The 56,941-nt window shown below is 74.5% G+C and carries 56 protein-coding genes and 1 tRNA gene (1 of these 57 cut by a window edge); 32 read left to right on the plus strand and 25 right to left on the minus strand.

The features are described 5' to 3' along the window. The 6 genes from ABD158_RS06785 to ABD158_RS06810 form a co-directional block, all read left to right on the plus strand. Positions 1–222: hypothetical protein (locus tag ABD158_RS06785; RefSeq protein WP_344005447.1), on the plus strand; the 222-nt coding region annotated here is incomplete at its 5' end. Positions 223–285: 63 nt separating this feature from the next. After that, on the plus strand, positions 286–702 hold the full coding sequence (locus tag ABD158_RS06790; RefSeq protein WP_344005450.1) for a YbaB/EbfC family nucleoid-associated protein: 417 nt from the start codon (positions 286–288) through the stop codon (positions 700–702). A 27-nt stretch (positions 703–729) separates the two neighbouring features. Continuing rightward, complete coding sequence (gene recR, locus ABD158_RS06795) at positions 730–1,329, plus strand: recombination mediator RecR (RefSeq protein WP_344005452.1); 600 nt, start codon at positions 730–732, stop codon at positions 1,327–1,329. Continuing rightward, positions 1,322–1,960, plus strand: coding sequence for a DUF5063 domain-containing protein (locus tag ABD158_RS06800; protein ID WP_344005454.1), 639 nt, complete (start codon positions 1,322–1,324; stop codon positions 1,958–1,960). Before recR ends, ABD158_RS06800 begins: the two co-directional genes overlap by 8 nt. A 44-nt stretch (positions 1,961–2,004) precedes the next feature. After that, on the plus strand, positions 2,005–3,297 hold the full coding sequence (locus ABD158_RS06805; RefSeq protein ID WP_344005456.1) for an aspartate kinase: 1,293 nt from the start codon (positions 2,005–2,007) through the stop codon (positions 3,295–3,297). Beyond that, the gene (locus tag ABD158_RS06810) at positions 3,294–4,346 is read left to right on the plus strand and encodes an aspartate-semialdehyde dehydrogenase (protein WP_344005458.1); all 1,053 of its coding nucleotides are present in this window, start codon (positions 3,294–3,296) and stop codon (positions 4,344–4,346) included. The genes ABD158_RS06805 and ABD158_RS06810 overlap by 4 nt, the downstream gene beginning before the upstream one ends. Here the strand turns inward: ABD158_RS06810 and ABD158_RS06815 are convergent. Together ABD158_RS06815 and ABD158_RS06820 are read right to left on the minus strand one after the other, a co-directional pair. After that, a complete protein-coding gene (locus ABD158_RS06815) occupies positions 4,316–5,356 on the minus strand; it encodes a hypothetical protein (protein ID WP_344005460.1) in 1,041 nt (346 codons plus the stop codon). The genes ABD158_RS06810 and ABD158_RS06815 overlap by 31 nt on opposite strands. Before the next feature lie 65 nt (positions 5,357–5,421). Next, a complete protein-coding gene (locus ABD158_RS06820; protein WP_344005462.1) occupies positions 5,422–6,324 on the minus strand; it encodes a glycerophosphodiester phosphodiesterase in 903 nt (300 codons plus the stop codon). A 164-nt stretch (positions 6,325–6,488) separates the two neighbouring features. Between ABD158_RS06820 and ABD158_RS06825 the strand changes: the two genes are divergently transcribed. Beyond that, positions 6,489–6,974: a VOC family protein gene (locus tag ABD158_RS06825; RefSeq protein WP_344005464.1), complete on the plus strand. Its 486-nt coding sequence runs from the start codon at positions 6,489–6,491 to the stop codon at positions 6,972–6,974. Between the two features lie 75 nt (positions 6,975–7,049). On the opposite strand, the gene ABD158_RS06830 is transcribed toward ABD158_RS06825, so the two are convergent. The 3 genes from ABD158_RS06830 to ABD158_RS06840 form a co-directional block, all read right to left on the minus strand. Continuing rightward, positions 7,050–7,499 carry a hypothetical protein gene (locus tag ABD158_RS06830; protein ID WP_344005466.1) on the minus strand — a complete coding sequence of 150 codons (450 nt, stop codon included), beginning with the start codon at positions 7,497–7,499 and terminating at the stop codon, positions 7,050–7,052. A gap of 153 nt (positions 7,500–7,652) precedes the next feature. After that, positions 7,653–7,729, minus strand: a tRNA-Pro gene (locus ABD158_RS06835). A 29-nt stretch (positions 7,730–7,758) separates the two neighbouring features. Beyond that, on the minus strand, positions 7,759–8,685 hold the full coding sequence (locus tag ABD158_RS06840; RefSeq protein ID WP_344005468.1) for a metallophosphoesterase: 927 nt from the start codon (positions 8,683–8,685) through the stop codon (positions 7,759–7,761). A gap of 26 nt (positions 8,686–8,711) precedes the next feature. On the opposite strand from ABD158_RS06840, the gene ABD158_RS06845 reads away from it, so the two are divergent. Beyond that, on the plus strand, positions 8,712–9,170 hold the full coding sequence (locus tag ABD158_RS06845; RefSeq protein ID WP_344005470.1) for a GatB/YqeY domain-containing protein: 459 nt from the start codon (positions 8,712–8,714) through the stop codon (positions 9,168–9,170). An 81-nt stretch (positions 9,171–9,251) separates the two neighbouring features. Here ABD158_RS06845 and ABD158_RS06850 read toward each other — a convergent pair whose 3' ends face one another. Next, positions 9,252–11,306, minus strand: coding sequence for a transglycosylase domain-containing protein (locus ABD158_RS06850; RefSeq protein ID WP_344005472.1), 2,055 nt, complete (start codon positions 11,304–11,306; stop codon positions 9,252–9,254). Between the two features lie 219 nt (positions 11,307–11,525). On the opposite strand from ABD158_RS06850, the gene ABD158_RS06855 reads away from it, so the two are divergent. After that, positions 11,526–11,831: a WhiB family transcriptional regulator gene (locus tag ABD158_RS06855; RefSeq protein WP_344005474.1), complete on the plus strand. Its 306-nt coding sequence runs from the start codon at positions 11,526–11,528 to the stop codon at positions 11,829–11,831. Positions 11,832–11,868: 37 nt separating this feature from the next. Here the strand turns inward: ABD158_RS06855 and bagB are convergent, their stop codons facing one another. From bagB to ABD158_RS06870, 3 genes are read right to left on the minus strand one after another with little or no spacing between them, the layout of a single operon-like run. Beyond that, positions 11,869–13,047, minus strand: coding sequence for an ArsA family ATPase (gene bagB / locus ABD158_RS06860; RefSeq protein ID WP_344005476.1), 1,179 nt, complete (start codon positions 13,045–13,047; stop codon positions 11,869–11,871). Continuing rightward, complete coding sequence (gene bagA / locus ABD158_RS06865; RefSeq protein WP_344005478.1) at positions 13,044–14,063, minus strand: ATPase BagA; 1,020 nt, start codon at positions 14,061–14,063, stop codon at positions 13,044–13,046. Before bagA ends, bagB begins: the two co-directional genes overlap by 4 nt. 10 nt (positions 14,064–14,073) lie before the next feature. Further along, the gene (locus tag ABD158_RS06870) at positions 14,074–14,844 is read right to left on the minus strand and encodes an IclR family transcriptional regulator (protein ID WP_344005480.1); all 771 of its coding nucleotides are present in this window, start codon (positions 14,842–14,844) and stop codon (positions 14,074–14,076) included. 162 nt (positions 14,845–15,006) lie between these two features. On the opposite strand from ABD158_RS06870, the gene ABD158_RS06875 reads away from it, so the two are divergent. Both ABD158_RS06875 and ABD158_RS06880 read left to right on the plus strand, forming a co-directional pair. After that, entirely contained in the window at positions 15,007–15,780 is a 774-nt protein-coding gene (locus ABD158_RS06875) for a CoA transferase subunit A (RefSeq protein WP_344005482.1), read from the plus strand. Between the two features lies 1 nt (position 15,781). Further along, a complete protein-coding gene (locus ABD158_RS06880) occupies positions 15,782–16,450 on the plus strand; it encodes a 3-oxoacid CoA-transferase subunit B (protein ID WP_344006998.1) in 669 nt (222 codons plus the stop codon). 9 nt (positions 16,451–16,459) lie between these two features. Here the strand turns inward: ABD158_RS06880 and ABD158_RS06885 are convergent, their stop codons facing one another. Next, on the minus strand, positions 16,460–16,792 hold the full coding sequence (locus tag ABD158_RS06885) for a TfoX/Sxy family protein (protein WP_344005484.1): 333 nt from the start codon (positions 16,790–16,792) through the stop codon (positions 16,460–16,462). A 125-nt stretch (positions 16,793–16,917) separates the two neighbouring features. Between ABD158_RS06885 and ABD158_RS06890 the strand changes: the two genes are divergently transcribed. Both ABD158_RS06890 and ABD158_RS06895 read left to right on the plus strand, forming a co-directional pair. Then, positions 16,918–17,979: an LLM class flavin-dependent oxidoreductase gene (locus ABD158_RS06890; protein ID WP_344005486.1), complete on the plus strand. Its 1,062-nt coding sequence runs from the start codon at positions 16,918–16,920 to the stop codon at positions 17,977–17,979. Between the two features lie 86 nt (positions 17,980–18,065). Further along, positions 18,066–19,433 (plus strand): Nramp family divalent metal transporter, encoded by a 1,368-nt coding sequence (locus ABD158_RS06895; protein ID WP_344005488.1) that lies wholly within the window; start codon positions 18,066–18,068, stop codon positions 19,431–19,433. Positions 19,434–19,732: 299 nt separating this feature from the next. Here the strand turns inward: ABD158_RS06895 and ABD158_RS06900 are convergent, their stop codons facing one another. The 4 genes from ABD158_RS06900 to ABD158_RS06915 form a co-directional block, all read right to left on the minus strand. Continuing rightward, complete coding sequence (locus ABD158_RS06900) at positions 19,733–22,195, minus strand: FtsX-like permease family protein (protein ID WP_344005490.1); 2,463 nt, start codon at positions 22,193–22,195, stop codon at positions 19,733–19,735. Further along, positions 22,192–22,971 carry an ABC transporter ATP-binding protein gene (locus ABD158_RS06905; protein ID WP_344005493.1) on the minus strand — a complete coding sequence of 260 codons (780 nt, stop codon included), beginning with the start codon at positions 22,969–22,971 and terminating at the stop codon, positions 22,192–22,194. The genes ABD158_RS06900 and ABD158_RS06905 overlap by 4 nt, the downstream gene beginning before the upstream one ends. Positions 22,972–23,094: 123 nt before the next feature. Further along, positions 23,095–23,769, minus strand: a complete 675-nt coding sequence (locus ABD158_RS06910; RefSeq protein WP_344005495.1) for a response regulator — start codon at positions 23,767–23,769, stop codon at positions 23,095–23,097. After that, positions 23,766–24,965: a sensor histidine kinase gene (locus ABD158_RS06915; protein WP_344005497.1), complete on the minus strand. Its 1,200-nt coding sequence runs from the start codon at positions 24,963–24,965 to the stop codon at positions 23,766–23,768. The genes ABD158_RS06910 and ABD158_RS06915 overlap by 4 nt, the downstream gene beginning before the upstream one ends. Before the next feature lie 84 nt (positions 24,966–25,049). Between ABD158_RS06915 and sp36 the strand changes: the two genes are divergently transcribed. The 4 genes from sp36 to ABD158_RS06935 are packed head-to-tail and all read left to right on the plus strand — an operon-like array spanning position 25,050 to position 27,352. Continuing rightward, complete coding sequence (gene sp36, locus ABD158_RS06920; protein ID WP_344005499.1) at positions 25,050–25,208, plus strand: Sp36 family protein; 159 nt, start codon at positions 25,050–25,052, stop codon at positions 25,206–25,208. Beyond that, positions 25,205–25,666 (plus strand): RidA family protein, encoded by a 462-nt coding sequence (locus ABD158_RS06925; protein ID WP_344005501.1) that lies wholly within the window; start codon positions 25,205–25,207, stop codon positions 25,664–25,666. The genes sp36 and ABD158_RS06925 overlap by 4 nt, the downstream gene beginning before the upstream one ends. A gap of 1 nt (position 25,667) precedes the next feature. Then, complete coding sequence (locus ABD158_RS06930; RefSeq protein WP_344005503.1) at positions 25,668–26,525, plus strand: NUDIX hydrolase; 858 nt, start codon at positions 25,668–25,670, stop codon at positions 26,523–26,525. Further along, complete coding sequence (locus ABD158_RS06935) at positions 26,522–27,352, plus strand: MBL fold metallo-hydrolase (RefSeq protein ID WP_344005505.1); 831 nt, start codon at positions 26,522–26,524, stop codon at positions 27,350–27,352. The genes ABD158_RS06930 and ABD158_RS06935 overlap by 4 nt, the downstream gene beginning before the upstream one ends. Positions 27,353–27,460: 108 nt before the next feature. On the opposite strand, the gene ABD158_RS06940 is transcribed toward ABD158_RS06935, so the two are convergent. After that, on the minus strand, positions 27,461–28,138 hold the full coding sequence (locus tag ABD158_RS06940) for a Crp/Fnr family transcriptional regulator (protein ID WP_344005507.1): 678 nt from the start codon (positions 28,136–28,138) through the stop codon (positions 27,461–27,463). Between the two features lie 238 nt (positions 28,139–28,376). Between ABD158_RS06940 and ABD158_RS06945 the strand changes: the two genes are divergently transcribed. From ABD158_RS06945 to ABD158_RS06965, 5 genes are read left to right on the plus strand one after another with little or no spacing between them, the layout of a single operon-like run. Continuing rightward, a complete protein-coding gene (locus ABD158_RS06945; protein WP_344005509.1) occupies positions 28,377–29,939 on the plus strand; it encodes a hypothetical protein in 1,563 nt (520 codons plus the stop codon). Positions 29,940–29,982: 43 nt separating this feature from the next. Next, a complete protein-coding gene (nth, locus tag ABD158_RS06950) occupies positions 29,983–30,675 on the plus strand; it encodes an endonuclease III (protein WP_344005511.1) in 693 nt (230 codons plus the stop codon). Continuing rightward, positions 30,672–31,334, plus strand: a complete 663-nt coding sequence (locus ABD158_RS06955; RefSeq protein ID WP_344005513.1) for a TlpA family protein disulfide reductase — start codon at positions 30,672–30,674, stop codon at positions 31,332–31,334. The genes nth and ABD158_RS06955 overlap by 4 nt, the downstream gene beginning before the upstream one ends. Before the next feature lie 10 nt (positions 31,335–31,344). Continuing rightward, complete coding sequence (locus tag ABD158_RS06960) at positions 31,345–32,079, plus strand: NUDIX hydrolase (RefSeq protein WP_344005515.1); 735 nt, start codon at positions 31,345–31,347, stop codon at positions 32,077–32,079. Then, positions 32,076–33,251 carry a MarP family serine protease gene (locus tag ABD158_RS06965; RefSeq protein ID WP_344005517.1) on the plus strand — a complete coding sequence of 392 codons (1,176 nt, stop codon included), beginning with the start codon at positions 32,076–32,078 and terminating at the stop codon, positions 33,249–33,251. Before ABD158_RS06960 ends, ABD158_RS06965 begins: the two co-directional genes overlap by 4 nt. Before the next feature lie 36 nt (positions 33,252–33,287). On the opposite strand, the gene ABD158_RS06970 is transcribed toward ABD158_RS06965, so the two are convergent. Both ABD158_RS06970 and nhaA read right to left on the minus strand, forming a co-directional pair. Further along, positions 33,288–33,689: a phage holin family protein gene (locus ABD158_RS06970; protein WP_344005519.1), complete on the minus strand. Its 402-nt coding sequence runs from the start codon at positions 33,687–33,689 to the stop codon at positions 33,288–33,290. A gap of 85 nt (positions 33,690–33,774) precedes the next feature. After that, positions 33,775–35,097 (minus strand): Na+/H+ antiporter NhaA, encoded by a 1,323-nt coding sequence (gene nhaA / locus ABD158_RS06975; protein WP_344005521.1) that lies wholly within the window; start codon positions 35,095–35,097, stop codon positions 33,775–33,777. A gap of 166 nt (positions 35,098–35,263) precedes the next feature. On the opposite strand from nhaA, the gene ABD158_RS06980 reads away from it, so the two are divergent. Next, on the plus strand, positions 35,264–36,589 hold the full coding sequence (locus ABD158_RS06980) for a S1 family peptidase (protein ID WP_344005523.1): 1,326 nt from the start codon (positions 35,264–35,266) through the stop codon (positions 36,587–36,589). 89 nt (positions 36,590–36,678) lie between these two features. On the opposite strand, the gene acs is transcribed toward ABD158_RS06980, so the two are convergent. The 3 genes from acs to ABD158_RS06995 form a co-directional block, all read right to left on the minus strand. Beyond that, positions 36,679–38,667, minus strand: coding sequence for an acetate--CoA ligase (acs, locus tag ABD158_RS06985; protein WP_344005525.1), 1,989 nt, complete (start codon positions 38,665–38,667; stop codon positions 36,679–36,681). A gap of 152 nt (positions 38,668–38,819) precedes the next feature. Next, positions 38,820–40,415, minus strand: a complete 1,596-nt coding sequence (locus tag ABD158_RS06990) for a solute symporter family protein (RefSeq protein ID WP_344005527.1) — start codon at positions 40,413–40,415, stop codon at positions 38,820–38,822. Then, on the minus strand, positions 40,412–40,774 hold the full coding sequence (locus ABD158_RS06995) for a DUF485 domain-containing protein (protein WP_344005529.1): 363 nt from the start codon (positions 40,772–40,774) through the stop codon (positions 40,412–40,414). The genes ABD158_RS06990 and ABD158_RS06995 overlap by 4 nt, the downstream gene beginning before the upstream one ends. Before the next feature lie 560 nt (positions 40,775–41,334). On the opposite strand from ABD158_RS06995, the gene ABD158_RS07000 reads away from it, so the two are divergent. From ABD158_RS07000 to ABD158_RS07040, 9 genes are all read left to right on the plus strand, one after another. Continuing rightward, positions 41,335–41,667, plus strand: a complete 333-nt coding sequence (locus tag ABD158_RS07000; RefSeq protein ID WP_344005531.1) for a GIY-YIG nuclease family protein — start codon at positions 41,335–41,337, stop codon at positions 41,665–41,667. A gap of 205 nt (positions 41,668–41,872) precedes the next feature. After that, entirely contained in the window at positions 41,873–42,109 is a 237-nt protein-coding gene (locus ABD158_RS07005; protein WP_344005533.1) for a hypothetical protein, read from the plus strand. Between the two features lie 504 nt (positions 42,110–42,613). Continuing rightward, positions 42,614–44,107 carry an MFS transporter gene (locus ABD158_RS07010; RefSeq protein ID WP_344005535.1) on the plus strand — a complete coding sequence of 498 codons (1,494 nt, stop codon included), beginning with the start codon at positions 42,614–42,616 and terminating at the stop codon, positions 44,105–44,107. Beyond that, on the plus strand, positions 44,107–46,179 hold the full coding sequence (locus tag ABD158_RS07015) for a molybdopterin oxidoreductase family protein (protein ID WP_344005537.1): 2,073 nt from the start codon (positions 44,107–44,109) through the stop codon (positions 46,177–46,179). The genes ABD158_RS07010 and ABD158_RS07015 overlap by 1 nt, the downstream gene beginning before the upstream one ends. Continuing rightward, a complete protein-coding gene (locus ABD158_RS07020) occupies positions 46,176–47,588 on the plus strand; it encodes an FAD-dependent oxidoreductase (RefSeq protein WP_344005539.1) in 1,413 nt (470 codons plus the stop codon). The genes ABD158_RS07015 and ABD158_RS07020 overlap by 4 nt, the downstream gene beginning before the upstream one ends. Then, positions 47,585–50,161: a nitrite reductase large subunit NirB gene (gene nirB / locus ABD158_RS07025; protein ID WP_344005540.1), complete on the plus strand. Its 2,577-nt coding sequence runs from the start codon at positions 47,585–47,587 to the stop codon at positions 50,159–50,161. Before ABD158_RS07020 ends, nirB begins: the two co-directional genes overlap by 4 nt. Continuing rightward, on the plus strand, positions 50,158–50,523 hold the full coding sequence (gene nirD / locus ABD158_RS07030; RefSeq protein ID WP_344005542.1) for a nitrite reductase small subunit NirD: 366 nt from the start codon (positions 50,158–50,160) through the stop codon (positions 50,521–50,523). Before nirB ends, nirD begins: the two co-directional genes overlap by 4 nt. 82 nt (positions 50,524–50,605) lie before the next feature. Further along, positions 50,606–51,727, plus strand: coding sequence for a uroporphyrinogen-III synthase (locus ABD158_RS07035; protein WP_344005544.1), 1,122 nt, complete (start codon positions 50,606–50,608; stop codon positions 51,725–51,727). A 20-nt stretch (positions 51,728–51,747) separates the two neighbouring features. Continuing rightward, positions 51,748–52,434, plus strand: coding sequence for a sirohydrochlorin chelatase (locus ABD158_RS07040; RefSeq protein WP_344005546.1), 687 nt, complete (start codon positions 51,748–51,750; stop codon positions 52,432–52,434). Between the two features lie 22 nt (positions 52,435–52,456). Here ABD158_RS07040 and ABD158_RS07045 read toward each other — a convergent pair whose 3' ends face one another. From ABD158_RS07045 to ABD158_RS07065, 5 genes are all read right to left on the minus strand, one after another. After that, on the minus strand, positions 52,457–53,893 hold the full coding sequence (locus ABD158_RS07045; RefSeq protein ID WP_344005548.1) for an NCS2 family permease: 1,437 nt from the start codon (positions 53,891–53,893) through the stop codon (positions 52,457–52,459). A 97-nt stretch (positions 53,894–53,990) separates the two neighbouring features. Then, positions 53,991–55,511, minus strand: a complete 1,521-nt coding sequence (locus ABD158_RS07050) for a sodium/solute symporter (protein ID WP_344005550.1) — start codon at positions 55,509–55,511, stop codon at positions 53,991–53,993. Next, complete coding sequence (locus tag ABD158_RS07055) at positions 55,512–55,883, minus strand: hypothetical protein (protein ID WP_344005552.1); 372 nt, start codon at positions 55,881–55,883, stop codon at positions 55,512–55,514. Positions 55,884–55,924: 41 nt separating this feature from the next. Next, on the minus strand, positions 55,925–56,686 hold the full coding sequence (locus ABD158_RS07060; RefSeq protein ID WP_344005553.1) for a LytR/AlgR family response regulator transcription factor: 762 nt from the start codon (positions 56,684–56,686) through the stop codon (positions 55,925–55,927). After that, positions 56,683–56,941: the end of a sensor histidine kinase gene (locus tag ABD158_RS07065; RefSeq protein WP_344005555.1), read on the minus strand. 857 nt of this gene lie beyond the right edge of the window; 259 of the gene's 1,116 nt are visible here — the last part of the coding sequence; its start codon lies beyond the right edge, outside the window; it ends in the stop codon at positions 56,683–56,685. The genes ABD158_RS07060 and ABD158_RS07065 overlap by 4 nt, the downstream gene beginning before the upstream one ends.

Consider the following 56,941-nt stretch of genomic DNA (forward strand, 5'->3'; position numbering starts at 1 on the left):
GCGGCCGACCCGGCGCCGGCCGCCCGGGACGCCGCGCGGGAGGCGATTGCCCGCAGCACGCGCGCGGCGGGCGCGGCCCCGGCCGCCCGCGACGACTCCGCCGCCCAGGCCGACGCCCTCGCGCACCGCGACGACGAGGACGTCGACGACGAGGTCTCCGGGGCCGAGCTGCTCCAGCGCGAGCTCGGCGCGCGGGTGATCGACGAGATCCCCCGCACCTGAGCCCACCCGCCCGACCACCTCCCGACCACCGACCACCCCCCTGACCACCAGACGGAGATCCCCATGACTGAACAGAACCCCTTCGAGGGCCTCGGCGGCGCCGGCGGCTTCGACATGAACGCCCTGCTCGCCCAGGCCCAGCAGATGCAGGCGCAGCTCGAGCAGGCCCAGACCGAGCTCGCGTCGGCCTCGATCGACGGCAGCGCCGGCGGCGTGACCGTGACCGTCACCGGCACCGGCGAGCTCTCCGGGGTGCGGGTGCCGACCGGCACCTTCGACGGCACGGACGCCGACGACCTCGCCGACCTCGGCGACCTGGTCGTCGCGGCGTACCGGGACGCCAAGACCAACGCCGACGCCATGGCGGCCGAGAAGCTCGGACCCCTCGCCGGTGGCCTGGGCGGCCTCGGTGGCGGCGACCCGTTCGGCGGTGGCGCGCTGCCGGGGTCGGACACCCCGCGCGGGCCCGCCGGCTTCTGAGCCGGCTGACGAGCGCAGGCCACCACCGTGTACGAGGGCGTCGTCCAGGACCTGATCGACGAGCTCGGGCAGCTGCCCGGGGTCGGTCCCAAGAGCGCCCAGCGGATCGCCTTCCACCTGCTGCAGGCCGACGCCGCCGACGTCCGGCGGCTCGCGGAGGTCCTGATCGAGGTGAAGGCGCGGGTGAAGTTCTGCTCGGTGTGCTTCAACGTCTCCGAGGACGAGCAGTGCCGGATCTGCCGAGACCCGCGCCGCGACCCGTCCGTGCTGTGCGTGGTCGAGGAGTACAAGGACGTCGTCGCCATCGAGCGGACGCGTGAGTTCCGCGGCCGCTACCACGTGCTGGGAGGCGCGATCTCGCCCATCGAGGGCATCGGTCCCGAGCAGCTGCACGTCACCGAGCTGATGACGCGCCTCGCGGACGGCGCGATCGAGGAGATCATCCTCGCCACCGACCCCAACCTCGAGGGGGAGGCGACGGCGACGTACCTCACACGGATGCTGCGCCCGCTGGGGTTGCGCGTGACCCGTCTCGCGAGTGGACTGCCCGTAGGCGGGGACCTCGAGTACGCGGACGAGGTCACCCTGGGACGAGCGTTCGCAGGACGGAGGAGTGCCGATGCGTGACGACACGCCCGAGGTGGAGACGCCTCCCGCGAGCATCTCGCCGGAGGGCGCGCACGAGGTCGCCGACCAGGTGGCCGGCTTCCTGACGGCCCTGCAGACCGTGGCGCGGGAGGGGGATCCCGGCCAGGGGGTGCCGCTGCTGCTGCTCGAGGTCTCGGAGGTGCTGCTCGCCGGCGCCCGGCTCGCGGTGCGCGAGGACTTCACGCCCGCCCAGGAGTTCCAGCCCGACGCCGGCCCCGACCCCGACGTCGACGCCATCCGCGAGGAGCTGGCCACGATGCTGGGCGGCGCCGACGTGTACGGCGAGGTGTTCGACCCCTACCAGCCCGAGGAGTTGGTCCCCGGTCGGCTGTCGGACGACCTCGCGAGCGTCGCCACCGACCTCGCGCACGGCCTGCGCCACTTCCGCGAGGGCCGCGTGACCGAGGCCCTGTGGTGGTGGCAGTACAGCTACGTCGCGAGCTGGGGCCCGGAGGCGTCCGCCGCCCTGCGGGCCCTGCAGTCGGTCGTCGCCCACGACCGTCTCGACACCGACGCGGGGACGATCGACGCCGCCGCGCTCGACGTCGAGGCGGAGCAGCTCGCGGCGGCCGATGAGATGCTGAACCGGACCGGCTCACCGGCGCCGTAGACTCGTCTGCGGCCACCGCACCCGAGCACGCAAAGGACCGCCCCGTGGGAATCGTCGTCCAGAAGTACGGCGGCTCCTCCGTCTCCGACGCGTCCGCCATCAAGCGGGTGGCGCGCCGCATCGTCGAGGCCAAGAAGGCCGGCAACGACGTCGTGGTCGCCGTGTCGGCGATGGGGGACAGCACCGACGAGCTGCTCGACCTCGCGAGCCAGGTCAGCCCGCTGCCGCCCGCCCGTGAGCTCGACATGCTGCTCACCTCCGGCGAGCGGATCTCGATGGCGCTGGTCGCCATGGCGATCTCCGACCTCGGCTACAGCGCCCGGTCCTTCACCGGCTCGCAGGCCGGCGTGATCACCGACTCGGTCCACGGCAAGGCCAAGATCATCGACGTCACGCCCGGCCGGATCTCCGACGCCCTCGGCGAGGGCCACATCGTCATCGTCGCGGGCTTCCAGGGCGTCTCGGCGGACACGAAGGAGATCACCACCCTCGGCCGCGGCGGCACCGACACCACCGCGGTGGCGCTCGCGGCCGCGCTCGACGCGGACGTCTGCGAGATCTACACCGACGTCGACGGCGTCTTCACCGCCGACCCGCGGATCGTGCCGGCCGCCCGCAAGCTCGACCGCGTCACCTACGAGGAGATGCTCGAGCTCGCGGCGTGCGGCGCGAAGATCCTCCACCTGCGGTGCGTCGAGTACGCCCGCAACCACGACATCCCGATCCACGTGCGGTCCTCGTTCAGCCAGCTGGACGGCACCTGGGTCACCGGCAGCATCGACGACCTGCCGGAGCCCGGCACCCAGGAGAGCAGCATGGAGCAGGCCATCATCGCGGGCGTCGCCCACGACCGCAGCGAGGCGAAGGTGACCGTCGTCGGGGTGCCCGACAAGGTCGGCGAGGCCGCGCGCATCTTCGAGGCCCTCTCCGCCGCGCAGATCAACCTCGACATGATCGTGCAGAACGTGTCCGCGGCCGCGACCAACCTCACCGACATCTCCTTCACGCTGCCCCGCAGCGACGGCCAGACGGCGATGGCGGCCCTCGCGGGGCTCCAGAGCGCGGTCGGCTTCGACTCGCTGCTCTACGACGACCACATCGGCAAGGTCTCCCTGATCGGCGCCGGGATGCGCTCCCACCCGGGCGTCACGGCCAAGTTCTTCTCCGGGCTGGCCCAGGCCGGGGTCAACATCGGCATGATCTCCACCTCGGAGATCCGGATCAGCGTCGTGGTCTCCGAGGAGGACGTCGACGCCGCCGTCGCCGCCACCCACACGGCGTTCGACCTCGACGCCGACGAGGTGGAGGCCGTCGTCTACGGGGGGTCGGGCCGATGAGCGCGAACTTCACCCCCGATGGCCTGCGCGTCGGCGTCGTCGGCGCCACCGGCCAGGTCGGCGTCGTCATGCGGCGGATCCTGGCCGAGCGGTCCTTCCCGCTGGCCGAGCTGCGCCTGTTCGCCTCGTCCCGCTCGGCGGGCTCGACGATCGTCTTCGGTGACCGGGAGATCACCGTCGAGGACGCCGCGACCGCGGACCCCGCGGGCCTCGACGTGGCGCTGTTCTCGGCCGGGGCGACCACCTCTCGTGCCCTGGCGCCCGCCTGGGGCGCCCAGGGCGTCGTCGTGGTCGACAACTCCTCGGCCTTCCGGCAGGACCCCGACGTGCCGCTCGTCGTCTCCGAGGTCAACCCGGGTGCCGCCGCCGACCGTCCCCGCGGCATCATCGCCAACCCGAACTGCACCACGATGGCCGCGATGCCGGTCCTCAAGCCGCTGCACGACGCGGCGGGCCTGCGCCGACTGGTCGTCGCGACGTACCAGGCCGTCTCCGGCTCGGGCGTCGCCGGCGTGGCCGAGCTCGCGGGCCAGGTCGCCGCCGCGGGCGAGAAGGCGACCGAGCTGACCCACGACGGGTCGGCGGTCGCCATGCCGGAGCCGACGGTCTACACCGCGCCCATCGCCTACAACGTGCTCCCGCTCGCCGGGTCGATGGTCGACGACGGGCTCGGCGAGACCGTCGAGGAGCAGAAGCTGCGCCACGAGACCCGCAAGATCCTCGACGTCCCCGACCTCCCGGTCTCGGGCATCTGCGTGCGGGTGCCGGTCTTCACGGGCCACAGCCTGGCGATCAACGCCGAGTTCGACGCCGCCATGCCCGTGGAGCGCGCCCGCGAGCTCCTGGGCTCCGCGCCCGGCGTGCAGCTGTCCGAGGTCCCCACGCCGCTGCAGGCGGCCGGTCAGGACCCGTCGTACGTCGGTCGGCTGCGGCAGGACGAGGGCGTCCCGGACCAGCGGGGGCTCGCGCTGTTCGTCAGCGGGGACAACCTCCGCAAGGGTGCCGCGCTGAACACGGTTCAGATCGCGGAGCTGCTGCTCTCGCGCTGAGGGTCGTCACGGGTCCCGGCCCGGGCCCCGCCCGAGCGGTCCCCGGCGTCCGCGTCCGGCTCCGCCGCGGGCGGCGGGTCGCCGTACGTGGTGGTGACCCAGTGGGACAGCAGGAACGACGCCGCTCCGACCGCCGGGATCACGAGCACCATCCACCACGACTCGAGCACGTCGATCAGCAGCAGCATGATCACCACGCTCATGACGGCCACCGCCAGCAGGCTGGTGCTGGCCGGGCCCGGCTGGGACCACGCGCGCAGCAGCGCCGCGCCGAGCAGGAACCCGGCGAGCAGGATCGCCAGCACGACCAGGTAGCCGACGCCCCCGCAGGACGACGTGCCGCGCACCAGCACGCAGGCGCGCAGGCCGCCGGCCGCCAGCAGCACGGTCAGCAGGCCGACCGCGGCGCCGGTGGCGACGGCTGCCGCCCGGGGCGGGACCGTGGGCAGGACGGGCAGCGAGAACGACGCCAGGGACGCCGGGTCGAAGCGTCGACGCTCCTCGGTGGGCTCCTCGGCGGGCTCCTCGGTGGACTCGTCGGACGGGTCCGCGGGCTCGGCGGCCGACTCCTCGCGGGCCAGCAGCGGGAGGGTCTCCTCGGGCCGCCGCTCGGGCTCGTCGGGGTGCTGCTCGGTGGCGCGCTCGTCGCTCGGCCGGGGTGGCGCGACCGGCGCGGAGCGGCGCCGCCACCGGCTCGGCCGTGGGCTGCGCGGTGCGGGCTCGGGCTCCTCGACCGCGGGGACCGCGACGGTGGGCGTCTCGGCGACGGGCTCGGGGTCGGCGACGGGCTCGGGGTCGGCGACGGGCGCGGGGTCGGCGACGGGCGCGGGGTCGGCGACGGGCTCAGGGTCCGGGACCGGTGCCGGATCGGCGACGGGCGTCGGCTCCGGCACCGGGGTGGTGGCCGCGGGGGGCTCGGGATCGTCGGTGGGCCTGCGCCGACGTCGGCGCAGCCCGAACGAGGGCAGCTCGAGGTTGGGGCCGTCCTCGGGACGGTCGGTCTCCGCCATGCTCGCAGTGTGCCACCGACCCCTGCCCGCTCGTGCGGGACCGGCGATCCCGAGCCCGCGGCGTCTCAGCGACCCAGGACGCTGCGCAGCACCTGCGGGTAGTCGGTGATGATCGCGTCGACCCCCCAGCGCACGAGGCGGCGCATGTCCACGCCCGTGTTGACGGTGTAGACGCCGATGCGCAGACCCGCGGCCTGGACCGCGTCGACGTCGGACTCCTCGATGACGCGGAAGGAGGGGTTCACCCACTCCGTCCAGCCGGCCGCGTCGGCGATCTGCTGCGGCGTGGGACGGGTCCCGTAGAGCAGTCCCTTCGGCACCGCGGGGGACGCCTGCTCGTAGGCGCGCAGCCAGTCGATCTCGAACGACTGGACGACGAGGCGGTCGCGGCGCAGCGCGGTGCGGAAGGGGGTCTCGGCGAGCGCCCGGTCGAGGTCCCGGGCGATGCCCGGGTAGAGCGACGGGGACTTCATCTCGATCAGCACGTCGGCACGGTTGCCGACGACACGGCCCCACTCCGCGAGGGTCGGGATGCGCTCCCCGGCGTACTCCGGGCCGAACCAGGAGCCGGCGTCGAGCCGCCGGAGCTCGCGCAGGGTGAAGTCGCCCACGTTCCAGGGCGCGCGACCGGGGAAGACCTGTTCGGCGTCGGTGGTGCGCGCCAGGGTCGTGTCGTGCATCAGCACCAGCACCCCGTCGGCGCTGCGCTGGACGTCGTTCTCGATCTCGTCGGCGCGGTCGCGCAGCGCCTGCCGGGCCGAGGCGAGGGTGTTCTCCGGGGCCACGCCCGAGGAGCCGCGGTGGGCCACGACCTCCGTGTCCACCCCGGGGCCGCGATCGGGGCCGCGGTCGGGCGCCGCCGACGCCGGCGCGGCGCCGAGGCCGAGCGCGGCCGCCGCGGCCGAGGCGCCGAGGACGGCGGCGAGCGAGGTGAGCACCGAGGTGGTGCGGAGGGGGCGCAGGCGCATGCGAGGGGTCCTTCCCGAGAGCGGCCACCGGCTCTCGGTGGCCGCGGCGCACGCTGCCGGACCCAGGGGACCGTGAGGTGTACGGGCGCCGACCTCGGCCCGAACGATGAGTCCGGGGCGCACCACCGGTCCTCACCCCACCGACACCGCGCCAGGAGGACACCGTGGGACCGATCACGATCAACCTGTGGATCAACGGGCACGACATGCACGAGGCGGCCGACTACTACTGCCGGCTCTTCGAGGACGGCGAGGTGCTGGCCGTCGTGCCGTACGGCGCCGAGGCGGGGGAGTGGGCGGGCGCGCCGATGGTGGTGGAGCTGCGGCTCGGCGGGGCGCCGTGGACCCTGATCAACGGGGCGGGCCACACGTTCACGCCCTCGGAGGCGACGTCGTTCGAGGTGGCCTGCGAGGACCAGGCGGAGGTCGACCGGGTCTGGGGGCACCTCGCGGACGGGGGACGGCCGGGGCCCTGCGGGTGGATCGCCGACCGCTACGGCTTCTCGTGGCAGGTGGTGCCGGCGGAGCTGGGCGCGATGATGCGGGACCCGGATCCCGAGCGGGTCGCGCGGGTGACCGCGTGCTTCATGGCCGTCGACGGCGTGGCGCTGAGCGTGGCCGACCTCCGCGCGGCGTACGACGGGTCCTGAGCGGCCCGGGCACGCACGACGGCCCGGGACCCGCCAGCCTCTGGCGGGGTCCCGGGCCGTCGCGGGAGGCGGGTCTCAGCCCGCCGCGGGCTCGCCGCAGGTCTCGCTCGCGTAGTCGGTGAAGTCGTTCACCCGGTCCTCGTCCTCGTCGGAGAGGTCGGCGGTCTCGTCGGGCTCCTCGCCCTCCTCGATCGCGGCGACGAAGTCGTCCTCGCTGACGCTGGTGATGGTGTCGACGTAGATCTCGAAGCCCTCGCGCTGCTCGTCCGAGACGCCCTCGGGGGTGCCGGTCTCCTCGAGCTGGGTGGCCTGGTCCTGGACGGCGTCGTAGATGACGGTGCCGTCGGGCTCACCGCCCTCCTCGATGGACGAGCTGATGGCGTCCTCGAGCGGCCCGTTGTAGGCCGCGCAGAAGTCGTCCTCGCTCGCGTCGGCCGGGGGGCCGCCGGCGCCGCACGCCGTCAGCGACGCGGCGAGCAGGGCGGGGGCGGCGAACGCCGCGAGGCGGCGCTTGGTGATCGTCACAGGATCTCCTCGGAGAAGTCATCGGGTGTCGGGGACACTCTTACCGTTCGTCGGCCCTCCCACACCCATCCGCGCGAGAAATCTGGGAGCGGGCCCGTCGAGGGCGCCGAGACGACGAGACCCGGACCCTCGCGTGCGAGAGTCCGGGTCCTGTGGTCGGGCTGACAGGATTTGAACCTGCGGCCTCCTCGTCCCGAACGAGGCGCGCTACCAAGCTGCGCCACAGCCCGATCGGCCTCCGCGAGCATACCCGAGCGACTCAGTGCAGGGTCAGCAGGGTGGCCTCGGGCCGGCACGCGGTCCGGAAGCGGATCCACGGGTTGGTCCCGAGGCCCGCGCTGACGTGGAGGTACGCCGAGCCGGCGTCGCCCGGCGCCGAGCCGGCGGGGTGGCGGTGCAGGCCCTTCGCGCGGGCGGGCTCGAGGTCGCAGTTGGTGGTGAGCGCCCCGACGAGGGGCAGGCACACCTGACCGCCGTGGGTGTGGCCGGCCAGGACCAGGTCGTGCTCGTCGCGCGCGAAGGCGTCCAGCACCCGCAGGTAGGGGGCGTGCGCGACCGCGATGCTGATGTCGGCCCCGTCGCCGGCACCCTGCCGCGCCGGGCCGGCCACCGCGCCCAGGTCGTCGTAGGACAGGTGGGGGTCGTCCACGCCGACGAGGGCGACCCGCGTGCCGCCGACGGTGAGCGAGCCGGTGGTGTTGGTCAGGTCCAGCCAGCCGGCCCCGGTCATCGCGGACCTCATCTCCCGCCACGGCAGCTCGGGCGTGCTGGTGTTGCGGCGGCCGTCGTCCGGGAGCAGGTAGCGCAGCGGGTTGCGGAACCCCGGCGCGAAGTAGTCGTTGGAGCCCAGCACGAAGGCCCCGGGGCGCTCGAGCAGCGGCTCGAGGGCCTCCAGCAGAGCCGGCAGGGCCGTCATCCCCGCCAGGTTGTCGCCGGTGTCGACCACCAGGTCGGGACGCGTCGAGGCGAGGTCGCGGACCCACGCCCGCTTGGCCCGCTGGTCGGGCACGAGGTGGAGGTCGGACAGGTGCAGCACCCGCAGCGGCCGGTGGCCGGGGGGCAGGACCGGGACCGCCACCTCCCGCAGCGTGTAGGCCCGCGCCTCCGCTGCGGCGTACGCCGCCACGCCCGCGCCCAGCGCCGTCGTGCCGAGCGCCAGGCGGGTCGCAAACCGGGTGAGGTCCATCCCGACAGGCTGACACAATGGGCGGCATGAGCGCCCTGAAGGACCGACTGCGCACCGACCTCACCGCGGCCATGAAGGCGCGCGAGGAGCTGCGCGCCTCGACGCTGCGGATGGCGCTGACCGCGATCACCAACGCGGAGGTCGCCGGCAAGTCCGCCAAGGAGCTCAGCGACGCCGAGGTCGTCGACGTGCTGTCGTCGGAGGCCAAGCGTCGTCGGGAGGCGGCCACCGCCTTCGACGAGGGCGACCGGCCCGAGCGGGCGGAGCGCGAGCGCGCCGAGGCCGGCGTGCTCGCGGACTACCTCCCGACCCCGCTGACCGACGAGGAGGTCGCCGCCATCGTGGCCGACGCCGTGGTCGAGGCGGGCGCCGAGGGCCAGGGCATGAAGGCCATGGGTCGCGTGATGGGCCTGGTCGCCCCCCGCACCAAGGGCCGCGCCGACGGCGGCGTCGTCGCCGCGGAGGTCAAGCGCCAGCTGGCCTGACGGCCCGGCCGCGCCGGGCACCGCACGCGAGCGCCGACTCGGCGTCGTACGGGTGCACGCGAGCGCCGAGTCGGCGTCAGGTCACTCGGCGGTGGTGGGGCGGACGAAGTCCTCGTCGTCGAGGAACGGGGCGATGTCGATCATCGCGTCGTACCACATCGGGCCGGCGAAGCCGGAGCCCGAGACGTTGCGGTAGGCGCCGCCGATCGGGACGCCCGCCATGTTGATCGGGGAGCCGAACTCGTTGGCGCCGGCGATCATCGCGGCGGTGGCCAGGTTGGGCGTGTAGGCGTTGAACCAGACCGCGTTGCCCTGCGCCGTACCGGTCTTGCCGGCCGACGGCTGCCCGATCTGCAGGCCCGAGCCGAAGCCGCTCTCCATCACGCCGCGGAGGATGTCGTTGATCTGGTCGGCGGTCGACTCCGGCAGCACCTGGGTGCAGTCCGAGTCGTACTCCTTGAGCATGGTGCCGGCCGCGTCGGTGATGTCGTTGACCGGACGCGCGGGGCAGTGCACGCCGCGGGCGGCGAAGGTCGCGTAGGCCTCGGCCATCTCCATCGGGCTGACGTCGGCGACGCCCAGGGTGAAGGTGGGGACGAGCTCGCGCTCGGGGTTGTCGAGCTCGACGCCCATCTGCTGCGCCAGCTCGTAGGGCTCGCAGATGCCGGTCTGCTGCTCGAGGGCCATGTAGTAGGTGTTCACCGACAGCTGGGTGCCGGTGTACATGTTCATGACGCCGCTCTCCGTCGAGTTGCCGGGCGCGTAGACCTCGCTGCTCTGGTAGAACTCCCCGTCGCACACCTCGTAGCTGCCGAGGTCGAACGCCGCGTCGTCGGGCGAGTTGATGCTCGTGTAGGGCGAGATCCCCTGGTTGAGCGCCGCGGCCGTCACGAACAGCTTGAACGTCGAGCCGCCCTGGAAGCCGTTCGAGTCGCCGTACCGCTCCGGGACCACGTAGTTGAGGTAGGTCTGGCCCGCCTCCTGGTCGCTGCCCATGGGCCGGGACTGCGCGACCGCGCGCACGCGGCCGGTGCCGGGCTCGACCATGGCGAGCGCGCCGATGGCCTGGTCCGTCGGGAAGACGGTGGCCTGCACGGCCTCGTCGGCCGCGGCCTGGAAGCGCTGGTCGATCGTGGTGCGGATCGTGAGGCCGGCGGTCTGGATGAACTCCATCCGCTCCTCGGGGGTCTCGCCGAGGGAGGGGTCCTCCTGCAGGTACTTGAGCACGTAGTCGCAGAAGAACGCCGCCCGCGAGCTGACGCAGCCGTTCTGGAGGTTGGTCGGGCTGAGCCCCAGGTCTGCGCGCTTGAGGCGGTTGGCCTTCGGCTGCGGGATCACGCCGAGCTCGGCCATGCGGTTGAGGACGACGTTGCGACGCTGCTGGGCGCGCTCGGGGGAGTTGGTCGGGTCGTAGCCGGTCGGGTTGCGGACCAGCCCGGCGAGCAGCGCCGACTCCTTGACGTTGAGGTCCTTCGCGGACTTGTCGAAGTACGTCTCGGACGCGGCCTCGATGCCGTAGGCGCCGTCGCCGAAGTAGGCGATGTTCAGGTAGCGCTCGAGGATCCAGTCCTTGCTGTGGTTCTCCTCGAAGGCGATCGCGTAGCGCAGCTCGCGCAGCTTGCGCGCGTAGGTGTCGTCGACCGCGGCCGCCCGCTCCTCGGGGGTGTCGGCCTGCTGGACCAGCGTCAGCTTGACCATCTGCTGGGTGATCGACGACCCGCCCTGGACGACGCCGTCGCTGGCCTGGTTGGTGACCAGGGCGCGCAGCGTGCCCCGCAGGTCGAGCGCGCCGTGCTGGTAGAAGCGGTAGTCCTCGATCGACACGATCGCCTTGCGCATCATCGGCGAGACGTCGCGCAGCGACACGATCTGCCGGTTCTCCTCGAAGATGTTGGCGATGGTGTTGCCGGCGCCGTCGACGATGCGGCTGCGCTCGGGCAGGCGTTGGGTCTCCAGCTCCTCGGGCAGCTCCTCGACGCTCTGGGCGACGTTGCGCGCGCCGATGCCGAGGACGCCGGCGAAGGGGATCGCGAGGCCGGCGACGATCACGCCCATCACCGCCGCCACCGCGACCATCACCCCGAGGTGGGAGAGGATGCGGAAAGGGCGGGGACGCGTGGATGCGGGCCTCGTCATGAGCCTCAATGTACGTGAGCGGCCCAGTGGCCTGAGAATCCTGCTCCCGCGCGCGTGTGGCCTGTGGTAGTGCATCGGACCGACGGTCTAGTCATTTGTGACTACGAACCTCAAGCCGTTCGGGGAATGATGAGAAAACCTTGAGAAACCTACTCTTGACGCACACCGGGAAAGACCCGGACAAGTCTCGGGCAAGGTTCGTGGGGAAGCGAGAACACCATGTGGGTCGATGACTGGGCGCCGTCGGCGCTCTGCCGCCAGACGCAGCCGGACCAGCTGTTCGTGCGCGGTGCGGAGCAGAACAACGCCAAGAAGCTCTGCGGCGGGTGCCCCGTCCGCACCGAGTGCCTCGCGGAGGCCCTCGACAACGAGATCGAGTGGGGCGTCTGGGGCGGCATGACCGAGCGCGAGCGCCGTGCGCTCCTGCGCCGTCGTACGGTCAGCTCGTGGCGCGCGGTCCTCGAGGAGGCCCGCACCCAGCACTCGGCGCAGGTCGCCGGCCCCGGCTCGCTCGTCACCACCTGAGCCCCTCGACCTCCCGCCGGCGGCTGGGCGAGGGGCCTCAGCCGCCGGCGAGGAGCCGCCCGACGGCCCGGAGGCCGTCGAGGTCGTGCACGTCGGTGCTCAGCGCCGGGACCACGACCGTCGCCACGTCCGGGTGGGCCGCGGCGAACCCGGCCCGCAGCCGCGACTCCCGCTCCACGGAGCGCAGCCGGTCGGCGTGCAGGCGCAGCAGGCCGCCGGTCACCGACCGCGGGTCCCGCTTGGCGACCCGGGCCGCGGCCGCCACCGCCTCGTCGGCGCCGAGCGCCGGCGCCGCGTCCCCACCGGCGGGGCCGGCGGGGCTGCCGGGGCTCTCGGCGCTGCTGGAGCGGTTGACCACGAGACCGGCGAGGGGCATCGCGTCCTCGGCCAGGCGCTCGGTGAAGTAGGCCGCCTCGCGCAGCGCGTCGGGCTCCGGCGCGGCGACGACCAGGAACGCCGTGCCGTCCGCCTGCAGGAGCGCGAAGGTCCGCTCCGCGCGGGCGCGGAACCCGCCGAACAGGGTGTCGAAGGCCGCGACGAAGGTGGACATGTCGCGCAGGACCTGCGCGCCGATCACCTTCGTCAGGGCGTTGGTCACCAGGCCGACGCCGGCGGTCATGAACCGCGCCGGACCGCGGGCGGGTGCGAGCAGCAACCGGATGAACCGCCCGTCGAGGAACGAGCTGAGGCGCTCGGGGGCGTCGAGGAAGTCCAGCGCCGAGCGGGACGGCGGGGTGTCGACCACGATCAGGTCGTAGGTGCCGTCGGCCTCGGCGGCGCGGTGGACCTGGCCCAGCTTCTCCATCGCCATGTACTCCTGCGTGCCCGCGAACGAGCTCGACAGGGCCACGTAGAAGGGGTTGGCCAGGATCTGCTGCGCCTTCTCCGGGCTGGCCTGGCTCTCGACCACCTCGTCGAAGGTGCGCTTCATGTCCAGCATCATCGCGTCGAGGCGGCCGCCGGCGGCCGGGTCGACGCCGACGACGCGGCGCGGGGTGTTGTCCAGCTCGCCGACGCCCATCGACTGCGCCAGCCGGCGGGCGGGATCGATGGTCAGGACGACGACCCGGCGGCCCTGCTCGGCGGCGCGGAGCGCCAGGGCCGCGGACGTGGTGGTCTTGCCGACCCCGCCCGAGCCGCAGCACACGACGATCCGTGTGCCCGGGTCGCCGATCAGCGCGTCGACGTCCAGGGTCGGCGCGGCGCGGCGGGTCACGCCATCCCCTGGGCGCGCAGCAGGGCGGCGAGCTCGTAGAGCGCACCGAGGTCGACGCCGCCCGCCAGCCGCGGGAGCTCGTACGACGGTCGGCCGAGGTCGGCGACGAGCGCCCGCTGGGCGTCCTCGAGGGCGCGGCGGCCGGCGTGGTCGCGGCCCTCGGCGAGCAGGACGTCGGCGAGCCCGGCGTCGGCCTCCTCGGCCAGCCCGGCCGCCACGAGGTCCGCGGTGACGGCGTCGCGGTCCAGGGCCCCGGTGCGCGCGGCGACGAGGTGCTCCTCGGGCAGGTCGCGCGGGCGGACCAGGTCCACGACGACCCCGCCCACCGGCAGGCCGGCGGCGCGGAGCTCCGCGATCCCGTCGGCGGTCTCCTGCACGGGCATCTCCTCGAGCACGGTCGTCAGGTGCACCGCCGTCCGCTCGGAGCGGAACAGCGTCATCATCAGGTCCGACTGGTGCTTGATCGGACCCACGCGCGCGAGCCCGGCCAGCTCGTCGCTGACGCCGAGGAACGGCACGATCCGCCCGGTCGGCGGCGCGTCGAGCACGACGGCGTCGTACGACTCGCCGCCGCCGCGGCGCCCGCCCTCCTTCGCGGCCTCGAAGACCTTCCCGGTCAGGAGCACGTCGCGGACGCCGGGGGCGAGGGTGGTGGCGAAGTCGACGACGCCGAACCTGTCGAGCAGCCGTCCGGCGCGGCCGAGGCGGTAGTACATGGCGAGGTACTCGAGCAGCGCCGACTCCGGGTCGACGTGCAGCGCGTGGACGGCGCCCCCGCGGCCGCGACCGCGCGGCAGGCCGGTGGCGATGCGCCGCTCCTCGTAGGGGAGCGGGTCGACGTCGAACATCCGCGCGATGCCCTGGCGGCCCTCGACCTCGCAGAGCAGCACGCGGCGGCCCTCCCAGGCCAGCGCCAGCGCCAGCGCCGCGGCGACCGTGGACTTGCCGGTGCCGCCCTTGCCGGTCACGACGTGCAGGCGCACCGCCGGGAAGTCGCTGCTCGCCGGCTCGCCCACGCGCCGGAGCCTAGCCACGCTGCGGGCGGCGGGTGAGCAGACGGGTCAGCTCGTGCGCCTCGCGCAGCAGCAGCTCGCCGTGCTCGCGTCGGCGCGCGGCCCCGAACCGGGACGCGACGCCGGTGAGGCTGAGCGCCCAGGCGGGCGCGCCGGCCTCGTCGAAGACCGCGGCCGCCATGCCCCAGCTGCCCTCGACCACGAGGCCCGGGTTGACGGCGTAGCCGGTGCGGCGGGTGGCCCGGACCCGCCGCTCCACCGCGTCGCGCGCGTGGGCGGGGCCCCACCGGCCCACGAGGTCCGCGGAGTCGAGGTACGACGCCCGCTCGGGCCCCGACAGGTGGGCGAGCAGCACCAGCCCGGCCGAGGCGACGCCGAGGGGGAATCGGATGCCCTCGTGGAGCACGTGCGAGCGGATCGGGAAGCTGCCGTCGTGCTGGACCAGGCAGACGGTCTCGTCGCCGCGACGCACCGAGAGGAACGCGCTCTCGCCCGTCGCGTCGGAGAGCCGGGCCAGGACGGGTCGCGCCAGGCCCACCGCGTCGTACCGGCTCGCCGCGGAGCGCCCGAGCAGCCACAGCTCCGGCCCGAGCAGCCAGCGGCCGTCGGCGGCGCGCTCGACCAGCCCCTCGGCGGCGAGGTCGCCGAGCAGCCGATGGGCGGTGGGCCGTGGCAGCGCGGCGTACGAGGCGGCAGCGGTGGTGGTGGCGCCCTCGGGCTCGTGGGCCGCCAGCGCCCGCAGCAGCCCGCCGGCGCGGCCGACGACGTGCGCGGGGGACTCCACGCCCCGACCCTAGCGTCCGCCCAGCGGACGCGCGCGTCCGCCGAGGTCCGGCGAGCGAGAGGTCGGGCGGGCGGTCGTTGACCGGTGTCGGTGACGTGGACCACGCTCGGGCGTGGAGACCGGGACGCCGTACGGGGCCCGGGCCGGACGAGGGAGGCACGCGTGGACAAGGTCGTGGCGAGCGCGGCGGAGGCGGTGGCGGACATCGGGTCCGGCGCGCGGCTCTCCGTGGGCGGGTTCGGGCTCTGCGGGGTGCCGTCGGTGCTCATCGAGGCGCTGCTGGCGCAGGGGGCCGACGACCTGGAGGCCGTCTCCAACAACTGCGGCGTCGACGAGTGGGGCCTGGGCCGGTTGCTGATGGCGGGTCGGCTGCGCCGGATGGTCTCCTCCTACGTCGGGGAGAACAAGGAGTTCGCCCGCCAGTACCTGTCCGGCGAGCTCGAGGTCGAGCTGACGCCGCAGGGGACGCTCGCCGAGCGGATGCGGGCCGGCGGCTCCGGCATCCCGGCCTTCTACACGGCGACCGGTGTCGGCACCCAGATCGCCGAGGGCGGGCTGCCGTGGCGCTACGACGCCGACGGCGGCGTCGCGCTGGCCTCGCCCCCGAAGGAGACGAGGGTCTTCGCGACCGCGGAGGGCGACCGGGAGTACGTCCTCGAGGAGTCGATCGTCGCCGACTTCGGTCTCGTGCGGGCCTGGCGGGGGGATCGCCACGGCAACCTCGTCTACCGGGACTCGGCCCAGAACTTCAACCCGCTCGCCGCGATGTGCGGGCGCACCACCATCGCCGAGGTCGAGGAGCTCGTCGAGCCCGGCGACCTCGACCCGGCGAGCATCCACACGCCGGGGGTCTACGTGCAGCGCGTGGTGGCGCTCACCCCGGAGCAGGCCGCCGACAAGCGGATCGAGAAGAAGACCGTGAAGGAGCGTGGCTGACATGGCCTGGGACCGCGACCAGATGGCCGCCCGTGCGGCCTCGGAGCTGACCGACGGCTCCTACGTCAACCTCGGCATCGGGCTGCCCACCCTGGTGCCCAACCACGTGCCCGACGGCGTCGAGCTCGTGCTGCAGTCGGAGAACGGCATCCTCGGCGTCGGCCCCTACCCCGAGGACGGCGACGAGGACCCCGACCTCATCAACGCCGGCAAGGAGACGGTCACCCTGCGTCCCGGCGCCTCGATCTTCGACTCGGCGACCTCGTTCGGGATGATCCGAGGCGGCAAGATCGACGCCGCGATCCTCGGCGCCATGCAGGTCTCGGCGGTCGGCGACATCGCCAACTGGATGATCCCCGGCAAGATGGTCAAGGGCATGGGCGGGGCGATGGACCTCGTCCACGGCGCCAAGCGGGTCATCGTGCTGATGGAGCACACCGCCAAGGACGGCTCGCACAAGATCGTCCGGGACTGCTCGCTGCCCTACACCGGCAAGCGGGTCGTGCAGCGGATCATCACCGACCTCGCCGTCATCGACGTCGTCGACCCCGCCACCGGCGACGTCGCCCCCTCCGGCACCGCGGGCGACCGCGTCCTGCGCCTGGTCGAGCTCGCCGACGGCGTCACCGAGAGCCAGGTGCGCGAGGCCACCGGCGTCGACCTGGTCTGAGTCGCGGCGTCAGCCCTTCGGGGGCAGGGACGCCGCCACCGCCTCGCCGCGGCGTACCCAGGCCTCGAGGTCGGCGTCGCCGACGAGGCGAGCGGGGGCGACGACCACCCAGGTGCGCGAGGCGCGTCCGGACATCTCCATCGCGGTGACGCCCTCCTGCTCGCGCAGGGCCGCACCGTCGGCGGCGAGCACCCGCACGAGGAGTCCGTCGCGGGGGCCGCTGACGCACACCGCCATGTGGCCACCGGGGAGGAGGAAGCCGAGCCCTCCGAACACCGGTCGCTCCGCGGCTCCGGGCAGCAGGTCGCGGACCCGCGCGGCCAGCCGCTCGTCGTACGCCACGGCACGAGTCTCGCCCCGCGACGGGTCGGCGTCACCCCCCGAGCGGCGACTCAGTTACTGTAGCGAGATAGTGCAGTAAAGCGGACGGGTCGGGCGACCCGACAGCGACGAGCGAAGGGTGCAGCGTGGTCGAGGAGCTCCTCTGGTACATCCCCAACCAGGTGCACGCGGGTCACCGCGGCGACGACCGGGTCGAGGGGCACAACAGCCTGGAGCGGCTCTCGACGCTGGCTCGCGGCGTCGAGGCGGCCGGATGGGGCGGGGCGCTGCTGGGCACCGGCTGGGCCCGGCCCGACACGTTCACGGTGGCGGCCGCGCTCGCGACCGCGACGACCCGCTTCCAGCCGCTCGTCGCGATCCGACCCGGCTACTGGCAGCCGGCGCACTTCGCGGCCGCCGCCGCCACGCTCGACCACCTCTCGGGGGGCCGGGTCCTGGTCAACGTCGTCTCGGGGCAGGACCACCAGGAGCAGTACGGCGACGACGAGGGCGACCAGGCCCAGCGCTACGCGCGGACCAAGGAGTTCATGCGTCTCGTCCGACGGCTGTGGACCGAGGAGCGGGTCACCCACGACGGCGAGTACTACCGCGCTCGGGACGCCGACATCGCCCTGCGCCCGGTCGCGCGGGAGGGGCGGCCGCACCCGCGGCTGTACTTCGGCGGCGCCTCCGAGGCCGCCCAGCGGGTGGGCGCCACCGAGGCCGACGTGCAGCTGTTCTGGGGCGAGCCGCTCGAGGGGGTGGCCGAGCGGATCGCGACCCTGCGCGGGCTCGAGCAGAGCCTGGAGCGCGACCTGCCGCCGCTGCAGTTCGGCCTGCGGATCACGACGGTCGTGCGCGAGACCCGCGAGGAGGCGTGGGCCGACGCCGAGGCCCGGGTGGCGCAGATGGCGAAGGGGCCCGCGGAGTTCGCGCGCGACCCGCGCCGCGACCACGCGCAGGGCCAGCAACGTCTCGTCGAGCTGGCCGCCCGCGGCGACGTGCTCGACGACTGCCTGTACGTCGCCCCGGCCCGGCACGGCGGCGGGGGAGCCGGCTCGACGTGGCTGGTCGGCTCCGCGGAGGACGTGGCGAAGGCGCTGCACCGGTACCTCGACCTCGGCGTCTCCCACCTGATCCTGTCGGACACGCCGTACGAGCGGGAGGTCGAGCGCATCGGGCGCCTGCTGCTGCCGCTCCTGCGCTGACGGGGTCTGCGCTGAGTGGGCCTGCGCCGGCCCTCCCGCGCTGACATAGTGGGCCGCTTCCTGACCCAGACCTCCCGGGAGGCCCCGTGTCCAGCGCCGAGAAGCCCGCTCCGAGTGTCGACGAGGGGGCCCCGCCGCGCTGGCGGGTGATCGGGCCGGGGCTGGTCGTCGCCGCGACCGGCGTCGGCGCCGCCGACCTGGTGGCGACGGCCGTCGCGGGGTCGATGTACGGCTACGCGCTGCTGTGGGTGGCGGTGCTCGGGTCGATCCTCAAGGTCGTGCTCGTCGAGGGCGCCGGCCGCTACTCGCTGGCCACCGGCCGCACGATCTTCGAGGGCTGGCGCAGCCTCGGGCGGTGGACGACCTTCTACTTCGCGCCCTACATCGTCCTTTGGGGCTTCGTGTACGGCGCGACCGCGATGTCGTCGTCCGCCCTGCCGGTGGTGGCGCTCTTCCCGTCGCTGAACCTCAACGTCGTCGCCGTGCTCACCGGCCTGGCGGGTCTCGTGATGGTGTGGTTCGGCACCTACGCGGGCTTCGAGAAGGTCATGGCCGCGCTGATCGGCATCATGTTCGTGGCCGTGATGGGGGCCGCGATCCTCACCCTGCCCAACCTCGGCGAGGTCCTCGGCGGCCTCGTGCCGCGGCTGCCCGACGGGTCGGTCGTCTACGCGCTGACCGTGATGGGTGGCGTCGGCGGCACGATCACGCTCGCGGCGTACGGCTACTGGCTGCGGGAGAAGGGCTGGTCGACGCCCCGCTTCATGCGGGTGATGCGCCTCGACAACGGCGCGGCGTACGCGATGACGGGCCTGTTCGTCGTCGCCATGCTCGTGATCGGCGCCGAGCTGCTGTTCTCGGCCGGCATCGCGATCGACACGGGCGACCAGGGTCTCGTGCAGATCGGCGACGTGCTGCGCGACCGCTACGGGGACGTGTACGGCGTGGTCTTCCTGGTCGGCTTCTTCGCCGCCTCGTTCAGCTCGCTGATCGGCGTGTGGAGCGGCGTCAGCCTGATGTTCGCCGACTTCTGGGGCAACCTGAGGGGACTCCGCTCGGGTCACCCCGACACCCGCACCGGCGGCAAGTACTTCCGCTACTACCTGCTGTGGCTGACCTTCCCGCCGATGCTCCTGCTGCTGCTCGGGCGCCCGGTCGGCCTGATCCTCGCGTACGGCGTGCTGGGGGCGTTCTTCATGCCGTTCCTCGCGGTGACGCTGCTGATCCTGCTCAACCGCAGGGGTGCGGGGAAGGCGGCCGACGCCGCGCTGAACGACCCCGACCCGACCCTCGCCCCGCAGGTCGACCAGCGCGCCGCGACGAGCGGGGTGGTGCCGGAGCAGTGGCGCAACGGCTGGCTGTCCAACTCGTTGATGACGCTGTGCGCGTTCATCTTCCTGGCGCTCATGGTCAACGAGGTCCAGAAGGCCGTCGTCACCAACTGGCCGTTCTGATCCGCCACGCCCGAGCCTGCGAGGGCGTGACGCGGATCAGGTCGAGCGAGCGTCGCGACCGAGGGACGAGGTCGCGGCGGCGGGTCGAGACCGCGGTGGGTCGACGGCCGAGGGCGTGACGCGGATCAGGTCGGACGAGCGTCGCGACCGAGGGACGAGGTCGCGGCGGCGGGTCGAGACCGCGGTGGGTCGGGACCGCGGTGGGTCGACGGCCGAGGGCGTGACGCGGATCAGGTCGGGCGAGCGGAGCGACCGGGGGACGAGGCGGACGGTGCGCCTCGCCCCCCGGGGTGCGCGCCCTAGTCCGCGGTGAGCCCCGCGGCCGGGGTGATGCGGGCGGCGCGGCGGGCCGGGAGGGCGGCGGCGAGCAGGCCGGCGAGGGCGGCGACCGCCACGACCAGCGCGAGCTGACCGACCGGGAGCACGACCGGGGTGGTCGCCACGACCGGCGCGATGATCGTGTGCAGCCCGACCCACGCGAAGACCACGCCCACCGCCGTGCCGAGCACTGTCGCGACGACCGCGAGCAGCACCCCCTCGAGCGCGAGCGTGGCCCGCAGCCGTGCCCGGGTGAGCCCGAGCGCGCGCATCAGCGCGAGCTCGCGGGTCCGCTCGAGGACCGAGAGCCCGAGGGTGTTGGCGATGCCGGCGAGCGCGATGAGCACCGCGATCCCGAGCAGGCCCACGACGGCGGCGGTGACGATGGTCAGCTGCAGGTCGACCGCGTCGCGCCGGGAGAGCCCGGCGGTCACCTCCGCGTCGTACGACGCGGCGACCGCGCCCACGTCGGCCGCGAGGTCGTCGCCCCCGGTGCCGTCCTCGGCGCGGATCCAGACCGCCCCCACCCCGGCCTGCGGGGCCAGCCGGTCGAGCACCGCGGGCGCGACCAGGGCGCCCTCGCCGGTCACGTCGCCGATCACCGGCCGCAGTCGCACCGTCGCGTCACCGACGCGGACCGCGACCCGCCCGGCGACGTCGAGCTCGTTGAGCACGGAGGCGGGCAGCCGGATCTCGTCGTCGGCGATCCCCCCGGTGACGGAGGGGTCGAGGCTGAGGCCCGCGACGTCGTCGACCTCGTCGGGGGCGAGCACCGTCACCTCCCCGGCGCCGGCGACGCGCGCGACGACGCCCGGCACGGCCTCCGCCCGGGCCACCCCCGGCACGGCGGCGAGCCGCCGGGCGGCGTCGGCCGGCAGGATCCCCGCCGTACGGGTCACGCCCGCGTCCAGCGGGTGCTGCGCCGCCATCTCGTCGTCGGTCACCGCGCGGGTGCTGGCGACGCCGACGAGCACGGCGGTGGTCAGGGTGACCCCGACGAGCAGCGACGCCGTCGCGGCCGAGGTACGACGGGGGTCCCGGACGGCGTTGTCGGCCGCGAGGCGCGCGGTCGGCCCGGCGACGCGGGCGGCTGCGGCGCCGCACGCCCGCACGAGACCCGGCACGACCACCGGCCCGAGCAGCACGAGGCCGGAGAAGGACACGATGCCGCCGGCGAGCATGAGCAGCAGGGCGGGGCCCTCGCCGTCGAGCGCGACGGTGGTCGCGAGCAGGGCGGCACCGAGGGACACGGCGCCCACGCCGGCGGCGAGGCGCAGCCGCCCGGCGCCGGTGGTCAGGCGGGTGTCGTCGTCCGGGGCCAGGGCCGCGACCGGCGGCACCCGCACGGCGCGACGGGTCGGCGACCAGGCGGCGACGACCGTGACGAGCACGCCCACCGCGGCCGCGGCGGCGTACCAGGACGGCCCCGCGGAGGCGTCGCCGAGCCCGGCGGCCGGGACCCGGCTGCGGACCGCCGCCACCACCAGGTGGCCCAGCGCCGCGCCGGCGAGGAGACCGACGGCGGTGGCGGCGGAGCCCACCGCGAGCGCCTCGAGGCGCACCGCCCGCTGCAGCTGGCGGCGCGTCGCGCCGACGCAGCGCAGCAGGGCCAGCTCGCGGCGACGCTGCGCGAAGAGGATCGTGAAGGTGTTGGCGATGACCAGCACCGCCACGAACAGCGCGATCGCGGCGAACACGAGCAGCATCGTCGCGAGCACGTCGACCCCGTCGTTGGCGGCCACCACCTGCTCGTCGACGTACTCCCGCGCCGGCAGCACCGACTCCGCGGCGCCCCGGGTCCCGAGCGCCGCGGCCAGCGCGGCGCCCTGCTCCTCGGCCGAGCCGGGACCCGCCCACGCGACGGCCTCGACGTACATCGCGTCGGCGAACCGCCGCAGGTCGTCCCAGCGCAGGTAGACCGCGTTGGCGGCCGAGGTCGGCCCGGGGTCGGAGGTGCCGACCACCGTCACCTCGACGGCCGCGTCGTCCTCCCCGACCCGGAGCGTGTCGCCGACCGCGACGGGCCCGAGCTCCGCGGCCCGCGCGTCGACGAGCGCCTCGCCGTCGGCGCGCGGGAAGCGGCCGTCGACCAGCACCGGCCACGTCGGGGGGTCCGTCAGGCCCGGCAGCTCCCCGACGAAGAGGTCCTCGCCCACCCCGCCCTCGGGCCTCACCGGCACCTGGGCGGAGCCCACGACCGAGAGGCGGGCGCCGTCGGCGGCGGCCGACTCGTGCAGGCGGTCCAGGCGGCGGGGGTCGACGCCCGTGGCGACCACCTCCGCTCCCTCGAACGGCGCCCCCACCCCCGCGGAGAGCCCGTCGCGGGTGGCGCTCGTGATGGCCCCCGTGACCACCACGAACGCCACCCCGATCCCGACCGCGAGCCCGACGGCGACGTAGCGCCGCAGGTGGGCCCGCAGCGACGCGAGCAGCACGGCCCTCATCGCACGACCTCCGTCGCGCCCGGGCCGGCGAGGGCCGCCACGAGGCGGGCGCGGTCGGGGGCGACCAGGTGCTCGCGCACCCGGCCGTCGGCCAGGACGACGACGTCGTCGGCGTACGCCGCCGCCTCGAGCTCGTGGGTGACCATCACGACCGTGCGACCGAGCTCGCGGACGCTGCGGCGCAGGTAGCCCAGCACCTCGGCCGAGCTGGTGCTGTCGAGGTTGCCGGTCGGCTCGTCGGCGAAGACGATCGCGGGACGCCCGACCAGCGCGCGGGCGATCGCGACCCGCTGCTGCTGGCCGCCGGAGAGCTCCCCGGGGCGGTGGCCGAGGCGGTCGGCGAGACCGAGCACCTCCACGACCTGGGCGAGCAGCTCGGGGTCGGGGCGGCGCCCGCCCAGCGCGGCGGGGAGCGTGATGTTCTGCTCCGCGGTCATCGTCGGCAGCAGGTTGAAGGCCTGGAAGACGAAGCCGACCTGGTCGCGCCGGAAGCGCGTCAGGGCCGCGTCGTCCATCGCGTGCAGCGCCTGGCCGGCGACGGCGACGGCGCCGTCCGTGGGCACGTCGAGGCCCGCGAGGCAGTGCATCAGGGTGGACTTGCCGGAGCCGGAGGGGCCCATCACCGCGGTGAACCGGCCGGCGGGCAGGTCGAGGTCCACGCCGCGCAGGGCGTGCACCTGCGCCGAGCCGGCGCCGTACGTCTTGGTGAGGGCGCGTGCCTGGGCGGCGAGCCGTGTGGTGGGGGGCGGAGGGGTCCCGAGGTGGGTCGTCGTCATGGCCAGGACGCTATTTCCGACCGGTGCCGCGCCGCGTCGGTCGGCGGGATGGTCCTGGGTGCCGGTGGTGCCGGCCGTGTCATCCCCAGGTCGTACGACGGGGGGAGGGCCCCGGCGCCGGGGCTAGGCCACGAGGCCGGTCTCGTGGGCCAGCACGACGAGGTGCACCCGGTCGCGCGAGCCCGTCTTGTGCAGCAGGCGCGAGACGTGGGTCTTCACCGTCGCCTCGGCGACGACGAGGTCGGCGGCGATCTCGGTGTTGGAGCGGCCCCGCGCGACGAGCAGCAGCACCTCCCGCTCGCGCTCGGTGAGCGAGGCCAGACGCCCGTCGTCGCCGGCGGGCCGCGGCGCGGGGGCGCCCGCGTCGGGCAGCGACGCGGCGACGTGCGCGAGCAGGCGTCGGGTGGTCGAGGGCGCGACGACGGCGTCGCCCGCGTGGACGGCCCTCACCGCGGCCAGCAGGTCCGGCGGGGCGGCGTCCTTCAGCAGGAACCCCGAGGCGCCCGCCTTGATCGCGGCGAACGCGTACTCGTCGAGGTCGAAGGTGGTGAGGACCAGCACCTGCGGTGCCCCGGGCCGGGCGACGAGCGCGCGGGTGGCCGCCACGCCGTCGAGGCGCGGCATCCGCACGTCCATCAGGACCACGTCGCAGTCCACGTCGGAGAGCCGGTCGAGGGCCTCCTGCCCGTCGCCGGCCTCGCCGACGACCTCGAGGTCGGGCTGGGAGTCCAGCAGCATCCGGAAGCCCGCCCGGACCATCTGCTGGTCGTCGACCAGGAAGACGCGGATCCGGCTCACAGCGGGATCCTCGCGGACACGACGAAGCCGCCTCCCGGCGCGGGCCCGGCGCGCAGCACACCACCGAGCGCGGCCACCCGCTCCCGCATGCCGACCAGGCCGTGCCCACCCCCGTGACCCCCACCGTGACGCCCGCCGTGACCTCCACCGTCGCCCGGCACGACCGCGGCGCCGCGGCCGTGGTCGCGGACCTCGATCGCGACCCCGTCGTCGTCGACGGCCACGCTCACCGCGGGCCGGGCGTCGGGCCCGGCGTGGCGGCGGACGTTGGTCAGCGCCTCCTGCACCACCCGGTACGTCGTGAGCGCGACGGCGCCCGGCACCGCCCGGTCCAGGCCGACCAGCCGGTGGGCGACCGCGTCGCCGTCGACCAGTCGCCGCAGGTCGCCCAGGTCCGGGACGGGCGCCGTCCCGGTGTCGCCGGAGCGCAGCAGGCCGAGCATGCGGCGCATGTCGGCGAGGGCCTCCCGACCGGTCGCGGCGATCGCGGCCAGCGCGGCCGGGGCCACCGCCGGGTCGGCCGGGGCGGCGTACCGGGCCCCGTCGGCCTGCACGACGATCACCGACAGGCTGTGCGCGACGACGTCGTGCAGCTCCCGGGCGATCCGGGCCCGCTCCTCGGTCGCGGCGAGCGCCACCCGCTGGGCCGCCTCCCGCGCGATGCGCTCGTTGCGCTCGAGGAGGCCGTCGACGTACGCCGCCCGCACCCGCCCGAGGGTGCCGAGCGTCCAGGCGGTCACGACGACGGCCGAGAGCAGCACGACCATCGGCAGCACGGTGCCCGGGCTCACGCCGGCGGGCGGGTGGACCCAGTCGACGGCGGCGACCAGCGCGGCCGTCCCGGCGACGGCCAGCGCGACCCAGCCGGCGCGGGCGCTCGCGAAGCGCGCGACGGAGTACACGGCGACCGGGAAGGCCAGCTGGCTCCAGAGGGGCTCGTCGACGAGCAGGACCTGCGCGGCGCTCGCGGCCGCGACCCCCGCGAAGGTCGCCACCGGCCGCGGCCGGCGCCACCACAGCGGGCCGACCTGCAGCACGCCGAGCACCAGGTGGACGAACGCGGTGCCGGCGCCGAGCCAGATCAGCGGCAGCGGAGCGAGCAGCACGAGGACCAGCGCCCGGTCGAGCCGCAGCCGCGCCGCGTCGGGGAGCCGTCGCGGCGGGCGCACCGGGGCGACCGGGTCTCTCGGGTCCACCGGACCACGGTAGGACGCGGGGGCCCCGGCGGCGTCCGCCCACGGGATGACCCGGCGGGGGCGGGGTGGTGCATAGTGACGCGCATGACGAAGTGGGAGTACCTGACCGCCCCGATCCTCACGCACAACGCGAAGATGATCCTCGACAACTTCGGCTCCGACGGGTGGGAGCTGGTCCAGGTCGCGCCGGGCATGAACCCGGAGAACCTGGTGGGCTACTTCAAGCGGCCCGTCCAGTCGTGACCACCCCGGAGCAGCGCCTCGAGGCGCTCGACCTGCCGGTGCCCGAGGTCGCCGCCCCGGTCGCGACGTACGTGCCGGCGGTGCGCAGCGGGCAGCACGTCTTCACCTCCGGGCAGCTGCCGATGCAGTACGGCGAGCTCCTGCTCACCGGCAAGGTCGGCGGCCAGGTGGGCCTCGAGGAGGCGCAGCGCTGCGCCCAGCAGTGCGCCCTCAACGCGATCGCGGCCGTCAAGTCCGTCGTCGGCGAGCTGTCCGCCGTGACCCGGGTGGTGAAGGTCGTGGTGTTCGTCGCCTCCACCCCCGACTTCACCGGCCAGCCGCAGGTCGCCAACGGTGCCTCCGAGCTGCTCGGCGCGGCCTTCGGCGACGCCGGGGTGCACGCCCGCTCCGCCGTCGGCGTGTCCGTGCTGCCGCTGGACGCGCCGGTCGAGGTCGAGCTGGTCGTCGAGGTCGCCTGACGTGGGCGCCTCCCGCCCGCCGCTGCCCGCCCGGCTCGTCGAGCAGGCCCGGGCGTACGCCGACGGCTCGGCCACCCCGGCCGAGCCCCGCGACGCCGCGACGGTCGTGCTCCTGCGTCCCGGCGCCGCGGCGCCCTCCGAGGTCTACCTGCTGCGGCGGCAGACCTCGATGGCGTTCGCGGGCGGGATGTGCGTCTTCCCCGGCGGCGGGGTCGACCCCCGCGACCGCGAGCACCCGATCGACGCCGACGCCTGGGCGGGCCCCACGCCCGCGGAGTGGGCCGCACGGCTCGGCACCGACGAGCCGCTGGCCCGGGCGCTGGTCTGCGCCGCGGTGCGGGAGACCTTCGAGGAGTCCGGGGTGCTGCTGGCCGGCACCCGGGAGGAGGTCGTCGCCGACACCAGCGGCGACGACTGGGAGGCCGACCGTGCCGCACTCGAGGCCCACGAGCTGGCGTTCACCGACCTGCTCGAGCGTCGCGGCCTCGTGCTGCGCACGGACCTGCTGGGCGCCTGGGTGGCGTGGTGCACGCCGGTCTTCGAGCCCCGGCGCTACCGCACCTGGTTCTTCGTGGCCGCCCTCCCGACCGGCCAGGTGACCCGCGACGTGTCCACCGAGTCCGCGGCGGTGATGTGGTTGCCCCCGGGGGCGGCCACCGCGATGGCCGACCGCGACGAGGTCGCGATGATGCCGCCGACCTGGCTGACGTGCCGCGACGTCGAGCGGTACGGCGACCCCGCCGGCGTGCTCGCCGAGGCCGCCCGCCGCACCCTGACGATGTTCACCCCCGAGGTCGTCGAGACCGCCGAGGGCTTCGGCCTCACCTCGCCGCCGCAGTACGACGGGATCTTCGCGTGAGCGGCGCCGCGGACGGGACCTGGGCCGGCGGTGCGTTCGGCGAGCGGGCCCGCTGCCTGCTGGCGCCCAACCCCTCGATGATGACCCTCGACGGCACCAACACCTGGGTGCTGCGCGAGCCCGGTGCCGAGCGGTGCGTCGTCGTCGACCCCGGTCCGGTCGCCGACGGGCACCTCGAGGAGCTGACCGACACCGTCGACGGCGTGGCGCTCGTGCTGCTCACGCACCACCACCTCGACCACTCCGAGGTGGCCGCGACCCTCGCGGACCGCAAGGACTGCGCGGTCCGTGCCCTCGACCCCGCCTGGTGCCACCGCGGCGAGCCGCTGCGCGACGGCGAGGAGATCGACGTCGACGGGCTCGCCCTGCGCGTGGTCGCGACCCCCGGCCACACGGCCGACTCGGTGTCCTTCGTCGTCCCCGCCGAGCGGGCCCTGCTCAGCGGCGACATGGTGCTGGGCCGCGGCACCACCGTCGTCGCGCACCCCGACGGCCAGCTCGGCCCCTACCTCGACTCCGTCGAGCGGATGCGCGGGATCGCCGAGACCGAGGTCGACGTGGTCTGGCCCGCCCACGGGCCCGTCCTCGACGACGCCCGCGGCGTCCTCGACCACTACCTCGCCCACCGCCGCGACCGCCTGGCGCAGGTCGAGGCCGCGCTCGCCGAGCTCGGGGAGAGCGCCACGTCGTTCGGCGACCGCGACGCCGACCCCGACGACACCCTGCCGCGCCGCGTCGTCGAGATCGTCTACGCCGACGTCGAGCGCCACCTGTGGGTGCCCGCCGAGCTGTCCGTGCGTGCCCAGTTGGCGTACCTGGGGTCCTAGGGTTCCGCCCCCGGGGCGGCGGGTCGGCCGGCGGCCGCGCTGCCGGTGTTTCGGCCGGGTCACCGGGCCCCGACACGCTCCGTCGCGCTCTGGCCGGCGCGGGCGCGATCAGCGCGAGCGGCGTCCGAGGCGCTCGATGTCCATGATCACCACGGAGCGGGGCTCGAGGCGCAGCCAGCCGCGCGAGGCGAAGTCCGCGAGGGCCTTGTTGACCGTCTCCCGGGAGGCGCCGACCAGCTGCGCGAGCTCCTCCTGGGTGAGGTCGTGGTGGACGTGGACGCCGTCGTCGGCGGTGCGTCCGAAGCGGTCCGCGAGGTCGAGGAGGGCCTTGGCCACGCGGCCCGGGACGTCGGAGAAGACGAGGTCGGCGACGACGTCGTTGGCCTTGCGCAGCCGGGCGGCGAGCTGCGAGAGCAGGCCGCGGGCCACGGTCGGGCGGCCCTCGAGCCAGCGCAGCAGGTCCTCGTGGGACAGGGAGGCGAAGCGGGAGTCGGTCACCGCGGTCACCGTCGCGGAGCGGGGGCCGGGGTCGAACAGCGAGAGCTCACCGAACATCTGGCCGGGTCCGAGGACCGCGAGGAGGTTCTCGCGCCCGTCCGCCGAGGTGCGGCCGAGCTTCACCTTGCCCTCGAGCACGACGTACAGCTTGTCGCCGGAGTCACCCTCCCGGAACAGCACCTCGCCCCGGTTCAGCGAGCTCTCGGCCAGCGAGCCGAGCAGCGCGGTGGCCGCCTCGTCGTCGAGGGCGCTGAACAGCGGTGCCTGACGCAGTACGTCGTGGTTCATCGCGGTCTCCCGGGTTCGCTCGTGAGGCCTCTGGCCACGGAGTGATGTCAAGCCGTCGCGGGCCTGAGTGAGATTGATCCTATCCGCGTCGGCTCGGCCCCGGCGACCGCCCGCGGGCCTCGGGGTGTCCGTCCCCCGGTCGGGCGACTGCGGCGGAGCGGCTCGCGACGGATGATCGCCTCAGCGCGGGGCCCGGCGGCCCGGGCCCGTGCGTCACGGGGGAAGGCGGGGGGGGGTCGTGGACGACGGCGACGGCACGGAGGACGGGGGAGCGGGGCGCACCCCGGCGGCCCGGCCGAGGCGAGCGGGGCGGAGCCTGCGACCCGCGCAGGACGACACCCCGCCCGGGGGCCCGCGCATCGACGTGGGCAGCCGCATCGGCTGGCTGGCCCGCACCGCGCGCCAGCTGCGTGGGGGCGCGCGGCTGCGCCGCCTGGAGGACATGTCCCGGGCGACCGGCCACGCGGTCACCCGGCTCCAGCGCGTCGAGACCGGCCAGCAGCGCAACAGCGACGTGCTGGACGCCTACGAGCGCCACCTCGACCTGCCCGGCGGCGCGCTGGTGGCGCCCGTCGACGCGCTGTGCCGGACCTTCCCCGACGAGGCGCCGCGGGACCTGGGTCGCGGCGAGGAGATCACCGACCCGGCGCGGATGTCCGTGCTGACGGAGGCGCTGCTCGACCCGGGGCCCGTGACGGGTGGCCAGTGGCTCGCCTGGGCGGGCGCGATGTCGGCCGTCGGGGGCATGGGGCTCCCGGTGCCGACGGCCCGGGGGCTGGTCGAGCGCCTCGTCGGCGAGCTGGCCCGGTCGGCGGCGAGCGGCTACGTCTCGCGCTACGAGGCGCTCGCGCGCCTGCGCTGCGGCCCGTACGGCGGGCTGGTGCTCGAGGTCGCGCAGGGCTGGGTCGCCGACGTCCACGTGCAGGCCGCCAGCGACGTGCTCAGCGCCGTCGGCGAGGCGATCACCCCGGCTGCGCAGGACTGGCTCCTCGACCTCCTCGAGGACGAGCGCGACCGCCTGGTCGTGGGGGCCGCCCTCGGCCTCGAGCAGATGGCGGCCGTGGGCGGCGAGGCGTTCTGGCGCGGCCTGCTGCCCGACGCCGTCGCGAGCTTCGACCGAGCGGAGCCCGGGACCACCCGCTGGTGGTGGACCTCGCACCTGCTGCGCACGGTGCCCCGCAGCACCTGGGAGGCCACCGAGCTCCGGCCGCGCCGACGCTTCGCCCCGGCCCCGGCCGTCCGCGACTGGTCCCGCAGCCGCACCCCCACGCTGTGGACCGAGTGCCGGGCGCGCGGCGGTGCCGTCGCCTCGCGCCTGGGTCTCGACTCCGGGGGGCTGCTGGCCCGGCTGGTCTTCGACATCGCCGTCAGCCCCCACGAGACGCAGGCCGTCACCGGCTACATGCTCCTCGGCGCACTCCCGGAGGCGGCGGAGGAGGTCGCGGCCGAGCTCGCCGAGATGGCCGAGCAGCCCCGGGATCCGCTGCTGCGCGCCCGGATCGCCCGGCGGCTGCCGGGGCTGCTGCCCGCGGTGCTGCCCGACCGCGTCCGGGCCTGGATCGACAGCGACGACGAGCACCTCCGCCCCGCCGCGATGCGCGCCGCCGGCGCGGCCGGGGTCCACCTGCCGGTGGCGGTCCTGGAGGCCGAGCTGGGTGGCGAGGAGTTCCCGGCGGGGGCCATGTACGCCGCCGGGATGTCCGGTCACCCGGTGCTGCGCGACTGGGCCGCCCACCCGCGCCCCGACGTGGCCGGCGCCGCCGGCTGGTGGCTGCGGCAGGGCGACCGCGTGGTGCGCTGAGCGGCCCCGGCCGGGTGTCGACGCCGGTCCGTACGCTGGGCCCGTGCCCGACACCGCGCTGGTCCGACGGGCCCGGAAGATCGACCGGGTCCTCGCCGAGACCTACCCCGACGCGCGCTGCGAGCTCGACTTCGCCAACCCCTTCGAGCTCCTGTGCGTGACCGTCCTGAGCGCCCAGACCACCGACCGGCGGGTCAACGCCGTGCGGCCGGTGCTCTTCGCCACCTACCCCGACGCCGCGTCGATGGCGGCCGCCGAGCGGGATCGGCTCGAGGGCATCGTGGGGCCGCTGGGCTTCTTCCGGGCCAAGACCGAGTCGTTGCTGAAGCTCTCGGCGGCGCTCGTGGCCGATCACGGCGGGCAGGTCCCGGCGTCCCTCGACGAGCTGGTCAGGCTCCCCGGCGTGGGCCGCAAGACCGCCAACGTCGTGCTCGGCAACGCCTTCGACGTCCCGGGCATCACCGTCGACACCCACCTCGGTCGTCTCGTGCGTCGTCTCGGCTGGACCACCGAGACCGACCCGGTCAAGGTCGAGCACGAGATCGGCGCCCTCTTCGCGAAGCGCGACTGGACGATGCTGTCGCACCACCTGATCTGGCACGGCCGGCGTCGCTGCCACGCCAAGAAGCCGGCCTGCGGGGCCTGCCCGGTCGCGCGCTGGTGCCCGTCGTACGGCGAGGGGCCGACCGACGCGCAGGCCGCGGAGAAGCTCGTGAAGACCCAGGGGCCGGCGTGACGCGGCGCCCGGCGACCCGCTCGCGGCGGGCGGCGGCCCTCGCGGGCCTCGCCGCCACCTGCCTGGTGCTCGCGGGCTGCACCGGCGACGACGGGGGTGGCTCCCGCTTCGAGGTGCCCGCGCTCGGGCCGGCCGACGTGGACGTCGACACCCCGGCGCTGCGGCGGGCGACCGAGGCCGCGGGCGTAGAGGACTGCCCGGAGGTCGCCCCCGACGCCACGGCGGTGCCGGGCGGGCTGCCGGACGTGACCCTGCCCTGCTTCGGCGGTGGTGGCTCGGTCGACCTGTCGGGGCTGCGCGGGCCCATGGTGATCAGCGTCTGGGCCGCGTGGTGCGGCCCGTGCCGCGAGGAGATGCCGCAGCTGCAGGCGTTCCACGAGCGGTACGGCGACGAGGTCGCCCTGCTCGGCATCGACTTCCAGGACGTGCAGACCGACGAGGCGATGGACCTCATCGAGGAGACCGGGGCGACGTACCCCCAGGTCGCCGACCCCAGCGCGGCCATCGACGGCGCCGAGCCCTTCCCGCGGCTGGCGGGGATCCCGTTCCTGGCGTTCGTGGACGCCGACGGCGTGGTGACCCACCGCGAGTTCGTCATCATCGACTCGCCCGAGCAGCTGGCGGACCTCGCCTCCGAGCACCTCGGAGTCGATCTGTGAGGATCGGGGCGTGATCCCCGACTGGTTGCGCCCCGTCGAGGTGGGTGCGCGGTCGATGACGGTGGCCGACCTGACCCGCTTCGAGGTGCCCCCCGACGCCGACGCCCGACCGTGCGCGGTGCTGGTGCTGTTCGCCGACGGCGCCGAGGGGCCCGAGGTGGTCCTCACCGAGCGGGCCCACCACATGCGCTCCCACCCGGGCCAGGTCTCCTTCGCCGGCGGGGCGCTCGAGGCCGGGGAGAGCGTCGAGGAGGCCGCGCTGCGCGAGGCGTGGGAGGAGATCGGGCTCCGCGCCGCGGACGTCGAGACCTTCGGGCGGCTGCCCGAGCTGTGGATGCCGCCGAGCAACGCGGCGGTGACGCCGGTGCTGGCCTACGGCCACGGCGCGACCCCGGTCGGGGTCGAGAGCCCCGAGGAGGTCCACGCGGTCCACCGCGAGCCCCTCGCGGGCCTGCTCGACCCGGCCCACCGGTTCACGGTGCGCCACCCCAGCGGCTTCACCGGGCCGGGGTTCCGGATCGGTCCCGACCGCGACGTCGTGCTCTGGGGGTTCACCGGCGGGATCCTGTCCCGGCTGTTCGACCACGTCGGCTGGACCCGGCCCTGGGACGCCTCGGTCGTCGAGGACGTGCCCGAGCACATGGTCGCCGACCGGCCCGGCGGCACCCCGCCGACCGAGCCGACCGGTGACCGGCCGGAGGACCCCCCGGAGGCCCACGGCCTCACGCGGGAGGGCGCGCGGTGAACCTCCTGGACTGGCTCCTGGTCGTCCTGCTGGGCGCCTACGCCCTGTCGGGCTACTGGCAGGGCTTCATCACCGGCGCCTTCGCCACCGTCGGCCTGCTGCTCGGCGGGTTCTCCGGCATCGTGCTCGCGCCCGTGGTGCTGGGCGACGCTGACCCCTCGCTGTGGGTCTCGCTCGGCGCGCTGTTCATCGTGATCGTCGGCGCGACGCTGGGCCAGGCGCTCCTGCAGTACGCCGGCGCCCGGCTCCGCGACCAAGTGACCTGGCAGCCCGCCCGGGCGCTCGACGCGGTCGGCGGCGCCGCGCTGTCCGCGGCCGCGGTGCTCGTCGTGGCGTGGGCGCTGGGGGTGGCGGTCTCCGGCAGCCGGATCGGCGCCGTGACCCCGCTCGTGCGCGACTCGACCATCCTGTCGACGGTCGACGAGGTCCTCCCGGCCTCGGCGGGCCGCGCGCTGGGGGAGTTCAACGACGTCGTCGGCACGACGTTCTTCCCGCGCTACCTCGAGCCGTTCGCCGACGAGGAGATCCGCCAGGTCGGCCCCGGGCCTCAGCGTCTGCTGACCGACCCCGACGTCGGGGACGCCGCCGCCAGCGTCCTCAAGATCCGCGGGCAGAACGACTGCGGCCGCGGGGTCGAGGGCTCGGGCTTCCTCTACAGCGACGACCGGCTGATGACCAACGCCCACGTCGTCGCGGGCGTGGACGACCCCGAGGTGGAGATCGGCGACACGACGGTCGCCGCCGAGGTCGTCGTCTACGACGCGGACCTCGACATCGCCGTCCTCGCCCTCGACGACCAGGGCCGTCCGCCGCTGGCCTTCAGCCAGGAGGGCCGCCGCGCGCAGGGGGTGGCGATCCTCGGCTACCCCGAGGACGGCCCCTACGACGTGCAGCCCGGCCGCATCCGCGCCGAGCAGCGCCTGCGCTCGCCCGACATCTACGGCGAGGGCACCGTGATCCGCGAGGTGTTCTCGCTGCGCGGGCTGGTGCGTCCGGGCAACTCCGGTGGGCCCGTGGTGTCGTCGACGGGCAACGTGCTGGGGATGGTCTTCGCCGCGTCGGTCAGCGACGCCGACACCGGCTACGCCCTGACGGCCTCGCAGCTCGGCGAGTCCGCCGCGAGCGGCGTCGCCCGCGAGACCGCGGTCGACACCGGCACCTGCACCGGCTGAGCCGCCGGTCGCTCCGGGGCCCGGTGACCGGCCGCCTCAGCGGCTGGTGAGCGCCTTCTTGGTCTCCTGGGCCTGCTTGATCGCGCGCTGCGGGCCGCGGACCTTCTTGACCTTGCGCACGCCCAGCAGGGCGAGGACGGCCGCCAGCAGCAGCCAGAAGCCGAAGACGATGAGGAACGCCCAGTGCAGGTCGAGCCCGTCGCCGTTCCAGTGGATGAAGTAGGCGATCGCGACCGACAGCATGATCACGGCGAGGACGCCGAGGAAGGCGGCGGCGCCGAAGAAGCCGACACCGACGGCGCCGTTGGTGACGCTGACCTTCAGCTCGGACTTCGCCAGCTGGATCTCCTTCGAGACCAGCGTGGAGACGTCGCGGCTGACGTCGGCGACGAGGCGTCCGATCGTGGGCTCGGTGTCGGGTCCCGGTGCGGTTGCCATGTGCGTCCTCGTCCGTGTCTGTCCGTGTCTGCGTGCGGGCCGGTCGCGCGGGTCGGGTGCACGGCCGTGTGCGGCGACCCTACCGTCAGGCGTGGTCGTCCCCGCGGCGCTGGTAGACGTCGGGGACGCCGTCCGCGTCGGCGTCGAGGGTCTCGCGCTCCTCGATGCGGCGGTAGACCCGGTTGCGGCTGCGCAGGACCACGCTCGCCAGGACCGTGGCGGTGAGGGAGCCGAGCAGCACCCCGACCTTCACGTGCTCGTCGCGCACGCTGCCCTGCCCGAAGGCGAGCTCCCCGATCAGCAGCGACACGGTGAAGCCGATACCGGCCAGCATCGAGAGCCCCAGGACGTCGACCCAGGCCAGGTCGTCGTCGAGCTCGGCGCGGGTGAACCGCGACAGCAGCCAGGTCGCGCCGGTGATCCCGACGGTCTTGCCGACCACGAGGCCGGTGAGGATGCCGAGGGCCACGGGGTCGCTCAGCGACTCCACGAGCCCGGACAGGCCGCCGACGTCGACGCCGGCGGCGAAGAACGCGAAGACCGGCACCGCGATGCCCGCCGAGACGGGCCGCACCAGGTGCTCCAGGTGCTCGGCGAGGCCGGGGCCGTCCGCGCCGTCGCGGCGCAGCACCGGCACGGTGAACCCGAGCAGCACGCCGGCCACGGTGGCGTGGACGCCGGACTCGTGCACCAGGACCCAGGCCACGACCGCGAGCGGCACCAGCAGCCAGCCCCGGTGGATGCGCCTCTGCACCAGGAGCGCGAACACCGCGATCGGCACCAGGGCGGCCAGCAGGAACAGCGGCTTGAGCTCGGACGTGTAGAAGAGCGCGATGATCGTGATGGCGAGCAGGTCGTCGACGACGGCGAGCGTCAGCAGGAAGGTGCGCAGGCCCGCGGGCAGGTGCGTGCTGATGACGGCCAGGATCGCGACGGCGAACGCGATGTCGGTCGCGGTCGGGATGGCCCACCCCCGCAGGTCGCCGTCCGCGCCGAGGTTCCACGCGACGAAGACCAGGGCGGGCACGGCCATGCCGCCGACCGCGGCGGCCATCGGCAGCGCGGCCCGGCGGGGGTCGCGCAGGTCGCCGGCGACGAACTCGCGCTTGAGCTCCAGTCCGACCACGAAGAAGAAGATGGCGAGGAGCCCGTCGGCGGCCCAGGTGCCGATGGACAGGTCGAGGTGGAGCGACGCGGGACCGATCTCGTAGTCGCGCACGGCCTCGTACAACCCGCCCCAGGGGGTGTTGGCCCAGACGATCGCCACGAGCGCGCCGACGATCAGCAGCAGGCCGCCGGTGGTCTCGGCCCGCAGCACGCCGGCGATCCGGGAGTCCTCCAGCCACGAGCCGCGGCTGAGCAGCCGGGCGCGTCCGGGTGAGTGCGGGGGTCCGGGCTGGTCGGTCATGGAGGTCCTTCGTCACGAGGGGTCGTCAGTGTCCTGCCGACCAGACTTCCCGGCGCACCACGCGCAACTCTAGGTCACGCGAGACAGCCGGGCCCCCACCTGTGACACTGGCCTGGCCTCCGGGCACCGCTCGAGTCCGACCGACACCCACCATCCGGGAGAATCAATGGGGAAGTCCCACTCGACCCGCGTCCGACGGCTGACCGCCGCGGGCGCCACGCTGCTCCTGGCGGGCTCGCTGGCCGCGGCCATCACGGCGCCGGCCGGTGCCGCCGACGGCGACCGCGCGGACGGCGCCGCGGGTGGTGCCGCCGCTCGCGGTGCCGAGGTGCTGGTGCGCAGGGCGCCGGCGTCCGGGGAGGTCGTCGTCACGGCGGGACCCGCCCGGGAGTCGGCCGGTCTCAGCCCGGCGGCGATGCGCGACCTGCGGCGCTACGCCGCGCAGTCGGGGGAGGACTACGACGCGCTGGTCGCCGCCCACCGCGGCGTCGACGAGTTCGCGGCCTACGCGCAGGGCTTCGAGGCCCGCCGCCCCGACCTCTACACGACCTCCGGCCTGGACGAGGACGGGAAGTGGGTCCAGACCACCCGCCGGCCCGGCGCGGCGGAGATGGCCCGCATCGAGCGGCTCGGGATGGACGTCCGGGTCGAGTACGGCGCTCCCGCGTCCTCCGCCGAGCTCGAGGCCCTCGCCGAGGACCTGATCGACTCCGTCGACGCGGCCCCCGGCCTCGTCGAGTCCGCCGAGGCGTCGTACGACGACGTGAGCCGGCGCATGGTCCTCAGCTACACCCCGGCCGACTCCGCGCCGGCCGCGCGCGTCGACTCGACCGTCGAGGGCGCCGTGGCCGAGGCCGTCGCGCCCGCCGACGGCGCGCTGCCGCTGCCGGTCGCCACCCGCGAGGTCGACGTCGACCTGCTGCAGGAGGCCACCATCCAGGGCGGCGGCAACCTGAACTTCCAGGGTGGCGCCGCGTGCACCGCCGGCTTCACGGCGGTCCGCAAGGGCAAGCGCGGGGTGCTCACCGCCCGCCACTGCCCCAACAAGATGACCTACGGCAAGCGCCGCGGCCTGATCGCCAACACGGCGGTGCAGACCACCAAGAAGCGCTTCGACCTGCAGTGGCACCGCACCCGGGTGGAGAACGGTCACCAGACCGGGGTGAAGTTCCGCAACTCGCGCTCGACCACCCGCGTGGTCCGCAAGGCCGCCAACGCGCCCCGGGGATCGGTCGTGTGCCACTGGGGCCGCACCAGCGGCTACTCCTGCGCCAAGGTCCGCGCCACCAACCGGTGCGTGAGCCTGTCGGGCCAGAAGACCTGCGGCCTCGACGCGACCAACCGCTACATCTCGGCGCCCGGCGACTCCGGCGGTCCGTGGTTCCTCGGCAACACCGCCCGCGGCATCCACGCCGGCGGCGGCGGCAGCACCAGCCTGTTCACGCGCATCGGCAAGGCCGGCGCGCTCGGCGCCCGGGTGCTCACGCGCTGACGCACCCTCCGCGGCGTCCACGCGCGACGGCCCGCCACCCCTCACGGGGCGGCGGGCCGTCGTGCGTCGTGGTGCGGGCCGGTGTCGGCTCAGCCCTCGTCCTTGGCCCCGGAGGAGCCCTGCTGGATGAGGTCCATGACGGTGGAGTCGGCGAGCGTGGTGACGTCGCCGACCTCGCGGTTCTCCGCGACGTCGCGGAGCAGGCGGCGCATGATCTTGCCCGAGCGGGTCTTCGGCAGCTCCGGCACGACCATGATCTGGCGCGGCTTCGCGATGGCGCCGATCTGCTGGCGCACGTGGTTGCGGAGCTCCTCGACGATGTCCTCGCCGCCGTCGCCCGCCTCGTCGCGCAGGATCACGAACGCGCACACGGCCTGGCCGGTGTCCTCGTCGGTCGCGCCCACGACGGCCGCCTCGGCGACCTTCGGGTGCGAGACCAGCGCGGACTCGATCTCGGTGGTCGACAGGCGGTGGCCCGACACGTTCATCACGTCGTCGACGCGACCGAGCACCCAGACGTCGCCGTCGTCGTCCTTCTTGGCGCCGTCGCCGGCGAAGTAGAAGCCCTGCTTCTTGAAGCGCGACCAGTAGGTGTCCTTGAACCGCTGGTCGTCGCCCCAGATGGTCCGCAGCATCGCCGGCCACGGCTCCTTCAGCACGAGGTAGCCGCCCGAGCCGTCCGGCACCGAGGTGCCCTCGTCGTCGACCACGTCGGCCTCGACCCCGGGGATCGCGATCATGGCCGAGCCCGGCTTGCCCCGGGTGACGCCGGGCAACGGGCTGATCAGGATCATCCCGGTCTCGGTCTGCCACCAGGTGTCGACGACCGGCGTGCGGCCGCCGCCGATGACCTCGCGGTACCAGACGTAGGCCTCCGGGTTGATCGGCTCGCCGACCGACCCGAGGACACGCAGCGAGGACAGGTCGCGCGAGTCGGGGATCTCGCGGCCCTGCTTCATGAACGAGCGGATCGCGGTCGGGGCGGTGTAGAAGATCGAGACCTTGTACTTCTCGATGATGTCCCACCAGCGCCCCTTCGCGGGGTGGTCGGGGGTGCCCTCGTACATGACCTGCGTGACCCCGTTGGCGAGCGGGCCGTAGACGAGGTAGGAGTGGCCGGTGATCCAGCCGACGTCGGCCGAGCACCAGTAGACGTCCGTCTCCGGCTTCAGGTCGAAGATCGCCCAGTGCGTGAACGCCGCGCCGGTCAGGTAGCCGCCGGTGGTGTGCAGGATGCCCTTCGGCTTGCCCGTCGTCCCCGAGGTGTACATGACGAACAGCGGGTGCTCGGAGTCGAACGCCTCGGGGGTGTGCTCGGTGGACGCCGAGCCGACGGCGTCGTGCCACCACACGTCGACGTCGTCGTCCCAGGTGACGTCCTGGCCGGTGCGCTGCACGACGAGGACCTTGCGGATCTTGTCGGTCTTGGTCCGGGCCTCGTCGACCGCGGGCTTCAGCGAGGACGCCGCCCCGCGGCGGTAGCCGCCGTCGGAGGTGATGACGACCTCGGCGCCGCAGTCGTCGACGCGGGAGGCCAGGGCGTCGGCCGAGAAGCCGCCGAACACCACGGTGTGGGGGGCGCCGAGGCGGGCGCAGGCCAGCATGGCCACGACCGTCTCGGGGATCATCGGCATGTAGATCGCGACGCGGTCGCCGGTGCCGACGCCGAGCTCGGCCAGGGCGTTGGCGGCCTGGCTGACCTCGTCCTTGAGCTGGGCGTAGGTGAGGGTGCGCTCGTCGTCGACTGGCTCGCCGACCCAGTGGATCGCGACCTGGTCGCCGCGGCCCTCGTCGACGTGGCGGTCCACGCAGTTGTAGGCCGCGTTGAGCCGGCCACCGACGAACCACTTCGCGAACGGTGGGTCGTCCCAGTCCAGGACGCGGTCCCAGCGGGTCTCCCAGCTCAGCCGGTCGGCCTGCTCGGCCCAGAAGCCCTCGCGGTCGGCGGCGGCGCGCGCGTAGGCCTCCTCCGTCAGGTTGGCCTCGGCGGCGAGATCGGCCGGCGGGTCGAACCGCCGGTCCTCCTTCAGCAGGTTGGACAGGGTCTGCTCGGACGTGCCCGACTCTTCGTTGCTCACGGTTCTCCTCGTCGTTCCGGGGCTCGTGCCTGTGACGTGCCGGCGGTCACACACCGCCGAGCCTAGGGGGACGCGCGGACGGCGGGGACCCTCCGTCGAGAGGGTTCCCGCCGCCCGCGTGTCCGGTGGTGCTGGTCCTGCTGGTCGAGCGGTCAGTGCTGGGCGGCGCCCTCCGCGCCCGCGCCGGTCAGGGCGCGGACCTCGAGCTCGGGGTAGAGCCGCTCGGAGGAGGGCTCCCGGGCGGACAGGGTGCCGACGATACCGAGCAGGAAGCCCAGCGGGATCGACACGATGCCCGGGTTGTTGAGCGGGAACCACGCGAAGTCGGCGTTCGGGAACAGCGAGGTCTCCGCCCCCGACATCACGGGCGAGAAGATCACGAGACCGACGCAGGCGATCAGGCCGCCGTAGATGCTCCAGCAGGCGCCGCGGGTGTTGAAGCGCTTCCAGAACATGTTGAACAGGATCGCCGGCAGGTTGGCCGACGCGGCGACCGCGAAGGCCAGGGCCACGAGGAACGCGATGTTGAGCTGCTGGGCCGGGATGGCCAGCACGATCGCGACCGCGCCGATGGCGACGGCGGCCAGCTTGGCGACCCGCACCTCGTCCTTCTCGGTGACGGGCTGGTCCTTCTTGAACACGCCCTTGTAGAGGTCGTGGGCCACCGATGACGACGACGCCAGCGTCAGGCCGGCGACCACCGCGAGGATGGTCGCGAAGGCCACCGCCGAGATCAGCGCCAGCAGGATCGCGCCGCCCAGCGAGCCGGGCCCGCCGCCGACCTCCTCGGCCAGCAGCGGCGAGGCCAGGTTGCCGGTCGCGCCGGCCGCGTCGGTGTCGATCAGGGCCGCGGCGCCGAAGCCGAGGACCAGGGTCATCAGGTAGAAGGCGCCGATCAGGCCGATCGCCCACAGCACCGACTTGCGGGCGTCCTTGGCGGTGGGGACGGTGTAGAAGCGGATCAGGATGTGCGGCAGGCCGGCGGTGCCGAGCACCAGGGCGATGCCGAGCGAGAGGAAGTCGATCTGCGAGGTCAGCGTCGCGCCGTACTGCAGGCCGGGCTCGAGGAACGCGTCGCCCGCGCCGGACTTCTCCGCGGCGTCGCCGAGCAGCGCCGAGAGGTTGAAGTTGTAGCGCAGCAGCACGAGGAACACGATCAGCGCCGAGCCCGCCATCAGCAGCACGGCCTTGACGATCTGCACGTACGTCGTGCCCTTCATGCCGCCGACCGTGACGTAGAAGATCATCAGCGCGCCGACCCCGACGATGACGAGGTTCTTCACCGCCCCGCTGTCGACACCGAGGAGCAGCGCGACCAGCACGCCCGCGCCGACCATCTGCGCGAGCAGGTAGAAGATCGACACGACGACGGTCGAGACGCTGGCGGCGGTGCGGACCGGGCGCTGGCGCATCCGGAAGGCGAGCTGGTCGGCCATCGTGTAGCGGCCGGCGTTGCGCAGCATCTCGGCGACCAGCAGCAGCGCGACGAGCCACGCCACGAGGAAGCCGATGGAGTAGAGGAACCCGTCGTAGCCGTAGAGCGCGATGGCTCCGGAGATGCCGAGGAAGGAGGCGGCGGACATGTAGTCGCCGCCGATCGCCAGGCCGTTCTGGAAGCCGGAGAAGCCGCGGCCGCCGGAGTAGAAGTCGGCGGCGGTCTTGGTCTGCCGGCTCGCCACGAACGTGATGCCGACCGTCAGGAGGACGACCCCGACGAACAGGGCGGTGGTGAGGAGCTGCTGGTTCACTGCCCGGCCTCCGAGTAGTAGCGGTCGTTGAGCTTGCTGGCGATCGGGTCGAGCGCCTTCGACGAGTGCTTCGCGTAGAGGAACGCGATCCCGAAGGTCGTCAGGAACTGCAGCAGACCCAGGACCAGGGCGACGTTGATGTTGCCGACGACCTTGATGTCCATGAAGCCCCCGCCCCAGTTGGAGAGGGCGACGTAGAGCAGGTACCAGACGAGGAACCCGACGGTGGCCGGGATCGCCCAGCCGCGGTAGCGCTTGCGGAGCTCGGCGAACTCCGGTGTCTCGTGGAGCTCCTTGTAGATGGGCGCGGAGTCCGCGCGGTAGTGACCCGCGTCGGGGTCCTTCTCGGTGTGCGCCATCGGCGTGCCTCCTCGGCAGGGCTGGGTGACGTTCGCGCTCGAACCGTAGGAGTGACCGCCGTCACGTGGCACGCATCACGCCCGCCCACGCGCCGAGCGGTCGCAGTCGTGCGACGAGCGGTCCCGACCGCCCCGCGGTCGGGTGCTCCGACAGCGAGGAGCGGTGGTCTCGACGGGCGGTGCGCGTGCCCTCGGTGGTCGAGCAGCGAGCGAGCGCCAGCGAGTGAGCGTCGGTGGAGACCTCGGTGGGGGCTGTCGGGGTGGTCTCGACGGGCGGTGCGCGTGTCTTCGGTGGTCGAGCAGGGAGCGAGCGCCAGCGAGTGAGCGCCAGCGAGTGAGCGTCGGTCGAGACCTCGGTGGGCGATTGTCGGGGTGGTCTCGACGGGCGGTCCTCGCCCAGCGGCTCGGACCTGCTCGACCACCGGCCGTCGGTGGTCGAGCAGCGAGCGAGCGCCAGCGAGGGAGCGCCCGTCGAGACCTCCGACCTCCCGCGCGACGCGTCGTCCACAGCCTCAGAGGAGCCCCTGGTGCGCGGGTCTGCGACCTCGGAGGATGACGCCGTGAGCCGCAGGGGATTCGCCTACATGGTCAGGTGCTCGGACGGGAGCTACTACGTGGGCTCCACGACCGATCTCGAGGCCAGGCTCCACCAGCACGACAGCGGCACGGGTGCCGTCTACACGCGACACCGACGGCCCGTCGTCCTCGTGTGGCACGAGGAGTTCCCGCGGATCGACGACGCGTTCGCTCGCGAGAAGCAGGTCCAGGGCTGGAGCCGGGCCAAGCGGGAGGCGCTGATCCGGCGGGACTACGCCGGCCTGCCCGCGCTGGCCGAGTCCCACGCGCACGTCCGACGACGGGCAGCGGCCGGCGACGGGCCGCACGAGGACTGACGGCGGACGCCCGACGGTCGTGGGTGGTCGAGCAGCGAGCGAGCGCCAGCGAGTGAGCGTCGGTCGAGACCTCGGTGAGGGTTTGTCGGGGTGGTCTCGACGGGCGGTCCTCGCCTAGCGGCTCGGACCTGCTCGACCACCTCTGGGTCTGGGTGCTGCTCGACCGCCGGTCGTGGGTGGTCGAGCAGCGGGCGAGCGCCGGCGAGTGAGCGTCGGTCGAGACCTCGGTGGGGGTTGTCGGGGTGGTCTCGACGGGCGCTCCTCGCCTAGCGGCTCGGACCTGCTCGACCACCTCTGGGTCTGGGTCCTGCTCGACCACCTCTGGGTCTGGGTCCTGCTCGACCACCTCTGGGTCTCGGACCTGCTCGAGCACCTCTGGGTCTGGGTCCTGCTTGACCGCCGGTCGTGGGTGGTCGAGCAGCGAGCGAGCGCCAGCGAGTGAGCGTCGGTCGAGACCTCGGTGAGGGTTTGTCGGGGTGGTCTCGACGGGCGGTCCTCGCCTAGCGGCTCGGACCTGCTCGACCACCTCTGGGTCTGGGTCCTGCTCGACCACCTTTGGGTCTGGGTCCTGCTCGACCACCTTTGGGTCTGGGTCGTGCTCGACCACCGGTCGTGGGTGGTCGAGCAGCGAGGGAGCGCCAGCGAGTGAGCGTCGGTCGAGACCTCGGTGAGGGTTTGTCGGGGTGGTCTCGACGGGCGGTCCTCGCCTAGCGGCTCGGACCTGCTCGACCACCTCTGGGTCTGGGTCCTGCTCGACCAGCTCTGGGTCTGGGTCCTGCTCGACCGCCTCCGGGGCTCGGAGCGGCTCGACCGGCGGTCGTCGGGTTGTGAGGTCGTGCGGGGCGTGAGGCCGTGAGGGGAAGTTGACGCCGGGCTCACGCGCGACGCAACACGCGCGACACACGGGCTGCGGAGGATCGGGACGACCCCGAGCCGAGGAGCCCGCATGACCCTGATCGACGACCCGAGAGCCGCGCAGTCCGCCGCGGGCGGACGCCGTACCGGCCGCTGGATCGACGACTGGCGCCCCGAGGACCCGGAGTTCTGGGAGTCCGGGGGCAAGCAGGTCGCCCGGCGCAACCTGGCCTGGTCGGTCTTCGCGGAGCACCTCGGCTTCTCGGTCTGGCTGATCTGGAGCGTCAGCTCGGCGTTCCTGGTCTCGATGGGCTTCGACTTCAGCGCCCAGCAGCTGTTCGTGCTGGTCGCCCTGCCCAACCTGGTCGGCTCGCTGCTGCGGATCCCCTACACGCTCGCGGTGCCGGCGTTCGGCGGACGCAACTGGACGGCGATCTCCGCGGCGCTGCTGCTGATCCCGACGCTGCTGTTCGCCGTCGCGGTGCAGGACCCGGACACGCCGTTCTGGGCGTTCTGCCTGATCGCGGCCACCGCCGGCTTCGGTGGGGGCAACTTCGCCAGCTCGATGGCCAACATCAACTTCTTCTACCCGGCCGCCAAGAAGGGCGCCGCGCTCGGCCTGAACGCCGCCGGCGGCAACCTCGGGGTCGCGCTGATCCAGTTCTTCCTGCCCGTCATCGTCGGCGGGGCCGGCATCTTCGGGCTGGTCCAGGCGAGCTCGTCGGGCATCAGCCTCGAGCGTGCCGGCTACGTGTACGCCGGCCTCGCCCTCGTCGCGACCGCCGCCGCGTGGTTCTTCATGGACAACCTCGGCACGGCCGTCTCGAAGCCGCGCGAGCAGCTCGTCGTGCTCCGCGAGCGCCACACCTGGATCATGGCGTTCCTCTACATCGGCACGTTCGGCTCGTTCATCGGCTACTCCGCCGCGATGCCGTTGCTGATCCGCCTCAACTTCTGGGTGCCCGAGCCCGCCCCGCTCGGGACCGGCATCTACTTCGCCTACTTCGCGTTCCTCGGGGCCCTCATCGGCTCCGCGACGCGGCCGCTCGGGGGCTGGCTGGCCGACCGGTACGGCGGGGCACGGGTCACCCTGGCCGCCTTCGCCGGGATGATCGTCTTCACCCTCGCCGTGCTCGCGACGCTGCTCCAGCTCACGCCGAACCCGACCGCGGACCCCGCGATCGCGACCGACAACCAGTCCTGGTTCGCGCCGTTCCTCGTCTGCTTCGCCGTCGTCTTCGCCTGCACCGGCATCGGCAACGGCTCGACCTACAAGATGATCCCCGCCATCTGGCGCACCCGGGCGGAGCGCGCGACCGCCGAGGGCACCCCCGAGCGGTACGCCGCCCTGGCCCGTGGCACCACGGAGGCCTCCGCGGCGATCGGCGTCATCGGGGCGGTCGGCGCCATCGGCGGCTTCCTGATCCCGATCGCGTTCTCCTCGCCCTGGGTGGCCGACCCCCGGTCGGCGACGATCGTCGCCTTCACCACGTTCACCGCCTTCTACGTCCTCTGCGCCGTCGTCACCTACGCCGTCTACCTGCGCCGCACGCGGCCCGACAGCCTCGCGCACGCCGGGATCTGATGAGCGGCACCACGACGCACTGCCCCTACTGCTCCCTGCAGTGCGGGATGGTCCTCACGCCCGGTCGCGGCGGGCGCACCCTCGAGGTGACCCCGTGGGAGGGCCACCCCGTCAGCGAGGGCGGGCTGTGCCGCAAGGGCTGGACCGCCGCGGGGCTGCGCGGCCACCGCGAGCGGCTGACCACGCCCCTGCTGCGCGACCGCGCCTCCGGCGAGCTGCGGGCCGTGTCGTGGGACGAGGCGCTCGACCGCGTCGCCGACGGCGTCCGCGCCGTGCAGGCCGCCCACGGCCCCGACGGGGTCGCCGTCTTCGGCGGGGGCGGGCTGACCAACGAGAAGGCCTACCAGCTGGGTCGGTTCGCGCGGGTGGCGCTCGGCACCAGCCAGGTCGACTACAACGGCCGGTGGTGCATGTCGTCGGCGGCCTCGGCGTCCAACACCGCGTTCGGGATCGACCGCGGCCTGCCCTTCCCGCTCGCCGACGTCGAGCGGGCCGACGTGCTGGTCCTGGTCGGCTCCAACCTCGCCGAGACCATGCCCCCCGCCGCCCGTCACCTCGACCGCTGCCGCGCGAACGGCGGGACCGTCGTGGTCGTCGACCCCCGCCGCACGGCGACCGCGGAGCGCGCCGACGTGCACCTGCAGCCGGTGCCGGGCACCGACCTCGCGCTCGCGCTCGGGGTCCTGCACGAGATCGACGCCCGCGGCGCGGTCGACACGGCCTACGTCGCGGCGCGGACGACGGGCTGGGAGCAGGCGCGCGCCGCGGCCAGCGGCTGGTGGCCCGAGCGGGTCGAGCGGGTCACCGGCGTCGCCGCGGACGAGGTCCGCGCCCTCGCCGACCTGCTCGCCGGCTGCTCGGCGGGTCGTGGCTCGGCGGTCGTGCTCACGGCCCGCGGGGCCGAGCAGCACGCCCAGGGCACGGCGACCGTGCTGGCGTGGATCGACGTCGCCCTCGCGCTGGGCCTGCCGGGCCGGCCCCACTCCGGCTACGGCTGCCTGACCGGCCAGGGCAACGGCCAGGGCGGTCGGGAGCACGGCCAGAAGGCCGACCAGCTGCCCGGCTACCGGATGATCGACGACCCCGCCGCCCGCGCCCACGTCGCCGCCGTGTGGGGCGTCGCGCCCCGGAGCCTGCCCGGCCCGGGCCGCTCGGCCTACGAGCTGCTCGAGGCACTGGGCACCGACGGCGGCCCGCGAGCCCTGCTCGTCCACGGCTCCAACGTCGTGGTCTCCGCTCCCCACGCGACCCACGTCGCCGAGCGGCTGGAGAGCCTCGACCTGCTCGTGGTCTGCGACCTCGTGATGAGCGAGACCGCCGCGCTCGCCGACGTGGTCCTGCCCGTCACGCAGTGGGCCGAGGAGGCCGGGACGATGACCAACCTGGAGGGTCGGGTCCTCCTGCGGCAGCGGGCCGTCGCCCCGCCCGACGGCGTGCGCAGCGACCTCGAGGTGATGGCCGGCCTGGCGCAGCGGCTCGACGCCCCGGGGGAGTGGTCGACCGACCCCGCGGTCGTCTTCGCCGAGCTGGGCCGCGCCTCGGCCGGCGGCCGCGCCGACTACGCCGGGCTCAGCCACGAGCGGATCGCGGCTTCCGACGGCGGCCTGTTCTGGCCCTGCCCGGACGCCGGGCACCCCGGCACCCCGCGCCTGTTCGGTGAGCGGTTCGCCCACCCGGACGGCCGCGCCCGCTTCGTCGTCGTCGAGCACCGCGGTCCCGCCGAGCCGGTCGACGCCGCCTACCCCGTGCACCTGACCACCGGGCGGGTGCTCGCGCAGTACCAGTCCGGCGCCCAGACCCGCCGGGTGCGCGACCTGCCCGACACCGGGCCGTTCGTGGAGCTGCACCCGATGCTCGCCGACCGGCTGGGCGCCCACGACGGGGAGCCCGTGGTCGTCACCACCCGCCGCGGCGAGCTGAAGGCCCCCGCCCGGGTCACCTCCACGATCCGGCCCGACACCGTGTTCGTGCCGTTCCACTGGGTCGGCGCCAACCGGCTCACCAACGACGCGCTCGACCCCGCCAGCCGGATGCCCGAGTTCAAGGTCTGCGCCGCGGCGGTGCGCGCATGAGCCCGGCGACGGACCCCGGCGTGGTGGTGGTCGGCGCGGGGATGGCCGCGGTCCGTCTCGCCGAGGGCCTCGCGGCCCGCGGGACGGCCGTGACGCTGCTCGGCGACGAGGACGCCCCGCCGTACAACCGGATCCTGCTGTCGGCGGTGCTCGAGAGCGCCTGCGACCCCTCGCTGCTCGACCTGCGCCCCCGCGGGTCCTACGCCGACGCCGGGATCGACCTGCGCCCCGGCGTCCGCGTGGTCGAGATCGACCGCGACGCCCGCGAGGTCGTCCTCGCCGACACCGCGCGGGTGCCCTACGACCGGCTCGTGCTGGCCACCGGTGCGATCCCCACGCTGCCGCCCGTACGGGGCCTGGTCCGGCCCGACGGGACCCTGCACCCCCGCGTCCACCCCTTCCGCAGCGTCGCCGACTGCCGCCGCCTCGACGCGGCCGTGCCCACCGCCCGCCGCGCCGTCGTGGTCGGCGGGGGCCTGCTCGGGCTCCAGGTCGCCCGGGCGCTGGCCGTGCGCGGCCTGGCCGTCGAGGTCGTGGAGGGCGGTGAGCACCTCCTGCGCTCCCACGTGGAGGCACCGGCCGGCGCGATCCTGGCCCGCGACCTGCGTCGCCTCGGCACCGAGGTCTACACCGGTGCCCGTGCCACCCGCCTGGTGGAGGGGCCCGACGGCACCACGCTGGTCCTCGACAACGGCGCCGCGCTGGCCACCGACCTGGTGGTGCTGACCGCGGGTGGCCGCCCCGCCACCGCGCTGGCCCGCCGTGCCGGCCTGGAGGTACGCCGGGGGGTCGTCGTCGACGAGGGCCTCACGACCTCCGACCCCCGCGTCCACGCGATCGGCGACTGCGCCCAGCACGACGGCGTGACCACCGGCTTCGTGCCGCCGGCCTGGGAGCAGGCCGCGGTCCTCGCCGACCGCCTCGCCGGAGGCGACCTCACCTACGACGGGCACCGCCCGGTCGCCCGCCTGCGCGCGACCGACCTCGACGTGGCGGTGCTCGGCGACCCGCTGACCGCGGTCGGCGACGTCGTGGAGGTCACCAACCCCGTCGTCGGCTCACACCGCCGGCTGGTGGTCCGCGACGGCCGCATCGTCGCCGCCACCCTCGTGGGCGACCTGTCCCGCGTCGGGCTCATCACCGGCCACTACGACCGCGGCACCGTGCTCGGACCCGCCGAGCCCGCCGCCCTGCTCGCCGGGGACCGGCCCGCTGCGCCCCGCGTGCTCGGCGACGACGCCGAGGTGTGCACCTGCGCCGGCGTCACCGCCGGCGCCGTGCGCGCCTGCCGCTCCCTCGAGGACGTCCGCTCCACCACCCGCGCCACCACCGGCTGCGGCGGGTGCGCGGACGACGTCCGCGCCCTGCTCGCGTCCCGCCCGCTCACCCCCTCAGGAGGAACCCGATGAGCGCCCACCCCCCGTCCGAGCGTCGTCAGCGGCTGGTCGTCGTCGGCCACGGCATGGTCGGCCACCGTTTCGTGCAGGCCGCGATCGAGCGCGGCGTGACCGAGACCCACGACGTCGTGGTCGTCGGCGACGAGTCGCGCCCGGCGTACGACCGGGTGGGGCTGACGACCTTCTTCGAGGTCGGCGCCGACGCCCTCTCGCTGCTGCCCACCGGCGGCTACGACGACCCGCGGGTGCGGCTGCTGCTGGGCACCGAGGTCACCGCAATCGACACCGAGGCCCGCACCGTCGGCTTCGCCGAGGGCGACCTCGACTACGACGCGCTCGTGCTGGCCACGGGCGCCGCCCCGTTCGTGCCGCCCATCGAGGGCCGAGACCTCGACGGGTGCTTCGTCTACCGCACGATCGAGGACCTCGAGGCGATCCGCGACGCCGCCGCCCACGAGGGCGCCCGGGTCGGCGCCGTGATCGGCGGCGGGCTGCTCGGGCTCGAGGCCGCCGACGCGCTGGCCCGCCTCGGCCTCGAGACCCACGTCGTCGAGATGGCGCCGCGGCTGATGGCGGTGCAGGTCGACGACGCCGGCGGCGCCGTGCTCACCCGCCACGTCGAGCAGCTCGGCCTCACCGTCCACACCGGCGCCCGCACCTCCGCGGTGCTCGGGGACCGCGGCCGGGTCACCGGCCTCGCGCTCGCCGACGCCGAGCCGGTGGCGGCGGACCTCGTCGTGTTCTCCGCGGGCATCCGGCCCCGCGACGCCCTGGCCCGCGCCGCCGGCCTCGAGGTCGCCGAGCGCGGCGGCGTGCTGGTCGACGAGCAGTGCCGCACCTCCGATCCCCACGTGTGGGCGATCGGCGAGTGCGCCGCGCCCGCCGGGCGGATGTATGGCCTCGTCGCCCCCGGCTACGCCATGGCCGAGGTCGTCGCCGACGTCCTCGTCGGCGGGTCGGGGTCGTTCACCGGCGCCGACATGTCCACCAAGCTCAAGCTCATGGGCGTCGACGTGGCCTCGTTCGGCGACGCGTTCGCGTCCACCGAGGGCGCCCTCGAGCTGGTCTACGCCGACGCGGTCACCGGGGTCTACAAGAAGCTCGTCGTCTCCGAGGACGGGCGCACCCTGCTCGGCGGGATCCTCGTCGGCGACGCGTCGGCGTACGGCGTCCTGCGGCCGATGGTCGCGTCGGGGATCGCGCTGCCCGACAACCCCGAGGACCTGATCCTGCCCGCCGGCCGCGGCGGCGGGACCGAGCTCGGCGCGGGCCTGCCCGACGAGGCGCAGGTCTGCTCCTGCAACGACGTCTCCAAGGGGGAGATCGTCGCCGCCGTCGCCCGGGAGGACGGGCCCTGCGACTCCGCGGGCTGCGTCACCCGCTGCACCGGCGCGGGCAGCACCTGCGGGTCCTGCAAGCCCGTGGTCAAGACGATCGTCGAGGACTGGTTCGCCGCCCAGGGCCGCGTCGTCGACCGCAGCCTGTGCGAGCACTTCGCGATGACCCGCCAGGAGCTCTTCGACGCGATCGCCGTGCACGGCCACACCAGCTTCGCGGCGGTCCTCGCCGCCCACGGCACCGGCCGCGGCTGCGACGTCTGCAAGCCCACCGTGGCGTCGATCCTCGCCAGCCAGCTCAACCACCACGTCCTGGAGGCCGGCGCCCGGGTCCTGCAGGACACCAACGACGCGTTCCTCGCCAACATCCAGAAGAACGGCACCTACTCGGTGATGCCGCGCATCGCCGGCGGCGAGGTCACCCCGGACAAGCTGATCGTGCTCGGTGAGGTCGCCCGCGACTTCGGGCTCTACACCAAGATCACCGGCGGGCAGCGCATCGACCTGCTCGGCGCCCGCATGGAGCAGCTTCCCGCGATCTGGCGGCGGCTGGTCGACGCGGGCTTCGAGTCGGGCCACGCCTACGGCAAGTCCCTGCGCACCGTGAAGTCCTGCGTCGGCTCGACCTGGTGCCGCTACGGGGTGCAGGACTCCACGAGCCTGGCGATCATGCTCGAGGAGCGCTACCGGGGCCTGCGCTCGCCCCACAAGATCAAGGGCGGGGTCTCCGGCTGCGCCCGCGAGTGCGCGGAGGCCCGCGGCAAGGACTTCGGGGTCATCGCGACCGAGAAGGGCTGGAACCTGTACGTCGGCGGCAACGGCGGCGCGAGCCCCGTGCACGCCCGGCTGCTGGCGCAGGACCTCGACACCGCGACGCTGGTGCGTTACCTCGACCGGTTCCTCATGTACTACGTGCGCACCGCCGACCGCCTGCAGCGCACCGCCCCGTGGGTGGAGAGCCTCGACGGCGGCCTGGACCGGCTGCGCGAGGTGGTCGTCGACGACGCCCTCGGCCTCGGGGAGGCGCTGGAGGCGGCGATGGCCCAGCACGTCGACACCTACTTCGACGAGTGGGCCGCGACCCTGGAGGACCCCGACAAGCTGGCCCGGTTCACCTCCTTCGTCAACGCCCCCGACGTGCCGGATCCCAACATCAGCTTCTCCTCGACCCGCGGGCAGGCCGAGCCGCTGCTCCACGAGGGTCCCGTCGACCTCGGCGCGACCATCGCCGTCGGGGCCCCCCGATGACCGCCGCCCCCGGGGCCACGACGACCTGGACGACGGTCTGCCCCCTGGCGCGCATCGACGTCGAGGGCGGTGTGACCGCCCTCGTCGGCGGTCGGGCCGTCGCGGTGTTCCGCACCCACGACGACGCCGTGTACGCCCTCGACAACGTCGATCCCTTCAGCCGCGCCTCGGTGCTCGCGCGCGGCATCGTCGGCACGCGCGGCGACGTGCCGTTCGTGGCGTCGCCGATGCTCAAGCAGCCCTTCGACCTGCGGACCGGGGTCTGCCTCGACGACCCCGAGGTCCGCGTCGCGTCGTACGCCGTGCGCGTGGTCGACGGGGTGGTCGAGGTCGCCGCGCCGGAGCCCGGTCCCGGTGGCTGACCCGGTGGCTGACCCGGTGGCCGACCCGGTGCCCGACCCGGCGGCTGCGCCGGCGGGCGAGGCGGCACGGGAGGATGGGGGCGTGAGCGCTTTGCCGTTGGCCGGCTTCCGCATCGGGGTGACCGCGGCCCGCAAGGTCGAGGACCAGATCGCCATGCTCGAGCGCCGCGGGGCGTCGACCCACTGGGCGCCCGCGCTGTCGAGCGACCCCAACCGGGTCGACGACGCCGAGCTGCGCGCCGCGACCGAGGACGTGCTCGCCTCGCCGGTGGACCTGTTCCTGGCCACCACCGGCATCGGGATGCGGACCTGGTTCGACGCCGCCGAGTCGTGGGGCCTGCTCGAGGACCTGCTGGCCCACCTCGGGCGGGCGGAGATCCTCGCCCGCGGGCCCAAGAGCGTCGGCGCGCTGCGGCGTCGCGGGCTCCGCGAGCTGTGGGCGCCGGAGTCGGAGGCCTTCGACGACGTGCTCGAGCACCTGCGTGGCCGCGACCTCACCGGCTCGCGGATCGTGGTGCAGGAGCACGGGCAGTCGCTGTCGATGGCCGCCCACGCGCTGCGCCGACAGGGGGCCGACGTCACGACGGTCACCGTCTACCGGGTGGCCTCGGCGGAGGACCCCGGCCCGATGTTCGGGCTGATCGACGAGGTCGCCGAGCGCCGTCTCGACGCGGTCACCTTCACCTCGGCGCCCGCGGTCGCCGCCCTGATGGAGGCCGCGACCTCGGTCGGTCGCCGCGACGAGGTGATCAGCGCGTTCACCGCCGACGTGCTCGCGGCGTGCGTCGGCCCGGTGACGGCGGCGGCGTTCGAGATGTGGGGCGTGCCGACGATCTGGCCCGAGCGCTCGCGGCTGGCCGCGATGGTCAAGCAGCTCGAGACCGAGCTGCCCTCGCGCTCGAGCGGCACGACGCTGGCGGTCGCCGGCCGCACGCTGCTGCTGCACGGCGAGTCCGTGGCGCTCGACGGCGCGGCGGTGAACCTCTCGCCCGCGCCGTACGCCGTGCTGGCGGCGCTGGTGGTCAACCCCGGCACCGTCGTGTCGCGCCGCGAGCTGCTGGCGGCGCTGCCGTCGGGGACCGCGGGCTCCGAGCACGCCGTCGAGATGGCGGTGGCGCGGCTGCGGGCGGCGATCGGCACCCGGGCGGTCCAGACGGTGGTGAAGCGGGGATACCGGCTGGCGCTGGACGCCCCGCCCGGTTGAGCACCCCGGATGATGGACCCATGAGGCTCGTCACCGTCGCGCACGGCACCCGCAAGTCCTCCGGCAACGCCATCGCCGCCGAGCTCACCGCTCACGCCGCCCAGCGGCTGGGCGTGGAGGCGGTGTGCTCCTACGTCGAGCTGTGCGACCCGCTGTTCGCGGAGGTGGTGGCGGGCTCGCGCGAGCCGACGGTGGCCGTGCCGCTGCTGCTGTCCACGGGTTTCCACATCCGCACCGACCTGCCCGAGATGGCGGAGCGCGCCGGCGGGCCGCTCACCCTGGGCCGGCCGTTCGGCCCGCACCGCCAGGTCGCGCGGGCGCAGGCGGCGCGCCTGCTCGAGGCGGGCGCCACCCCGGGGTCGCGGGTGGTGCTGGTCGCCGCCGGCTCCTCCGACGAGCTCGCCACCCGCGACCAGGAGCGCGCGGCGGAGCTGCTGGCCGCCGAGTGGCGCGGCGAGGTGGTGGTCGCGACCCTCACCGCGCGCGGCGCGCGGCCCGCCGAGGTGGTCCGCGACGGTGACGTCGTCTCGCCGTACCTGCTCTCGCCGGGCTACTTCGCCGACCGCGCCCGCCGCGAGTCCCTCGACGCCGGCGCGGCGCTCGTCGCCGACGTCCTCGGCGTCCACCCGCTGCTCGTCGACCTGCTCTGCGCGCGCTACGAGGCCCTCGCCGCGGCCGTCGCCGGTCCGCCCCGCGCGGCGGGCTGACCGGGCCCCCGCGACCCGCGCCTCAGGTGAGCAGGCGCGTGAGCGGGTCGATCGCGAAGTAGAGGACGAAGAGGATCGCGATCACCCACATCAGCGGGTGGATGGCGGCGACCTTGCCGCGCACCAGCTTGATCAGGACCCAGGCCAGGAACCCGGCGCCGATGCCGACGGTGATGGAGTAGGTGAACGGCATCAGCACGATCGTGAGGAACGCCGGGATGGCGATCTCGACGTCGTCCCAGTCGATGCCCTTGACCTGCTGCATCATCAGGAAGCCGACGAGCACGAGCGCGGGCACGGCGGCCTCGAGCGGGATGATCGCCACCAGGGGCGAGAGGAACGTCGCGAGCAGGAACAGCACGCCGGTGACGATCGAGGCGAGCCCGGTGCGGGCGCCCTCGCCGACGCCGGAGGCGGACTCGATGTAGGAGGTGTTGGACGAGACGCCGGCTGCGCCACCGGCGGCGGCGGCGAGGGAGTCGACGACGAGGATCTTGCGGGTGCCGGGCGGGACGCCGTCCTCGTCGAGCAGGCCGGCCTCGGCGCCGATGGCCGTCATCGTGCCCATGGTGTCGAAGAAGTCCGCGAGCAGCAGCGTGAACACCAGCAGCAGCACCGCCACCACCCCCAGCTCGCGGAACGAGCCGAGGAGGTTGAACTCGCCGAGGGTGGAGAAGTCCGGCACGTCGACGACCGAGGACGGCAGCGTCGGCACGGTCAGGCTCCAGCCGCCGGGACCCTCCACCGCGGGCCCCAGCGAGAGCGAGGCCTCGATGACGATGGCCAGCACCGTCGTGGCGACGATCGCGATGAGGATCGAGCCCCTCACCTTGAGCACCCACAGGGCGACGACCAGGACGAGGCCGACCGCGAAGACCAGCACCGGCCACCCGGAGAGCTGGCCGCCGCCGCCGAGCTGGACCGGCACGGTGGTGTTGGCGGCGTCGGGCACGCGGGTCACGAAGCCGGCGTCGACGAAGCCGATCAGCGCGATGAACAGCCCGATGCCGACGGAGATCGCGACCTTCAGCTGCTGGGGCACGGCGTGGAAGACGGCCTCCCGGAACCCGGTCAGCACGAGCACCAGGATGATCAGCCCCTCCAGCACGACCAGGCCCATCGCGTCCGCCCACGTCATCTGCGAGGCGATCGCGAACGCGACGAACGCGTTGAGGCCCAGGCCGGCGGCGAGCGCGAGCGGGTAGTTGGCGACCGCGCCCATCAGGATGGTGAGGGTCCCCGCGACCAGGGCGGTCCCGGCGGCGATCGCGGCAATGTTGCCGACCCCGTCACCGCCGCCGAGGTAGGCCCCGGTCGCGTCGGGCGCCGAGCCGAGGATCAGCGGGTTGAGCACGATGATGTAGCTCATCGTGAAGAAGGTGACGAGCCCGCCGCGCACCTCCCGCGCCAGGGTCGATCCGCGCTCGGTGATCTTGAAGTAGCGGTCCAGGACGTCCACGGGGGCTCAGCCTGGCAGAGGTGTGTTGCGGCCGGGTTTCGGTGTCCGCGGCACGGGCCGGCGGGTCAGCCCTGCGCAAGTCGTCAGGGCCGAGTCGTCAGGGCCGGGCGGACTCCGGGGTGTGCAGGCGGGCGAGGAACCGCCGGGCGTGCGGGGGCACCCGGTCGGCGGTGAGCAGGGAGACCCCGACCATCACGAGCACCGCGAGCGGGACGCTCCATGCCGCGGGCTGCTCGAGCAGGGCGCCGGTCCAGCCGCCGCGGGTCCCGGTGAGCAGGGTCGCGCCGATCGCCGCACCGCAGCCGCAGCCGCCCACGACCAGCCCCGCGACCGCCCCGGCCGCCGTGAGCCCCCGCCACCAGATGCCGAGGACCAGCAGCGGGCAGAAGGTCGACGCCGCCATCGCGAACGCCAGGCCCACCGACCGGGCCACCCCGACGTCGGGGGTGAGCAGGCTGACCGCGAGGGGCACGACGACGGCGAGCACGGCACCGACCCGGAACGCGCCGATCCCGCTGAGGCCGTCGCCCTCGCGTCCGCGCAGCAGCCGCGAGCGGCCCACCACGTCCTGGCCGAGCACGCCGGCCACCGCGACCGCGAGGCCCGAGGAGGTCGACAGGAACGCCGCGAAGGCCCCGGCCGTCACCAGCGCCGTCAGCAGCTCGCCGGCGAGGCCCGGCAGCACGACGCGGGGCAGCTCGAGCACCAGCACGTCGGCGCGCCCGGCGGCGGCCAGCCCCTCGCCGTACACGCGGCCGAGGAAGGCGTACGCCGGGGGCAGCAGGTAGAACACGCCCAGCAGCACCAGCACCGCCAGGGTCGTGCGGCGCGCCGCGCCCCCGTCGGGGTTGGTGTAGAAGCGCACCACGACGTGCGGCAGACCCATGGTGCCGAGGAACGTGGCCACGATCAGCGAGTACGTCGCGTACAGGCCCGGCCCGCCGCCCGACGCGATCGGCAGGGACCAGGCCGCGGTGTCGGGCGCCGAGGCGGGGGCGGGCGCGCCGTCGCCGACCCAGACCACGAGCAGGACCGCCAGCGGCACGAGCAGGGCGGTCAGCTTCAGCCAGTACTGGAAGGCCTGCACGAACGTGATCGAGCGCATCCCGCCGGAGCCGACCCCGACCAGCACGACGGCGCCGACCACGACCGGGCCCACCCACCGGGGGGCGCCGACGGACGCGGCGAGGGTGATCCCGGCGCCCTCGAACTGCGGAAGCAGGTAGAGCCAGCCGACGGCCACCACCAGCACCGAGCAGACGGCCCGCACCGTGCGCGAGCCGAAGCGCGCCTCGGCGAAGTCCGGCAGCGTGTACGCCCCCGAGCGGCGCAGCGGCGCGGCGACCAGCACGAGCAGGAGCAGGTAGCCGGCGGTGAACCCGACCGGGTACCAGAGCATGTCGGCGCCGAAGACCAGCAGCAGACCGGCCACGCCGAGGAACGAGGCGCCGGAGAGGTACTCGCCGCCGATCGCGGAGGCGTTCAGGCCCGGGCGCACCGAGCGGGAGGCGACGAAGAAGTCGCTGGTGGTGCGGGAGAAGCGCTGCCGCCAGGTGCCGATCGCGAGGGTCGCGACGGTGACCAGGACGACGCCGACCACGCCGGGGAGGACGTCCACCTAGCCCCGCCGCTCCCGGACGAGGTCGGTGTAGTCCCGCTCGTGGCGCTCCGCGCGCCGCAGGTAGGACCAGCCCAGGCCCACCAGCAGCGGGTAGACCGCGACGCCGAGCAGCGCCCAGGGCAGCGACACGCCCCCGACCTCGACGTCCGCGAGCCCGGGCGCGAGGTGGAACACCGCCGGCAGCGAGGCGACCAGCACCAGCAGCACGGCCACGACCCGGGCCGCCAGCCGGCGCTGCTCCCGCAGCAGCGAGGCGAGGTAGACCCCGCCCAGCGCGGTGTCGTCGTCGGGGTCGGTCGCGGACGCGCGCGGCCGGGTACGCCGCGGCGGCCCCGTCACCCGCACCCGCTGCGGCCGTGGCTCACTCACGCCCGCTCACCCGCCCCGGTGGTCGAGCGCACGACGACCGGTCACGGGGTGCCCGCTCGGCCGGTCAGGAGCTCGCGGAGCTCGCGGGAGTGGCGGCGGGCCACGGCGAGCTCGACGGGTCCGCCCGGTCCGGTGCCGGCGCCGAGGACGACGCTGGTGCGCCCGCCGACGGTGCGCAGCTCGGTGACGTGGGCCAGCGAGACGAGCAGGGACCGGTGGACGCGGACGAACCCGTCGGCGGCCCACTGCTCCTCCAGCGTGGACAGTGGGGTGCGCAGGAGGTAGGCGTCGTCCGCGGTGTGCAGGCGCGCGTAGTCGCCGTGGGCCTCGACGTGGGTGACCTCGGCGCGGTCCAGGAACCGGGTCACGCCGCCCCGCTCGACCCGCACCGTGGCGCCGGGCGGGGCGCCGCGCTCGCCGGCCTCGCGGGCCGCGACCACCCGTCGTACGGCCTCGGCGAGACGCTCGGCCCGCACGGGCTTGAGGACGTAGTCGACGGCGCGGAGGTCGAAGGCCTCGACGGCGTGCTGGTCGTGGGCGGTGACGAACACGACCGGAGGAGGGGCGGGCAGCCGGGCGACCTCGGCGGCGAGGTCCAGGCCGGTCGTGCCGGGCATCTGCACGTCGAGCACGAGGCAGTCGACCTCGCCGGCGTGGAGGTGGCGCAGCGCCTCGCCCGCGGAGGCGACGCAGACGACGTCGGCGACCCGGTCGTCGCGGCCGAGGAGGTAGGCCAGCTCGTCGCGGGAGGGCTGCTCGTCGTCGACGACGAGGGCGCGCAGTCCCGGGCCCTCGGCGCTCACGTGCTCACCCCCGGGGAGAACTTCGGCACGCGCACCAGCACCCGCGTCCCCGCGCCCGGTGCGGTCTCCACGACGAGGCCGTAGTCGTCGCCGAACGTCGTGCGCAGCCGCGCGTCGACGTTGCCGAGACCGACCGAGTCGAGGCCGGCGTCCCCGGCGAGCGCCCGTCGCACCCGCTCGGGGTCCTCGCCCACGCCGTCGTCCTCGACCTCGATCAGGCACTCGGTGACCCGGTCGTGGGCCACGATCCGGATG

The sequence above is a fragment of the Nocardioides lentus genome, from assembly GCF_039529515.1.
Classification (GTDB): domain Bacteria; phylum Actinomycetota; class Actinomycetes; order Propionibacteriales; family Nocardioidaceae; genus Nocardioides; species Nocardioides lentus.

Coding starts and splice junctions, on each gene's coding strand:
- ABD158_RS06880 (WP_344006998.1), top strand. CDS start 15,782: ATGGCCTGGGACCGCGACCAGATGGCCGCCCGTGCGGCCTCGGAGCTG.
- ABD158_RS06840 (WP_344005468.1), bottom strand. CDS start 8,685: ATGGACCTCACCCGGTTTGCGACCCGCCTGGCGCTCGGCACGACGGCG.
- nhaA (WP_344005521.1), bottom strand. CDS start 35,097: ATGACCGACCAGCCCGGACCCCCGCACTCACCCGGACGCGCCCGGCTG.
- ABD158_RS06810 (WP_344005458.1), top strand. CDS start 3,294: ATGAGCGCGAACTTCACCCCCGATGGCCTGCGCGTCGGCGTCGTCGGC.
- ABD158_RS06800 (WP_344005454.1), top strand. CDS start 1,322: ATGCGTGACGACACGCCCGAGGTGGAGACGCCTCCCGCGAGCATCTCG.
- ABD158_RS06970 (WP_344005519.1), bottom strand. CDS start 33,689: ATGGCAACCGCACCGGGACCCGACACCGAGCCCACGATCGGACGCCTC.
- ABD158_RS06845 (WP_344005470.1), top strand. CDS start 8,712: ATGAGCGCCCTGAAGGACCGACTGCGCACCGACCTCACCGCGGCCATG.
- ABD158_RS06850 (WP_344005472.1), bottom strand. CDS start 11,306: ATGACGAGGCCCGCATCCACGCGTCCCCGCCCTTTCCGCATCCTCTCC.
- ABD158_RS07010 (WP_344005535.1), top strand. CDS start 42,614: ATGACCCTGATCGACGACCCGAGAGCCGCGCAGTCCGCCGCGGGCGGA.
- ABD158_RS06790 (WP_344005450.1), top strand. CDS start 286: ATGACTGAACAGAACCCCTTCGAGGGCCTCGGCGGCGCCGGCGGCTTC.
- ABD158_RS06815 (WP_344005460.1), bottom strand. CDS start 5,356: ATGGCGGAGACCGACCGTCCCGAGGACGGCCCCAACCTCGAGCTGCCC.
- ABD158_RS06820 (WP_344005462.1), bottom strand. CDS start 6,324: ATGCGCCTGCGCCCCCTCCGCACCACCTCGGTGCTCACCTCGCTCGCC.
- ABD158_RS07040 (WP_344005546.1), top strand. CDS start 51,748: ATGAGGCTCGTCACCGTCGCGCACGGCACCCGCAAGTCCTCCGGCAAC.
- ABD158_RS06940 (WP_344005507.1), bottom strand. CDS start 28,138: ATGAACCACGACGTACTGCGTCAGGCACCGCTGTTCAGCGCCCTCGAC.
- ABD158_RS06855 (WP_344005474.1), top strand. CDS start 11,526: ATGTGGGTCGATGACTGGGCGCCGTCGGCGCTCTGCCGCCAGACGCAG.
- ABD158_RS06980 (WP_344005523.1), top strand. CDS start 35,264: ATGGGGAAGTCCCACTCGACCCGCGTCCGACGGCTGACCGCCGCGGGC.
- ABD158_RS07020 (WP_344005539.1), top strand. CDS start 46,176: ATGAGCCCGGCGACGGACCCCGGCGTGGTGGTGGTCGGCGCGGGGATG.
- nirB (WP_344005540.1), top strand. CDS start 47,585: ATGAGCGCCCACCCCCCGTCCGAGCGTCGTCAGCGGCTGGTCGTCGTC.
- ABD158_RS06995 (WP_344005529.1), bottom strand. CDS start 40,774: ATGGCGCACACCGAGAAGGACCCCGACGCGGGTCACTACCGCGCGGAC.
- ABD158_RS06905 (WP_344005493.1), bottom strand. CDS start 22,971: ATGACGACGACCCACCTCGGGACCCCTCCGCCCCCCACCACACGGCTC.
- sp36 (WP_344005499.1), top strand. CDS start 25,050: ATGACGAAGTGGGAGTACCTGACCGCCCCGATCCTCACGCACAACGCG.
- ABD158_RS07015 (WP_344005537.1), top strand. CDS start 44,107: ATGAGCGGCACCACGACGCACTGCCCCTACTGCTCCCTGCAGTGCGGG.
- nirD (WP_344005542.1), top strand. CDS start 50,158: ATGACCGCCGCCCCCGGGGCCACGACGACCTGGACGACGGTCTGCCCC.
- ABD158_RS06900 (WP_344005490.1), bottom strand. CDS start 22,195: ATGAGGGCCGTGCTGCTCGCGTCGCTGCGGGCCCACCTGCGGCGCTAC.